General features: G+C 57.8%; 53 protein-coding genes, 1 tRNA gene and 1 pseudogene (2 of these 55 cut by a window edge). 41 read left to right on the plus strand and 14 right to left on the minus strand.

The genetic code is table 11. The features are described 5' to 3' along the window. Nucleotides 1–60, minus strand: the start of a protein-coding gene (locus VSQ83_RS22725) for a DUF1272 domain-containing protein (RefSeq protein ID WP_133079111.1). 186 nt of this gene lie to the left of the window's left edge; 60 of the gene's 246 nt are visible here — the first part of the coding sequence; it begins with the start codon at nt 58–60; its stop codon lies off the left edge, out of view. Nucleotides 61–176: 116 nt separating this feature from the next. Here VSQ83_RS22725 and VSQ83_RS22730 point away from each other — a divergent pair. From VSQ83_RS22730 to VSQ83_RS22740, 3 genes and pseudogenes are all read left to right on the plus strand, one after another. Then, nucleotides 177–353, plus strand: a pseudogene (locus tag VSQ83_RS22730) (DUF1016 N-terminal domain-containing protein); the annotation flags it as partial. Between the two features lie 93 nt (nt 354–446). Next, entirely contained in the window at nt 447–1,052 is a 606-nt protein-coding gene (locus VSQ83_RS22735; protein ID WP_219262602.1) for a biliverdin-producing heme oxygenase, read from the plus strand. Further along, complete coding sequence (locus tag VSQ83_RS22740) at nt 1,049–3,268, plus strand: ATP-binding protein (RefSeq protein ID WP_326427574.1); 2,220 nt, start codon at nt 1,049–1,051, stop codon at nt 3,266–3,268. The genes VSQ83_RS22735 and VSQ83_RS22740 overlap by 4 nt, the downstream gene beginning before the upstream one ends. Before the next feature lie 92 nt (nt 3,269–3,360). Here the strand turns inward: VSQ83_RS22740 and gabP are convergent, their stop codons facing one another. Further along, nucleotides 3,361–4,749 carry a GABA permease gene (gene gabP, locus VSQ83_RS22745; RefSeq protein WP_326427576.1) on the minus strand — a complete coding sequence of 463 codons (1,389 nt, stop codon included), beginning with the start codon at nt 4,747–4,749 and terminating at the stop codon, nt 3,361–3,363. Between the two features lie 543 nt (nt 4,750–5,292). Here gabP and VSQ83_RS22750 point away from each other — a divergent pair. Genes VSQ83_RS22750 through VSQ83_RS22770 form a run of 5 tightly spaced genes read left to right on the plus strand, consistent with a single transcriptional unit; the run spans nt 5,293 to nt 9,478 of the window. Next, the gene (locus VSQ83_RS22750; protein ID WP_326427577.1) at nt 5,293–6,066 is read left to right on the plus strand and encodes an ABC transporter ATP-binding protein; all 774 of its coding nucleotides are present in this window, start codon (nt 5,293–5,295) and stop codon (nt 6,064–6,066) included. A gap of 13 nt (nt 6,067–6,079) precedes the next feature. Beyond that, nucleotides 6,080–6,835 (plus strand): ABC transporter substrate-binding protein, encoded by a 756-nt coding sequence (locus tag VSQ83_RS22755; protein WP_019824783.1) that lies wholly within the window; start codon nt 6,080–6,082, stop codon nt 6,833–6,835. A 57-nt stretch (nt 6,836–6,892) separates the two neighbouring features. Further along, on the plus strand, nt 6,893–7,585 hold the full coding sequence (locus VSQ83_RS22760; RefSeq protein WP_133079107.1) for an ABC transporter permease: 693 nt from the start codon (nt 6,893–6,895) through the stop codon (nt 7,583–7,585). Further along, nucleotides 7,585–8,274, plus strand: coding sequence for an ABC transporter permease (locus VSQ83_RS22765; protein ID WP_046810328.1), 690 nt, complete (start codon nt 7,585–7,587; stop codon nt 8,272–8,274). Before VSQ83_RS22760 ends, VSQ83_RS22765 begins: the two co-directional genes overlap by 1 nt. Continuing rightward, nucleotides 8,255–9,478 (plus strand): methyltransferase, encoded by a 1,224-nt coding sequence (locus tag VSQ83_RS22770; protein WP_326427578.1) that lies wholly within the window; start codon nt 8,255–8,257, stop codon nt 9,476–9,478. The genes VSQ83_RS22765 and VSQ83_RS22770 overlap by 20 nt, the downstream gene beginning before the upstream one ends. A 105-nt stretch (nt 9,479–9,583) precedes the next feature. Here VSQ83_RS22770 and uraH read toward each other — a convergent pair whose 3' ends face one another. Together uraH and VSQ83_RS22780 are read right to left on the minus strand one after the other, a co-directional pair. Next, nucleotides 9,584–9,994, minus strand: coding sequence for a hydroxyisourate hydrolase (gene uraH / locus VSQ83_RS22775; protein ID WP_326427579.1), 411 nt, complete (start codon nt 9,992–9,994; stop codon nt 9,584–9,586). 36 nt (nt 9,995–10,030) lie between these two features. Next, nucleotides 10,031–10,507, minus strand: a complete 477-nt coding sequence (locus VSQ83_RS22780; RefSeq protein WP_133079104.1) for a GlcG/HbpS family heme-binding protein — start codon at nt 10,505–10,507, stop codon at nt 10,031–10,033. A gap of 138 nt (nt 10,508–10,645) precedes the next feature. Between VSQ83_RS22780 and VSQ83_RS22785 the strand changes: the two genes are divergently transcribed. Together VSQ83_RS22785 and VSQ83_RS22790 are read left to right on the plus strand one after the other, a co-directional pair. Further along, nucleotides 10,646–11,320 carry a heavy metal response regulator transcription factor gene (locus VSQ83_RS22785; protein WP_133079103.1) on the plus strand — a complete coding sequence of 225 codons (675 nt, stop codon included), beginning with the start codon at nt 10,646–10,648 and terminating at the stop codon, nt 11,318–11,320. After that, the gene (locus VSQ83_RS22790) at nt 11,313–12,677 is read left to right on the plus strand and encodes a heavy metal sensor histidine kinase (protein WP_326427580.1); all 1,365 of its coding nucleotides are present in this window, start codon (nt 11,313–11,315) and stop codon (nt 12,675–12,677) included. The genes VSQ83_RS22785 and VSQ83_RS22790 overlap by 8 nt, the downstream gene beginning before the upstream one ends. A 57-nt stretch (nt 12,678–12,734) precedes the next feature. Here the strand turns inward: VSQ83_RS22790 and VSQ83_RS22795 are convergent, their stop codons facing one another. Continuing rightward, nucleotides 12,735–13,820, minus strand: a complete 1,086-nt coding sequence (locus tag VSQ83_RS22795) for a tartrate dehydrogenase (RefSeq protein WP_219262561.1) — start codon at nt 13,818–13,820, stop codon at nt 12,735–12,737. 75 nt (nt 13,821–13,895) lie between these two features. Between VSQ83_RS22795 and VSQ83_RS22800 the strand changes: the two genes are divergently transcribed. The 7 genes from VSQ83_RS22800 to rffA all read left to right on the plus strand — a co-directional run bounded on the left by VSQ83_RS22800 (nt 13,896) and on the right by rffA (nt 19,753). Next, complete coding sequence (locus tag VSQ83_RS22800) at nt 13,896–14,822, plus strand: LysR substrate-binding domain-containing protein (protein ID WP_326427581.1); 927 nt, start codon at nt 13,896–13,898, stop codon at nt 14,820–14,822. 61 nt (nt 14,823–14,883) lie between these two features. Then, nucleotides 14,884–14,959, plus strand: a tRNA-Thr gene (locus tag VSQ83_RS22805). Between the two features lie 803 nt (nt 14,960–15,762). Then, entirely contained in the window at nt 15,763–16,449 is a 687-nt protein-coding gene (locus VSQ83_RS22810) for a WbqC family protein (RefSeq protein ID WP_133079031.1), read from the plus strand. After that, the gene (locus VSQ83_RS22815) at nt 16,446–17,369 is read left to right on the plus strand and encodes a glycosyltransferase family 2 protein (RefSeq protein ID WP_133079032.1); all 924 of its coding nucleotides are present in this window, start codon (nt 16,446–16,448) and stop codon (nt 17,367–17,369) included. The genes VSQ83_RS22810 and VSQ83_RS22815 overlap by 4 nt, the downstream gene beginning before the upstream one ends. A 51-nt stretch (nt 17,370–17,420) precedes the next feature. Then, a complete protein-coding gene (locus VSQ83_RS22820) occupies nt 17,421–17,831 on the plus strand; it encodes a GtrA family protein (protein ID WP_326427582.1) in 411 nt (136 codons plus the stop codon). Then, nucleotides 17,828–18,580: a class I SAM-dependent methyltransferase gene (locus VSQ83_RS22825; RefSeq protein ID WP_133079034.1), complete on the plus strand. Its 753-nt coding sequence runs from the start codon at nt 17,828–17,830 to the stop codon at nt 18,578–18,580. The genes VSQ83_RS22820 and VSQ83_RS22825 overlap by 4 nt, the downstream gene beginning before the upstream one ends. A 21-nt stretch (nt 18,581–18,601) precedes the next feature. After that, the gene (gene rffA, locus VSQ83_RS22830; RefSeq protein WP_133079035.1) at nt 18,602–19,753 is read left to right on the plus strand and encodes a dTDP-4-amino-4,6-dideoxygalactose transaminase; all 1,152 of its coding nucleotides are present in this window, start codon (nt 18,602–18,604) and stop codon (nt 19,751–19,753) included. 39 nt (nt 19,754–19,792) lie between these two features. Here the strand turns inward: rffA and VSQ83_RS22835 are convergent, their stop codons facing one another. Next, entirely contained in the window at nt 19,793–21,439 is a 1,647-nt protein-coding gene (locus tag VSQ83_RS22835; RefSeq protein ID WP_326427584.1) for a hypothetical protein, read from the minus strand. Between the two features lie 58 nt (nt 21,440–21,497). Next, nucleotides 21,498–22,076, minus strand: coding sequence for a PglD-related sugar-binding protein (locus tag VSQ83_RS22840; RefSeq protein ID WP_326427586.1), 579 nt, complete (start codon nt 22,074–22,076; stop codon nt 21,498–21,500). A 403-nt stretch (nt 22,077–22,479) separates the two neighbouring features. Between VSQ83_RS22840 and VSQ83_RS22845 the strand changes: the two genes are divergently transcribed. The 6 genes from VSQ83_RS22845 to dsdC all read left to right on the plus strand — a co-directional run bounded on the left by VSQ83_RS22845 (nt 22,480) and on the right by dsdC (nt 30,428). Continuing rightward, entirely contained in the window at nt 22,480–22,980 is a 501-nt protein-coding gene (locus VSQ83_RS22845) for a sigma-70 family RNA polymerase sigma factor (RefSeq protein ID WP_219262564.1), read from the plus strand. Beyond that, a complete protein-coding gene (locus tag VSQ83_RS22850; protein WP_326427587.1) occupies nt 22,980–23,927 on the plus strand; it encodes a FecR domain-containing protein in 948 nt (315 codons plus the stop codon). The genes VSQ83_RS22845 and VSQ83_RS22850 overlap by 1 nt, the downstream gene beginning before the upstream one ends. A gap of 112 nt (nt 23,928–24,039) precedes the next feature. Further along, complete coding sequence (locus VSQ83_RS22855) at nt 24,040–26,478, plus strand: TonB-dependent siderophore receptor (protein ID WP_326427588.1); 2,439 nt, start codon at nt 24,040–24,042, stop codon at nt 26,476–26,478. Nucleotides 26,479–26,666: 188 nt separating this feature from the next. Then, nucleotides 26,667–28,007 carry a GntT/GntP/DsdX family permease gene (locus VSQ83_RS22860; RefSeq protein ID WP_326427589.1) on the plus strand — a complete coding sequence of 447 codons (1,341 nt, stop codon included), beginning with the start codon at nt 26,667–26,669 and terminating at the stop codon, nt 28,005–28,007. A gap of 43 nt (nt 28,008–28,050) precedes the next feature. Next, on the plus strand, nt 28,051–29,397 hold the full coding sequence (gene dsdA, locus VSQ83_RS22865; RefSeq protein WP_326427590.1) for a D-serine ammonia-lyase: 1,347 nt from the start codon (nt 28,051–28,053) through the stop codon (nt 29,395–29,397). 83 nt (nt 29,398–29,480) lie between these two features. Beyond that, nucleotides 29,481–30,428: a DNA-binding transcriptional regulator DsdC gene (dsdC, locus tag VSQ83_RS22870; protein WP_133079043.1), complete on the plus strand. Its 948-nt coding sequence runs from the start codon at nt 29,481–29,483 to the stop codon at nt 30,426–30,428. Nucleotides 30,429–30,618: 190 nt separating this feature from the next. Here dsdC and VSQ83_RS22875 read toward each other — a convergent pair whose 3' ends face one another. Both VSQ83_RS22875 and VSQ83_RS22880 read right to left on the minus strand, forming a co-directional pair. Then, nucleotides 30,619–31,902, minus strand: coding sequence for an OprD family porin (locus VSQ83_RS22875; RefSeq protein ID WP_133079044.1), 1,284 nt, complete (start codon nt 31,900–31,902; stop codon nt 30,619–30,621). Between the two features lie 250 nt (nt 31,903–32,152). Continuing rightward, the gene (locus tag VSQ83_RS22880; protein ID WP_326427591.1) at nt 32,153–32,848 is read right to left on the minus strand and encodes a DsbA family protein; all 696 of its coding nucleotides are present in this window, start codon (nt 32,846–32,848) and stop codon (nt 32,153–32,155) included. Nucleotides 32,849–33,105: 257 nt separating this feature from the next. Here VSQ83_RS22880 and VSQ83_RS22885 point away from each other — a divergent pair, with 257 nt between their 5' ends. Continuing rightward, a complete protein-coding gene (locus VSQ83_RS22885) occupies nt 33,106–35,184 on the plus strand; it encodes a TonB-dependent receptor (RefSeq protein WP_326427592.1) in 2,079 nt (692 codons plus the stop codon). 149 nt (nt 35,185–35,333) lie between these two features. Here VSQ83_RS22885 and aguA read toward each other — a convergent pair whose 3' ends face one another. Beyond that, complete coding sequence (gene aguA, locus VSQ83_RS22890; RefSeq protein WP_326427593.1) at nt 35,334–36,440, minus strand: agmatine deiminase; 1,107 nt, start codon at nt 36,438–36,440, stop codon at nt 35,334–35,336. Between the two features lie 283 nt (nt 36,441–36,723). Between aguA and rfbB the strand changes: the two genes are divergently transcribed. The 5 genes from rfbB (at nt 36,724) to VSQ83_RS22915 (ending at nt 42,514) form a co-directional block, all read left to right on the plus strand. Continuing rightward, nucleotides 36,724–37,806: a dTDP-glucose 4,6-dehydratase gene (gene rfbB, locus VSQ83_RS22895; protein ID WP_133079048.1), complete on the plus strand. Its 1,083-nt coding sequence runs from the start codon at nt 36,724–36,726 to the stop codon at nt 37,804–37,806. Nucleotides 37,807–37,823: 17 nt separating this feature from the next. Beyond that, nucleotides 37,824–38,696: a dTDP-4-dehydrorhamnose reductase gene (rfbD, locus tag VSQ83_RS22900; protein ID WP_326427595.1), complete on the plus strand. Its 873-nt coding sequence runs from the start codon at nt 37,824–37,826 to the stop codon at nt 38,694–38,696. A 147-nt stretch (nt 38,697–38,843) separates the two neighbouring features. After that, nucleotides 38,844–40,658 carry a sensor histidine kinase gene (locus VSQ83_RS22905; protein ID WP_133079050.1) on the plus strand — a complete coding sequence of 605 codons (1,815 nt, stop codon included), beginning with the start codon at nt 38,844–38,846 and terminating at the stop codon, nt 40,656–40,658. Further along, the gene (locus VSQ83_RS22910) at nt 40,655–42,046 is read left to right on the plus strand and encodes a sigma-54-dependent transcriptional regulator (protein WP_326427596.1); all 1,392 of its coding nucleotides are present in this window, start codon (nt 40,655–40,657) and stop codon (nt 42,044–42,046) included. Before VSQ83_RS22905 ends, VSQ83_RS22910 begins: the two co-directional genes overlap by 4 nt. Nucleotides 42,047–42,058: 12 nt before the next feature. Further along, nucleotides 42,059–42,514: a thioesterase domain-containing protein gene (locus VSQ83_RS22915; RefSeq protein ID WP_133079052.1), complete on the plus strand. Its 456-nt coding sequence runs from the start codon at nt 42,059–42,061 to the stop codon at nt 42,512–42,514. A 104-nt stretch (nt 42,515–42,618) separates the two neighbouring features. On the opposite strand, the gene cysQ is transcribed toward VSQ83_RS22915, so the two are convergent. After that, nucleotides 42,619–43,446 (minus strand): 3'(2'),5'-bisphosphate nucleotidase CysQ, encoded by an 828-nt coding sequence (gene cysQ, locus VSQ83_RS22920; RefSeq protein ID WP_133079053.1) that lies wholly within the window; start codon nt 43,444–43,446, stop codon nt 42,619–42,621. Continuing rightward, nucleotides 43,443–44,009 (minus strand): ADP compounds hydrolase NudE, encoded by a 567-nt coding sequence (gene nudE / locus VSQ83_RS22925; protein WP_133079054.1) that lies wholly within the window; start codon nt 44,007–44,009, stop codon nt 43,443–43,445. Before nudE ends, cysQ begins: the two co-directional genes overlap by 4 nt. An 87-nt stretch (nt 44,010–44,096) precedes the next feature. Here nudE and yrfG point away from each other — a divergent pair, with 87 nt between their 5' ends. Next, entirely contained in the window at nt 44,097–44,759 is a 663-nt protein-coding gene (yrfG, locus tag VSQ83_RS22930) for a GMP/IMP nucleotidase (protein WP_326427597.1), read from the plus strand. Between the two features lie 111 nt (nt 44,760–44,870). On the opposite strand, the gene lysM is transcribed toward yrfG, so the two are convergent. Next, complete coding sequence (gene lysM, locus VSQ83_RS22935; RefSeq protein ID WP_133079056.1) at nt 44,871–45,311, minus strand: peptidoglycan-binding protein LysM; 441 nt, start codon at nt 45,309–45,311, stop codon at nt 44,871–44,873. Nucleotides 45,312–45,415: 104 nt separating this feature from the next. Between lysM and VSQ83_RS22940 the strand changes: the two genes are divergently transcribed. The 5 genes from VSQ83_RS22940 to VSQ83_RS22960 all read left to right on the plus strand — a co-directional run bounded on the left by VSQ83_RS22940 (nt 45,416) and on the right by VSQ83_RS22960 (nt 51,465). Beyond that, complete coding sequence (locus VSQ83_RS22940; protein ID WP_133079057.1) at nt 45,416–46,303, plus strand: LysR family transcriptional regulator; 888 nt, start codon at nt 45,416–45,418, stop codon at nt 46,301–46,303. A gap of 94 nt (nt 46,304–46,397) precedes the next feature. Beyond that, nucleotides 46,398–47,237: a formate dehydrogenase accessory sulfurtransferase FdhD gene (gene fdhD, locus VSQ83_RS22945; protein ID WP_133079058.1), complete on the plus strand. Its 840-nt coding sequence runs from the start codon at nt 46,398–46,400 to the stop codon at nt 47,235–47,237. Next, entirely contained in the window at nt 47,234–49,582 is a 2,349-nt protein-coding gene (locus VSQ83_RS22950) for an FdhF/YdeP family oxidoreductase (RefSeq protein WP_133079059.1), read from the plus strand. The genes fdhD and VSQ83_RS22950 overlap by 4 nt, the downstream gene beginning before the upstream one ends. A gap of 238 nt (nt 49,583–49,820) precedes the next feature. Next, a complete protein-coding gene (locus tag VSQ83_RS22955) occupies nt 49,821–50,297 on the plus strand; it encodes a glycine zipper domain-containing protein (protein WP_019824518.1) in 477 nt (158 codons plus the stop codon). A gap of 244 nt (nt 50,298–50,541) precedes the next feature. After that, nucleotides 50,542–51,465, plus strand: a complete 924-nt coding sequence (locus VSQ83_RS22960; RefSeq protein WP_133079060.1) for a hypothetical protein — start codon at nt 50,542–50,544, stop codon at nt 51,463–51,465. A gap of 153 nt (nt 51,466–51,618) precedes the next feature. On the opposite strand, the gene VSQ83_RS22965 is transcribed toward VSQ83_RS22960, so the two are convergent. After that, nucleotides 51,619–52,083, minus strand: coding sequence for an Lrp/AsnC family transcriptional regulator (locus tag VSQ83_RS22965; protein ID WP_019824516.1), 465 nt, complete (start codon nt 52,081–52,083; stop codon nt 51,619–51,621). A gap of 127 nt (nt 52,084–52,210) precedes the next feature. On the opposite strand from VSQ83_RS22965, the gene VSQ83_RS22970 reads away from it, so the two are divergent. The 6 genes from VSQ83_RS22970 to VSQ83_RS22995 all read left to right on the plus strand — a co-directional run. Continuing rightward, complete coding sequence (locus tag VSQ83_RS22970; RefSeq protein WP_133079061.1) at nt 52,211–52,549, plus strand: hypothetical protein; 339 nt, start codon at nt 52,211–52,213, stop codon at nt 52,547–52,549. 101 nt (nt 52,550–52,650) lie between these two features. Beyond that, nucleotides 52,651–54,417, plus strand: coding sequence for a GspE/PulE family protein (locus VSQ83_RS22975; RefSeq protein WP_326427598.1), 1,767 nt, complete (start codon nt 52,651–52,653; stop codon nt 54,415–54,417). A gap of 98 nt (nt 54,418–54,515) precedes the next feature. Beyond that, on the plus strand, nt 54,516–55,436 hold the full coding sequence (locus VSQ83_RS22980) for an SPFH domain-containing protein (RefSeq protein WP_133079063.1): 921 nt from the start codon (nt 54,516–54,518) through the stop codon (nt 55,434–55,436). A 3-nt stretch (nt 55,437–55,439) separates the two neighbouring features. Then, entirely contained in the window at nt 55,440–55,889 is a 450-nt protein-coding gene (locus VSQ83_RS22985) for an NfeD family protein (RefSeq protein WP_326427599.1), read from the plus strand. Nucleotides 55,890–55,955: 66 nt separating this feature from the next. Next, entirely contained in the window at nt 55,956–56,270 is a 315-nt protein-coding gene (locus tag VSQ83_RS22990; protein ID WP_133079065.1) for a DUF2388 domain-containing protein, read from the plus strand. Nucleotides 56,271–56,533: 263 nt separating this feature from the next. Continuing rightward, on the plus strand, nt 56,534–57,671 hold the 5' portion of the coding sequence (locus VSQ83_RS22995; RefSeq protein WP_219262578.1) for a DegT/DnrJ/EryC1/StrS family aminotransferase. 5 nt of this gene lie beyond the right edge of the window; the window shows 1,138 of its 1,143 coding nt (coding positions 1–1,138); the start codon lies at nt 56,534–56,536; its stop codon lies off the right edge, out of view.

The following is a 57,671-nucleotide window of genomic DNA, read 5'->3' on the forward strand; positions in this document are numbered from 1 at the left end:
TGCCGAATCAGGAGGCAGGTCGCAATCACAGCATTCGCAACTGGGGCGTAATTCGAGCATGAGCACCTCACATAGGACCGGTAGTTTTCATCGTTATATTTAAGACGCTTCACGCAAAAAACCAACTGCTAATACAAAATGGCAGTGACATTCTCATTGACCCCTCCGGTCAATGTGCGGCACGGGCCGAGTATGGCAAGCAACTCCTGCCAACGCTGGCCAAGGCCCTGACGGCTGAATTCGGGAAAGGCTTTGATGCTTCAAATTTGCGATATATGCGCTTGTTCTATCAGGCCTTTCCAAACTGTGACGCACTGCGTCACGAATTGAGCTGGACCCATTTCCGCGCCCTGTAGCGGCAAATTAATTGCACTTTTTTGATGCCATGAGCTCCTACAATCTTGAGCGTCGACTTCTCGCGCACACAGGGAGCCCTCTTACAAGGCATGCCACAAGACCAAACTTTATCAGCGGTATCGCCCGCTTTGAACGAGCTGCGTTCTGGCACTCAAACACTTCATGTCGCCCTTGAAAAACGCCTGCCGTTCTTCTGCGACACCCTCGACCTCGAACGCTATAAGCGCCTGTTGAGCGCCTACTACGGGTTCTATCACGAGCTGGAAGATCGGCTGCAACACAGCCCTTTGATGACACCCGGTTTTGACCTGCATGCACGGCTCAAGACGCCCGCATTGCATCGGGACCTGCAGGCTCTGGGGGTCAACACCCAGTCGCTCGCGCTGTGCGACACCCTCCCCGTACTCTCCAGCCCGGCCAGCGTTCTGGGTGTGCTGTATGTGCTCGAAGGCGCAACCCTGGGCGGTAATGTGCTGCGCAAACAGATGTCGGAACGCCTGGGACTTGATGCACACAACGGCTGCGCTTTTCTTTACGTTTACGGCGAAGCAACAGGACGGCAATGGAAGGCATTCATGGATTTTCTGGGCAGCGTACCCCTCGACGCTCAAGCGCGAGGCGAAGCCGTACAGGCCGCCTGCTCTACGTTTAGCTGCTTCGAGCAATGGCTCGAACGACAGGAGGTTTTGTTATGAATCCACAGGACCCTCAAGCCTTTGAACGCTTGCTGGCCAATTGTGCTGATGAACCCATCCGCTTTCCCGGGGCCATTCAACCCCACGGCCTGTTGGTGACACTGTCGCAGCCCGACCTGCGCATTCAACAAGTCAGTCGCAATGTGCAGACCATGTTTGGCCACAGTGCCGAATCGCTGCTGGGGCTGCCACTGGCCGCTCTTACCGGCCCTGAAGCGGCTGACGCGGTACAGCAGGCTGGCGCCCATGACACGCTGACCGATGCGCCGCCTTTGGCCTTGAGCCTGCTGGGGCGCGAATACGAAGGCCTGCTGCACCGCGACCAGGGCATTCTGGTGCTGGAGCTTGAGCTCAAGCCCGATGCATCAGAAATCCACAGCACGATGAACAAAGTGCGCAACCTGAGCCGCATGCTGCAACGCCTGCAATCCGCCAAAACTCTCCCCGCGCTGTATGAAATTTGCGTTCGCGAGATTCAGGCGCTGACGGGCTACGATCGGGTGCTGATCTATCGCTTCCAGGATGAAGGCCACGGCCAGGTCATTGCCGAAGCATCCTCTCCCGCGATGGAGTTGTTCAATGGCATGTTTTTCCCGGCCTCCGACATCCCGGAGCAAGCCCGTGAGCTTTACCGCACTCACTGGCTGCGCATCATTCCCAATGCCGACTACCAGCCAGTACCGCTGATTCCCGAACTGCGCCCCGACACCGGCGAGGCGCTGGACCTGAGTGGAGCCGTATTGCGCAGCGTTTCACCGATTCACTGCCAGTACATGAAAAACATGGGCGTGCTGTCATCCATGAGCATTTCGTTGATGGACGGCGACCGCCTGTGGGGCCTGATCAGTTGCGGGCACCGCCAGAGACTGCATGTGCCCCATGAACTGCGCATGGCCTGCCAAACCATCGGCCAGGTACTGTCCCTGCAAATCAGCGCCCTGCAGACGCTGGAGATCAGCCGCCAACGCGAAGCCAAAATGGATGCCCTGGTGCGCCTGAACAGGGCAATGGTGCAAAGCACCGAAGCCGTGTTTGATGGCCTGGCGCACATGCCTGAAGCATTGATGGCACTGACCGGTGCCAGCGGCGTGGCCATTCTGGAAGACAAGGTGCTGCACCGTTATGGCCTGTGCCCGTCTTCAGAAGATATTCGCGGGCTGTACCAATGGTTCAAGGACAGTGGCCAGCCAGTCTTGTCCAGCCACAACCTCAGCGCACTCCATGCCCCGGCAGCGCAGTACAAGGACATTGCCAGCGGCTTGCTGGCCATGACCCTGCCCAAGCCTGTGGACAACGCCGTGTTGTGGTTTCGAAGTGAAGTCAAAGAAAGCATCAAGTGGAGCGGCGACCCCAACAAGCCGCTTAACCTTGAAGCGGGCAGCAATGGCCTGCGCTTGAGCCCGCGCACCTCTTTCGAAATCTGGAAGGTCGAGATGGACGGCATCTCTGCACAATGGAGCCACGGCGATCTGTTTGCCGCCAATGACCTGCGCCGCTCGGCCCTGGAAAACGACCTGTCGCGCCAGGTGCTGCGAGAGCAACAGGCTGTACGGGCACGGGACGAACTGGTGGCAGTGGTGTCCCACGACCTGCGCAACCCCATGACCATCATTTCAATGCTCTGCGGCATGATGCAAAAGGCCTTCAGCAGCGAGGGCCCGCACACCTCGCGGCGTATCACGTCGGCCATCGACACCATGCAACAGGCCAGCAGCCGCATGAGCGTGCTGCTTGATGACCTGCTGGACACTTCGAAAATCGAGGCCGGGCGCTACACCATCAGCCCGCAACCGCTGGATGTAACCCAGATTTTTGAAGAGGCACTGGCGCTGGACAAAGCGGTGGAGCTGACCTTTCACGCCGAACCCGACCTGAAAATCAATGCCGACCCGGAGCGTCTGTTTCAGGTCTTGTCCAACCTGATCGGCAATGCGATCAAGTTCACCCCGGCGCAAGGCAAAATCGGTGTGGTGGCCATGTCCAACGGCGACGATATCGTCTTCAGCGTGCGGGACTCGGGCAAAGGTATTGCCCCCGAGCAGTTGCCGCACATCTTCGATCGATACTGGACAGCAAAAGAAGGCAACGCGCTGGGCACAGGGTTGGGGCTGTACATTTCCCAGGGCATTATCAAGGCCCATGGCGGCCAGCTAGTAGCGCAAAGCACGCCGGGAGAAGGCAGCGAATTTCGCTTTACCGTGTCAAGAATGCTCTGACAGGACTCAGCCATTTCAACGCCCATAAAAAAACCGCCATCCCGAAGGATGGCGGTTTTTTTGGTGACTCAACCGCAAGAACCGTCCTGGCCTCAGTTGAGTACCGTTGCCCCCAACTTCTCAATGCGACGACGTGCCACCAGCAGGCCCGCCGACACCACCAGAATGCTCAGCAAACCGGTAGCCATGATTTCAACGCGATGGGCTTCCTGGAACAACATGATCGTCAGAATAGCCACGATGAAGACGATCACCGCGTAGGTCAGCCCCGGGAACAGCCACATCTTGAAAGAGATGTTCTCGCCCAGAGCCGTACGCTTTTGGCGCATGCGCAGTTGCGACACGGCAATCACCAGGTACACCAACAGCGCAATGGCGCCAGAGCTGGCCAGCAGGAACTCGAACACCGCAGCCGGAGCCACGTAGTTGGCGAATACCGCTACAAAAGCTGCGCCGGTGGACATCATCACCGCCCAGTAAGGCGTGCCCGCAGCATTGGTGCGCTTGGCCGCAGCCGGTGCGTCACCGCGCTTGCTCAGGGAGTACAGCATCCGCGAGGAGGTGTAGAGCGCCGAGTTCAGACAGCTGGTTACCGCGATCAATACCACGATATCAACGATCAGCTTGGCATTCGGGATACCCATGCGATCAAGTACGGTCTGGTAGGAGCCCAACTGTGCCAGCGCCGGGTCGTTCCACGGCACCAGGGCCACAACGATGAAGATCGATACGAGGTAGAACAAGCCAATGCGCCAGATCACCGAGTTGGTGGCCTTGGTGATTTGCTTGCTTGGATCCTTGGACTCCGCCGCCGCGATGGTGACGATTTCAGTCCCCATGAACGAGAACATGGTGGTCAACATGGCAGCCAGTACGGCGCCCATGCCGTTGGGCATAAAGCCGATGGTATCGGACAGATGCGCGACACCGCTGACCTGACTGGTAGGCAGGAAGCCGAAAATCGCCAGTAGACCCAAGATAATGAAGCCAATGATCGCCAGCACTTTGACCAGGGCAAACCAGAACTCGAACTCACCGTAGTTCTTGACGCTGAACAAGTTGGTGACCGTCAGCAACAGGGTAATGACCAGGGTAAATACCCAGATCGCCGTGTCAGGGAACCATGCATGCAAGATGGTACCGGCGGCGACGGCTTCCAGCGGGATAACCAGTACCCAGAACCACCAGTACAGCCAGCCGATGGTGAAACCGGCCCAATGCCCGATGGCACGGTCGGCGTAAGTGGAGAACGAACCGGTGTCAGGGGATGCAACGGCCATTTCGGCCAGCATGCGCATGACCAGTACCACCAGGGTGCCTGCTGCGGCATAAGCGAGCAGCACAGCTGGACCTGCTTGGGCAATCGCGTGTCCAGAGCCGACAAACAAACCGGCACCGATGACTCCGGCAATCGACAGCATGGTCACATGCCGTGGCTTAAGCCCTTGTTCCAGACCATTAGAGGATTGCGTATTGCTCATTGGGACTACCTTTCATTGAAGCCATTCCGAGCACCCGCGTTGACTTTCGTAAAAAGTAACCAACGGGGCGTTTAGAATCTTTGACGCAATAACTGAGCCAGAATGTGACAAATGCACGGTTTCCGCGGGCTGCAACGATTTGCAACACACACTGCAACCCATTGAGCGTAATGGCTTTTCGCCCATTTGTTACCGTAACACTCAGTTCCAGGGCTATCGGCGCACCAAAAATACCCAAAATTGCCCATATGGCTCAAAAGCAGTGCACATCTTTAACCTTTAGTAGGTTCGCGCTTCCAACACCGGGCCAAAGCTGGCAACATCGCGACCTTTTTTAAGCGACACCTGTCTGGCCGAACGGCGAAATACGGGGTCGGTTGTTGTCGGCGCGACACTCTGCTGTAGCGATGCGACAAACTGCCACCCTCACGTCTTTTGTGTCTTCAGGGCGGCTGGTTGCCTCTGCAACCCTATGCTAGCTTGGCCTGCGCCAGGAAGGCCGCCCAACAGCAGGATCGCACCCGAACACAATGAGGAACGCACATGGCTTTGGCCACGCTCGCGCTTGAAATCCGCAACTTGCACAAACGCTACGGCGAGCTTGAGGTACTTAAAGGTATCTCGCTGACCGCACGCGACGGCGACGTGATCTCGATCCTGGGTTCTTCCGGTTCCGGCAAATCCACCCTGTTGCGCTGCATCAACCTGCTCGAAAACCCCCACGACGGCCAGATCCTGGTCGCCGGTGAAGAGCTCAAACTCAAGAAAGCCAAAAATGGCGAACTGATCGCGGCCGACGGCAAGCAGATCAACCGCATGCGCAGTGAACTGGGTTTTGTATTTCAAAACTTTAACCTGTGGCCGCACATGACCATCCTCGACAACATTATCGAGGCTCCGCGTCGGGTGCTGGGCCAGAGCAAGGCCGAGGCCATCGAAGTCGCCGAAGCATTGCTGGCCAAGGTCGGCATTGGCGAAAAGCGCCATGCCTATCCATCCGAATTGTCCGGCGGCCAGCAACAACGCGCGGCAATTGCCCGCACGCTGGCCATGCAGCCCAAAGTCATTCTGTTCGATGAACCAACATCGGCACTTGACCCGGAAATGGTTCAAGAAGTACTTAGTGTGATCCGCGCGCTCGCCGAAGAAGGTCGCACTATGCTGTTGGTCACCCACGAAATGGGCTTTGCCCGTCAGGTGTCCAGCGAAGTAGTGTTTTTGCATCAGGGCCTGATCGAAGAGCAAGGGTCGCCAGAACAGGTGTTCGACAACCCGGTTTCGGCGCGCTGTAAACAATTCATGTCCAGCAACCGCTAACGGAGCAACACGAATGCAGAACTATAAAAAGCTTCTCATGGCCGCTGCCGCCACACTGGTTTTCAGCGCCAACGCCCTGGCTGTTGATAAGTACAAAGTAGGGATTGAGGGTGCTTACCCACCGTTCAATAACAAAAACGCCAGTGGCGAAGTCGTGGGCTTCGACCCCGATATCGCGATGGCTCTGTGCGCCAAGATGAAAGCCGAGTGCGAAATCGTTACGTCCGACTGGGACGGCATCATCCCGGCCCTGAACGCCAAAAAATACGATTTCATCGTGTCTTCGCTGTCCATCACTGACGAACGCAAGCAAGCGGTCGATTTCACCGACCCGTACTACTCCAACAAGCAGCAGTTCATCGCACCGAAAAAAGTCGACTTCAAAACCGACATCGCGTCCCTCAAGGGCAAGGCCCTGGGCACCCAGCGTTCAACTCAGGCCGCAACCTGGCTGGATGACAACCTGGGCACCGACGCGACCATCTCCTTGTACGACACCCAGGAAAACGCCTACCTCGACCTGACTTCGGGCCGTGTAGATGCCTTGCTGGCAGATAAGTACGCCAACTACGACTGGCTCAAAAGCCCGGCTGGCCAGGCTTACGAGTTTAAGGGTGAGCCGGTCAACGAAGACGACAAAGTCGGCATTGCCCTGCGTAAAGGCGACAACGAACTGCGCGCCAAGCTGAACCTGGCCCTCAAGCAAATCGTTGAAGACGGCACGTACAAGAAGATCAACGACAAGTACTTCCCGTTCAGCATCTACTGACCTGCCTGACCGTCGCGCCTGCGGGCGCGACAGTCCCTAGCAAAGCCTGCCTACCCCATGACTATCGATCTATACGGATTCGGCCCGGCGCTTGCCGCTGGCGCGCTGATGACCGTCAAACTGGCACTTACTGCGCTGTGTCTGGGCCTGGTGCTCGGATTGCTCGGTGCCTTGGCCAAAACATCCCCCTACAAACCGCTTAGATGGTTGGGCGGCGCCTATTCGACCCTGGTTCGTGGTGTTCCCGAACTGCTCTGGGTGTTGCTGATTTACTTCGGCAGCGTGAATCTGGTGCGCGCCATCGGCGAATACATCGGCATGCCCGAACTCACCCTCAGCGCCTTCGCGGCGGGTGTACTCGCCTTGGGCCTGTGCTTTGGTGCCTATGCCACTGAAGTGTTTCGCGGCGCCATTCTGGCCATCCCCAAAGGCCACCGCGAAGCGGGCATGGCACTGGGTTTGTCCAAACCGCGGATCTTCACCAAGCTGGTTCTGCCACAAATGTGGCGTATCGCCCTGCCCGGCCTGGGCAACCTGTTCATGATCCTGATGAAAGACACCGCGCTGGTGTCGGTCATCGGTCTGGAAGAAATCATGCGCCAGGCGCAAAACGCCGTGACCTTCGCCAAACACCCGTTCACCTTCTACATGGTGGCAGCCGTGATGTACCTGGGCCTGACCGTACTGGCCATGGGCACCATGCACGTGCTTGAAAAACGCGCAGCGCGCGGCTTCGTGAGGAGGACGTAATGGAGTGGGAAGTAATCCTCAAATGGCTGCCCAAGCTGATGCAGGGCGCGACCCTGACCCTGGAGCTGACCGCAATTTCGGTGATCGCCGGTCTGATCGTGGCCATCCCCCTGGGCATCGCCCGCTCATCCAAACTCTGGTATGTGCGTTCGCTGCCTTACGCGTACATCTTTTTCTTCCGTGGCACGCCACTGCTGATCCAGCTGTTTCTGGTCTATTACGGCCTGGCACAGTTCGATCTGGTGCGTGAAAGCGCGTTGTGGCCGTATCTGCGCAGCCCGTTCTGGTGCGCGATCATCACCATGACCCTGCACACCGCCGCCTACATCGCCGAGATCCTGCGCGGCGCGATCCAGGCCATCCCGCCGGGTGAAATCGAGGCTGCACGGGCCCTGGGCATGTCGCGCTTCAAGACCCTGGTGCATATCGTCCTGCCCCGCGCCACGCGCATCGGCCTGCCGGCGTACAGCAACGAAGTGATCCTGATGCTCAAGGCCAGCTCGCTGGCGAGTACCGTGACCCTGCTGGAACTGACCGGCATGACGCGCACCATCATCGCCCGCAACTACCTGACCGTGGACATGTTCCTGACCGCAGGGGCGATCTACCTGCTGATGTCGTTTGTACTGATCCAGGGGTTCAAGCTGCTGGAGCGCTGGTTGCGCGTCGATGCCTGCCAGGGCCGCTGACCACGAGGGCGAGCCGCTGCTCGCCCGCTTTGAGGCGCTGGACAGGTTTTTGCACGACCACCAGCACCTGTGGCGCCCACGGCCATTCACTCATCTGAACATGCCGTGGGAAGCGCAACACCCCGAACTGGCGCACTGGTTGCGCCAGCGTTCGTTGCAAGACGCCGAAGCCAGTCACAACAACCCCCAACACTTGCCTGCCCCTGCGCCGTTCCCTGAACTGGCGGCGACTTCCCTCGCCCTGAGTTCGGTTGACCGCCTGCCCACCCAGCCGCTTGCGCCCGCAAGCCAGCGTTTGCAGGTGGACGTGCCGGGACGCAAGTGGCAACAGATTGAAGCCTTCGCCCGGAGCCTGACCTTCAATCAAATCCCCGCCCACTGGCTGGACTGGTGCTCGGGCAAAGGTCATCTGGGTCGTCGACTGCTAAGCCCCGGGCAACAACTGACGTGCCTGGAATATGACCCGGCTTTGATCGAGTCCGGCCAGCAACTCAGCCAGCGCCATCACTTGGCCGTGCGCCATGTTCAACAGGATGTGCTCGCGCCCGAAGCGGCCTTGCAGCTCACCCCCGGGATGACCCCGGTGGCGCTGCATGCCTGCGGCGATTTGCATGTGCGCCTGCTGCAACTGGCGTGCGCGGCGGGCTGTGGGCAACTTGCCGTGTCGCCTTGCTGCTACAACCGCATCAGCGCGCCGCACTGTCAGCCGTTATCCACAGCCGCCAGGGCTTCGCACTTGCAACTGTCACTGGAGGACCTGAGCCTGCCCATGAGCGAGACCGTGACCGCTGGCGCCCGTGTTAGGCGCCAGCGCGACGAGTCGATGGCGCGGCGTTTGGGTTTTGATCTGTGGCAGCGCCAGCACCGTCAGTGCGATGAATATTTATCCACACCTTCGCTGCCGAGTACCTGGCTGAACAAGCCGTTTGCCGAGTACTGCGAAGATTTGGCAGCGCTGAAAAACTTATCCACAAGCGGCAGGGAAGATTGGTCGGCACTGGAAGCAGCAGGTTGGAAACGACTGGCACAGGTGCGCAATCTGGAGTTGGTGCGCGGGCTTTTCCGTCGCCCGCTGGAGGTGTGGCTGGTGCTCGATCGAGCGCTGTACCTGAAGGAAAACGGCTATGAAGTACAGGTCGGCGAGTTCTGCGACAGCCAGCTGACGCCGCGTAATTTGATGATGCTTGCGCAACGCTGTGCATAACCCTGTGGGAGCGGGCTTGCTCACGATTCAGGCGCTGCGGTCTGACAGGTAAACCACAGCGATCCCATCGCGAGCAAGCCCGCTCCCACACAGGTTGTTGCAGGCCTACGAACCGCGGTACGTCGAGAAGCCGTACGGGCTGAGCAGCAGCGGAATGTGGTAATGCTGATCGGCGTTTTTCACTTCAAAAATCACCGGGATTTCCGGGAAGAACGTCTCATGGCCAGCTTTCTTGAAATACTCACCGGTTTTGAACACCACTCGATATTCACCCGCCTCGAACGCTTGCCTGGCCGGGAACAGTTCGCCAATACGACCCTGTTCATTGGTCACGCCCTGAGCCAGCGGCTGCCAGTCTTTACCCACGTGTTTTTCCAGGGTCACGTTGACCCCCGGTGACGGCAGGCCGTTTTCAAGGTTGAGCACGTGTACGCTCAACGGGTTGCCAGCGGCCAGTGTCAGGCTCGACACAGCGCTCAGGCTCAAAGCCGCCAAAGTGATTCGCAAAGATTTCATCGGTCATCCTCTAATAATGGTTAAAAAACAATCAACTCAGCGTTGAGTCGTCAGGCCAATCTGTTGCGCCGCTTTTATTGCGCAGGCTTCGTCCTGCTCCGCACCGCCAGCACCGGCCACGCCAATGGCTCCCACCAGTTCGCCTTCGGCAAACAGCGGCACACCACCTCCCAACAACAACAGTTCGGCGATGGAATTAAGGTTGCTCGCCTCAGGATTGCTGCGTGCACGCTCGGCAAACAAACGGGTCGGGGTTTTGGTCGACAGTGCCGTGTAGGCTTTGCGCTGGCTGGCCAGCAGGTTGTGCGGGCCAACACTCTCTGGACGCATCGACATCAACACGTTGCCACCACGGTCCAGCACGCTCAGCGCACCGGTGCAGTGCTTGAGGGCCGCATCCGCCAACTGGCGGGCGGTGACCAGATCCAGATCGGCATGGCGCACCAGATTCGGGGCTGCCTGGGCCACGCCGGCAACGCCAACGGCAGTCCACAACAACAAGGTTTTCAGCATCTTTGGCTAGCTCCTGTACGAATGCGCCCACCTTAACCAGCGACCCTCGTCAGAACTCCGTCAGTTGCATTACAAGTTTGTAATAGGCAACACACCCGAAGGCGCCTAGCCTGTGCAGACGATTGATCGAGGTGTGCGATGCGTTTGTTAGTGGTTGAAGACGAAGCCAAGACGGCAGATTTCCTGGCCAAGGGCCTCAAGGAGTCAGGCTTTGCGGTGGATGTGGCACTGAACGGGCTGGACGGCCGTTACTTTGTCGAACAGCAGGAATACGACCTGATCATCCTCGACGTGATGCTGCCGGGACTCAATGGCTGGCAATTGCTGCAACTGATTCGCCAGCGCGGCGCCACGCCGGTGCTGTTTTTAACTGCCCGGGATGCCATCGAAGACCGCGTGCGCGGCCTCGAACTGGGCGCAGACGATTATCTGCTCAAGCCATTTGCCTTTGCCGAGCTGCTCGCCCGGGTTCGTACCTTGCTGCGCCGTGGTCCCATGCGCGAAGCCGAGTCGTATGCCATCGCCGATCTTGAAATCGACGTGCTGCGCCGCCGCGTCAGCCGGGGCGGCCAGCGCATCAGCCTGACCAACAAGGAGTTCTCGCTTCTGCAACTGCTGGCCAGCCGCCAGGGCGAAGTCTTGTCACGCACCTTGATCGCTTCCCAGGTCTGGAACCTCAACTTCGACAGCGACACCAATATGGTCGAAGTCGCCGTGCGCCGGTTGCGCGCCAAGGTCGACGACCCCTATATGCCCAAACTTATCCACACCGTGCGTGGGGTCGGGTATCAGCTGGAAGCGCCCGATGAGTAAATCCATCGCCTGGCGTCTGGCGCTGGCGATTGCCCTGACCTGCGCACTGGTGCTGAGTGTGATCGGAGTGTTTCTGTATCGCTCACTGGCCTCGGAACTGGCGTTTCGTGACGATCAGGCGTTGCTGGGGCGCCTTGAACAGGTCCGTGCCCTGTTGCATGACAGCGACAGCCTGGAAGCCCTGCAGGAACGCCCGCGCCTGTATCAAAACATGCTGGGCAACCTGGACAGCGTGTTGCTGGTCAACCGCGAGGACGGCACCCCGCTCATTGCCATCAACCCCCATCAACAAGCCTTGCCCCCTGTGCAGCCGATTGCTCAAGCACAAGCTCCCCGGCGCTCGGATATCAAAATCGCAGGCACGACCGTGTTGCTGGCCGGGATGGCGCAAGGTCCCGCAGGGGAAACCTTGAGAGTAACCGTAGGCAAGCGTCTTGATGAGCGTGAGCAAATGCTCGCCAGCTATCGCATGCGTTTATACGGCGCGGTGGGATTGGGTGCCTTGCTGGCTTTCGGTCTTGGCCTGCTCCTGCTGCGTCGCGGCCTCACACCTTTACGCGAACTGACCCACGCCATGGCTGGCATCGACCCACGCAGCCTTGATCAACGCATGACCGCTGACAACGTACCTGCCGAACTCAAAGAGCCCGTACAGGCACTCAACGCCATGCTCGCTCGCCTGGAAGACAGCTTTGCACGGTTGTCGCAGTTCTCCGCCGACCTGGCCCATGAAATTCGTACGCCTTTGCACAACTTGCTGGGTAGCAACAGCCTGGCACTGAACCAGTCACGCAGCCCGGCCGAGTACCAGGAGGTGCTGGCGTCGAATATCGAAGAATATGAACGGCTCAATCGCATGGCAGAAAACCTGATGTTTCTCGCCCGCTCCGAACACGGCCAGCGCCCGTTGCAGTTGCAAGTGCTGGACCTTGCTGAGGTGGGTGACGGGCTGTGTGATTACTTCGAGGCGCTGGCCGAGGATCGTCAATTGCACCTGGACAATCAGCTCGGCGGGTCGCTGATGGCCGATCAGCAACTGCTGCAACGGGCATTGGGCAACCTGCTGGCCAATGCCGTGCGCCATGCCCAGCCCGGTTCGACGGTACGCTTGCTGCGGCGCGACGAGACCGGGGTTTGCTGGATTGGCGTGCATAACCTTGGCCCGGCGATCGATCCGCAACATATCGACAAACTGTTCGACCGCTTTTACCGGGCAGACCCGTCACGGGCACAACCGGGTGACTCTGGCGGCCTGGGCCTGGCGATAGTGCATTCGATCATGCAGTTGCATGGCGGCCAGGTGCGGGTGGTGAGCGATGCCAGCGGCACGTTGTTTGAGCTGGGATTCAGCCTGTAACCGATTTTTTGGGGCACATCACGGCCCCACAAGTCTTGAGCCATGCAATCAGGCTGATCAGTTGCCCAGGGCTGCGGCAATGGCTTTTCCGACGTCCTGAGTCGAGGCCGTGCCGCCCAGATCCGGCGTCTTCGGACCACTGGCAATCACATCCTCAATGGCGCGCAAAATAGCGTCATGGGCAGCCTGATAACGGTCATCACCCTTCCCCAAAAACTCCAGCATCAGTGCGCCCGACCAGACCATGGCGATCGGGTTAGCGATGTTTTGACCGGAAATATCCGGCGCAGAACCGTGAACCGGCTCGAACAGTGAAGGAAAGTTACGCTCCGGGTTGAGGTTGGCCGAAGGCGCAATACCGATAGTGCCCGCGCAGGCCGGCCCCAGGTCCGACAGGATGTCGCCGAACAGGTTAGACGCCACCACCACATCAAACCGGTCGGGTTGCAGTACGAAACGGGCGCACAGAATGTCGATGTGCTGCTTGTCCCAGCTGACTTGTGGATAGTGTGCAGCCATCGCTTCAGTGCGCTCGTCCCAGTACGGCATGCTGATGGAAATACCGTTGGATTTGGTGGCCGAGGTCACGTGCTTGCGTGGACGCTCCTTGGCCACTTCGAAAGCGTATTTAAGAATCCGGTCTACGCCGCGTCGGGTAAACACGGACTCTTGCAGGACCAATTCGTTTTCAGTGCCTTCAAACATCCGCCCGCCCACCGAGGAATATTCGCCTTCGGTGTTTTCGCGAATCACTACAAAATCGATATCACCCGGCTCACGCCCTGCCAGCGGGCATGCCACGCCGGGGAACAACCGCACCGGGCGAATGTTCACGTATTGATCAAACTCACGGCGAAATTTGAGCAGCGAGCCCCACAGCGAGATGTGATCAGGCACTTTGTCCGGCCAGCCCACGGCGCCAAAGAAGATGGCGTCGAAGCCCTTGAGCTGCTCAAACCAGTTGTCCGGCATCATCTGCCCGTGACGCTCGTAGTAATCGCAACTGGCCCACTCAAAGGTTTCAATCGACAGGTTCAGGTCCCACTTTTTGGCGGCGGCCTCCACAACGCGCAGGCCTTCGGGCAGTACTTCGTTACCAATGCCGTCACCGGCGATGGCCGCAATTCTGAATGTCTTGCTCATGGGGCTGACTCTTGATGAGGAGAAGTGGGCCCATGATATAAAGCGAGCCTGCAAAGATAATCAGGTGAAACGTTGATGGATAAGACACGATTCGTGAACAATCTGCCGAATCTCGACGACCTGCGGGTATTCGTGGTCGTGGCGCGGCGCTCCAGCTTTGCCGCCGCCGCCAGCGAGTTAGGGGTTTCACCGGCCTATGTGAGCAAACGCATACAACTGCTGGAGCACAGTATTGGCGTGCGCCTGTTGCATCGCACCACCCGTCGCGTGGCCGTCACCGATGATGGGGAACGTGTCTATCACTGGGCTTTGCATATTTTTGATGCCGTTGAGCAAATGAGCGACGAAGTCTCGGCACTGCATCAGGAACCTCGGGGACAGTTACATATCGTCAGCAGTTTCGGGCTGGGTCGACGCCATGTTGGTCCCGCGCTTTCAGCACTGTCGCAACGCTACCCGGCGCTGGATATCCGCTTCGATATGTTTGACCGTCTGGTGGATTTGATTGAAGAAGGCTACGACCTGGACATCCGAATCGGCGACCACATTGCGCCCAACCTGATTGCCAAACTGCTGGCCAACAACGCCCGCGTGCTCTGCGCCAGCCCTGAATACCTGCAACGCCACGGCGAACCCCGCACGTTGGCAGAACTGTCAGGCCATGAATGCCTGGTCATCAAAGAGCGCGACCATCCGTTCGGGCTCTGGCGCTTGCAGGGACCGGAGGGCGAAGAAAGCGTGAAAGTGACCGGCGCCCTATCGGCCAACCACGGCGAAGTGGTGCATCAATGGGGGATAGACGGCCGTGGGATCTTGCTGCGCTCGCAGTGGGACGTGCGCAAAAGCCTCGAAAACGGCAAATTGGTGCACATTCTTCAGGACTACAGCCAACAGGCAAATATCTGGGCCGTTTACGCTGCACCGCTGGCCAATTCAGCGAAAGTTCGGGTCACGGTCGAGCACTTGCGCCAGTACTTCAGCGAGCCTCGGCGCGAATCGTGAAAATAGTCTGTTATCAGGGGTTTACAAGCTCAAACATCCGGGTATACTCGTCGCCCATAACGCCGGTATAGCTCAGTTGGTAGAGCAACTGACTTGTAATCAGTAGGTCCCGAGTTCGACTCTTGGTGCCGGCACCATACAAAGCTTCAGAGACAGCTTCTACAGTCTTTGAAGCTCCCGAAAAACCCGCCTTAAGGCGGGTTTTTTCGTTTTGGCGCTCCACCGAGCTCCGCCAGAATTTTATGGGTACCAGCCGTTTAAGGCTAAAGATCATTCGATACCCATATATGGCGCGCACCACCGCCCCTCTCTCCGATTCGGCTTGCCATTCAGCCAAGCCCACCGACCACGCCTACAAGCTTTCCGACGGCGACGGTCTCTACTGACCAAAATCGCGCATGAGTTCACCAACCAGATTTGGGAGAACGTTACTCGGATGACACGGGCGTTTGACACTGGAGCAATGAGAAAGAACTGATGTGGACGCCTCAACAGCACAAAGCATCAAGCTCGCTATCTTTTCCACAACCGTGCTATCAAGTGACGCTGATCACCATCACCCGAGGATTTAAGCCCTATATTGGCTGCTTGGGTGCTTTCATCATTGCTTGTGCTGGCGAGTGGGTGGACCGGTGGGACGATCTTGAAAGTCTCGGTTACTGGCGCTGGCAAGCAAGCGCTCAAGATTCAACACCTTGTTTTGGCTGACTGCACTCACACTGTTTTTGGTATTAAAGTACCGCAAGTAAGCATAGGCTGGAGATGCCTATGGTGTCGGAAGCATTCCATCGAGTGTTCTTCATACTCAACCTAAATAGCCGTTTCCGGTCATCAATAATGAACCGTTTTACTTACTGCTGTTAACATGTGGAAAGCCTAAAAATAGACAGTCAACGGAACTGTTTCCAAAAAACCGGCTTACTCACATATGGATTACGACGTGAAGAAAATTGCCATTCTGCAGTCCAATTATGTCCCTTGGAAGGGCTATTTCGACCTCATCGCGGCAGTGGATGAATTCATACTTTACGATGATATGCAGTTCACTAAAAATGACTGGCGCAACCGTAACCAAATCAAGACGCCACAGGGTGTACAGTGGCTAACCGTGCCAGTAGGCAAGGATATTCATCGCCGTATCCGCGATGTGCAACTTGTCGATGGCTGGCAAATCAAGCACTGGAAAACGCTGGAAAGCAACTACAGGCGGGCAGCTCATTTTGATGCTATCGCTAGCTGGCTGCGCCCTCTGTACTTAGATGCGTCATACAGTCATCTGACCCAGCTGAACAAAAATCTTATCAAAGCTATCTGCGACTATCTGGGGATTCATACGCGAATATCCTGCTCCTGGGATTACGAACTTGGAGAGGGTAAAACCGAGCGTCTTGTGGACTTGTGTCTACAGGCGGGCGCCAATGCATATATCTCCGGGCCATCGGCCAAAGATTATTTGCAGCCCGAATTGCTGCAAGCGCAAGGCATTGACCTGCACTGGTTCGACTACAGTGACTATCGTGAATATCCACAACTGTGGGGCTCGTTCGTCCATGGCGTCAGCATTCTTGATCTGCTCTTCAATTGCGGCCCGAAATCTCAAATTTATATGAAGTTTGCCAATTTATGAGACTGTCCATTGTTGCCACCCTGTATCAATCTGCTGAACACCTCCTGGAGTTCCACGCACGCTGCTGTCGCGCCGCAGAAGCACTTGTAGGCGATGACTATGAAATCGTCCTGGTCAATGACGGCTCACCTGATGACAGCCTGGGGCGTGCCATTCGCCTGACGGAAACTGACCCACATGTGGTGCTGGTAGACCTGTCAAGAAACTTCGGCCATCACAAAGCAATGATGACTGGTCTTGCGCACGCCAGGGGCGACGAGGTGTTCTTGATCGACAGCGATCTGGAGGAGCCACCGGAATGCCTGCTGACTTTTTCAGAGCACATGCGCGGCGAGGGCTGTGACGTAGTCTATGGTGTTCAAGAGCAACGCAAAGGAAGTGTGTTCGAGCGCTTGAGCGGCAGCCTCTTTTGGACGTTGATCAACCAACTCTCTGGCTTGTCACTCCCCGCCAATGTGGTCACCGCACGCTTGATGAGTCGACGTTACATCGATGCACTGCTGGGCCATGAAGAGCGAGAGGTTTTCATGGCCGGGTTATTTCATATTACCGGCTTTACACAAAAGGCCGTCCCAATCCAAAAGCTCAGCACAAGCAAATCGACCTACACCTTCAGGCGCAAGTTGTCGCTGGTGGTGAACTCCGTTACCTCTTTCAGCGTCCTGCCGCTGGTCGCCATTTTTTATATCGGTCTGATCATTTTCTCGTTTGCCTGCTGCTATTCCGCATATCTACTGATCATTTGGCTATTTTTCTCATACACCATGCCGGGCTGGACTTCGGTAATGGTCTCGATCTGGTTGCTTGGCGGCCTGATACTTTCCTGCATGGGAATCATTGGAATTTACCTTTCCAAGGTATTCTCTGAAAGCAAACGTCGCCCCTATACCATCATCAGGAACATCTATGGCCGCTCATAAAGGCATGCACTTCTGGCAAAAGGTACGCCAGGTACTGGATCGAGCAACAGAATGATCGGCCTGACAGCTCGACTGAAAAAACGGATTCCTGCAGCACAACTACTCAAATATGCCTTGGTTGGCTTGCTCAGCAATGGCTTGGGCTATGTTCTTTATCTGTTTTTGATAGCACTGGGGAGCACGCCGAAGCTGACCATGACCGCGCTCTATATAACTGGCGCGCTCATTAGTTTCGTTGGCAACCAACGTTTGACTTTTTCATACCAGGGAGGGACCTTGGGGTCAGGTATACGATTCGTCCTGGCTCATGCGGTCGGATATGCCATCAACTTCTGTCTGCTCGCCGTGTTAGTGGATCACTTTGGTTATGCTCACCAGTGGGTTCAGGCCCTAGCAATCTTTGTAGTTGCTGGCTATCTTTTCCTGGCCCTAAAATTCTTCGTATTCAAGGCAACGCCATGACATCACCCAACCGCTCGCCATTCCCGTCATCATCCTATGGGCAACTTGCGCAGGCGGAATCTGGCCATTGGTGGTTCAGAGTGCGCAACATGGTAGTCCTATGGGCTTTGGCCAAGAAGGTAAAACCCTTCAACAACTTGTTAGAGGTCGGTTGCGGCACTGGATATGTGCTCGAAGGTATCCGCCGTACCTGGCCGCAAATCGAACTGCACGGTTCGGAATACTTTGAAGAAGGTCTGGAGTACGCCCGCAAGCGAGTCCCTACTGCACAGCTTAGGCAGCTCGACGCGACCACGATGGATGAAATCGATAGATATGATGTAGTTGCTGCATTCGACGTCATAGAGCATATAGAACAGGACGAAACAGTATTGCGCAATCTTGCCCGAGCAATTCGCCCTGGGGGATCGCTCGTCCTGACCGTGCCGCAACACCGTTGGCTTTGGTCGCAAGTGGACGAGTATGCGTGCCATGTGCGCCGCTATAGCCGAGAAGAACTGGTGAACAAGGTTCAGCAATCCGGCCTGCAAGTCAGCTATGTCAGTTCATTCGTAAGCCTTCTGGTGCCCTTGATGTGGCTTTCCCGTAAGCGTGCGAGCAGTCAGCATGACCCCATGAGCGAATTCAACATTCCTCGCTGGCTCAATAAGTCCCTAGAAATATTCATGAAAACCGAACTCCTGTTGCTCAAGGCAGGTGTGCGCTTTCCCGTCGGTGGCTCGCTGTTGCTTATCGCCACCAAACCCTGATCGTCTTCTTGGAACACTGCGATGGATAGCGGAAAAATCCAATTTAATCGACCTCACATGACCGGCAAGGAGCTGTATTACATCGCCGAAGCCAAGTTTGGGAATATGCTGGCAGGAGATGGCCCGTTCACCAAACGCTGTCACCAGTGGCTGGAAAACACCACCAGTTGCAACAAGGCACTGCTGACTCACTCTTGCACTGCGGCATTGGAAATGGCTGCCCTGCTCCTGGATATTCAACCCGGCGATGAGATCATCATGCCGTCCTATACCTTCGTATCCACTGCCAACGCGTTTGTGCTGCGTGGCGGCGTACCGGTGTTTGTTGATATTCGTGAAGACACGCTGAATCTCGACGAGCGGTTGATCGAGGCAGCAATCACCCCGCGCACCCGAGTGATTGTTCCCGTGCACTATGCAGGTGTGGCCTGCGAGATGGACAGCATTCTGGCGATTGCTCAACGATATGGTTTGCACATTGTCGAGGATGCCGCACAAGGCATCATGGCCTGCTACAAAGGCCGGCCTTTGGGCAGCCTTGGCAGCCTTGGTGCATTGAGCTTCCACGAAACCAAAAATGTTATATCGGGCGAAGGCGGCGCTCTGCTGGTCAACAACCCGGATTTGGCCCGGCGTGCTGAGATCATTCGCGAAAAAGGCACAGATCGCAGCAGCTTTTTTCGAGGTGAAGTGGACAAGTACACCTGGCAAGAGGTCGGCTCGTCATTCCTGCCTGGCGAATTGATCGCGGCATTCCTCTGGGCCCAACTGGAGGAAGCCAAAAACATCACTGAACAGCGCCTGGCCTGTTGGCACCATTATCATGATGCCCTGGCTCCTTTGGAACATAAGGGTTTGCTCAGGCGTCCAGTCATACCCGCTGAATGCACCCACAATGCGCACATGTACTATGTACTGCTGGACTCGCAGATTGATCGCCAGGCGGTACTCGACGCACTAAAAAATGCGGGCGTTCACTCCGTGTTTCACTATGTACCACTGCATTCGTCGCCAGCTGGCAAACGCTATGGCAGGGTTCATGGCTCAATGGCCGTGACCGACCGGCAATCGGAACGGCTTATCCGATTACCATTGTGGATCGGGTTAACGACCGAACAGCAAAATCGCGTTATTACTGTGCTAGTGGCAGCGCTTTGCAATTCATCTAAGTAAAGCGCCCACTAAGTGCCCCTGCGCTGCAGGGGCCTAGCCCTACCTGGCACCAAAATCGACGCAGCAATAACCACGGTCATTCTGACGCTGGGTATCTCGAAACTCATCAGGTACCCACTCACAGCGGGTGATCAGACCCGGACTATTTCTTTCTTTGAGAAACGGCAATAACTTGCCATTGAGCAGGTCACCGCCGTAACCAAACTTCGAAATGTACAGAACATGCACAGGACTGCGATCTTTCAGGTAGGCAAAGTAAGTCATGTGATCCACCACTACATGCTCAGCTAGATCCGTCGGAATATGGCAAGACTGACCCAGCTCCCTGATCGAATCCAGGTGTGCTTGCACGCCAAGTACCGGTATGGACAACGGCTGACCAGGAATACTGGCGCTTGCATAATCGGCATTGCGTAGAAGATTCGGCGTTATCAAATAGAACAGTGTGAACAATGAAACCAGCGAAAGGCCAACTGCAGACAACAGAGTCAGGCGTCCCGTTACGGTGCCTGACAGTCGTGACCTGACAGCAGGAAAACAATGGAAGAGCAAGGCAACAATAACAATAGACAGCGGAATATATTGGATGCCGGAATAGAAATTCTGAAGCTTATACAGGGTGATATTTATTAGATCGCCCGCAGCCAGCAAGGCCGCCAGAAAGAGGGGCACCGAAATCCGTCGACGCACCAGGAATACCACAGCCAGTCCTATCGCCAGCAAGTGGCTGCACACCACCAGACTCAACAGTGTGAAACGAATGAGCGGGTTCAACCAGAACAACAGCCCTGAACTTTCTGTCAAGGGTGGTAGCCACCCCGATTGAAATGTCGGATTGAAGGTCAAGTGAAGAAGCATGCGACGGGGAAACTTGCGTATATTTTCCCAAGCAGTTCCAAAGAACTCTAGAGGATCGCTCAACAGCGTTCCAGGCATCAGGCTGTTGGCAGAAAGTATCGACTGAACGGCTGGGGCATCCTGGCACTGCCCTAAGAGGCTGGCATCAAGCAACACCTGCGCACTCAACGCAATTACATAGAGAAGTAGGCCAGCACGAATTATCAGTTTGAAGTTTCGAGTTGCGATCCAAGTGGCCGCAAGAAAGAACGGAGTAAAGAATAAGCTCTTGGGGTGCGCATAGAAAAATACTGACATCAATAGGGCCAGCACGGCCATGATGACCAATTGTTGCCCTTTACTGCTCGGCCTGAGGGGATACAGCGCCAATATGCAAAAAAGTAAAATCGGCAATAACATAAATTGCTCGGGACGAGACATCACCCAGAGATACGGCATGACTCCAAGGGCTGCGAAGGAAGCCAGCAAGGTGAAGCTCCCAACCCATCGCTCTGGTGACTGCCGACGACACCAGTAACCCAAAAGTGCAAACCACATCAGTGCAAGCACAACACCACTCACTCGTACGCCTAATGGCTCTAAGTAGGCATACACTGAAGAAATAAGTATCGCTGCCGGATAAAAGACCCAAGCTACACCGTGTCCGACAGTTGTGGCGCATTGTGGGAAAAACGAGAGCATCTGCCCGTTTTCCAAGAAAAAACGGGCCATGCTGAACTTGTTCATGATCTCATCCGAGTAAACCGGAAGAAACACTCCGCTTAGCAGCGCACCGATCAGCACCATGGGCATCAGAAGTAAAATTTTTGTATTTGCAACGTCACTCATAGAAAAATGCCTGGCTGCCCGGAGATAATGTATGTGATTAATTTGGTGCGTCTGATATTTAGCTACGGGTCGTCTTCAGGACGAATACCGATCCCGCCTTGATGAAAGAACCACTTGGCACAGTTGTATGGTCGACCACCACAGCGCCAGCTCCGATGAAAGTATCTGATCCAATACGGGAATGACCACATAGGGTGGCGTTTGGAGAAATAAATGTGTTCCCGTCTACAGTGCAGTCATGATTGATCACGGCCCCAGGCCATACGACAGCCAAGTCCCCTATATGCGTCCTTATGTCGAGAACTGCACGTGCCATGATCATGGCACCACTTCCAATAGTTGTACTGTCGCTTACATAAGCCTGAGGGTGAATGAGCGGCGGTAGGCTGTAGCCGTGAGCCAACAACTCATGGTATTTACGCTGCCTCGCTTCAAGATGCTTGTAACCGATGGCAAGGGCAAAGTCATACCCTTCAGGTCGGCATTTTTGAATAACGTCTGCCAGCGTGCCGAGAATACCCGCTCCGACATGCCAGTCATCGACAAACCCGCCGAAATCCGCGCCGCAGTGCCGCACCAGCTCACGCACAACGGACCCAAACTCTGTAGACCCATAAATCAGAAGTTTCTTTTTCATTGATTGCGGCTACGCCCTCAGGCTCGTTTACAAACCAGGAAGCCCTGGTTACTCATATCCATGAATAAATCAGTGACCCGGTAGAAGGACTTCCTACACTGACTTCCAGAACTCATAAGCTACGCCATAGTTTTACACTGTTTTGGGGGAGACCATAACCAACATCAGGTATTGCAACAGCTTATGCTTGCCGGAAACGGCGGATGAACTTTGGGCACTCGGGCAGGATTGCAACGGGCCAGCACACTGCGAATCAATGATCACTCGCTTGGCCTCGGTGATTACCGGGTAATCGGCGTTACCGCTGTGCTCGATTGCCTTCAGGTCCGAAAACCCCCTTGCATAAACACTCTGCCATCACAATAATGCGATCGATTACCAATTACATTTTGGTTGCCTCATTATGTCGGCGCTCGACCCTTCAGTGCTTCATCGGTTGTACAGCGATCACAACAGTTGGCTAAAGGGCTGGTTGCGCGTGCGTCTGGGCAATACGGCGGATGCCTGCGACCTGGCCCAGGACACGTTCCTGCGGGTCATGACGGCACGTCATGACATTCCCATTCGTGAGCCGCGTGGTTATCTGAGTGCGATTGCCCGCTCGCTGTTGATCGACAAGGTTCGTCGCCGCACCATTGAGCAAGCCTATCTGCAGGCGCTGGCACTCAAGCCCGAACCTGTGGATATTTCGCCCGAGGTACGCCTGTCGATTATCGAAACGCTGGTTTCTATCGATAGCCTGCTCGATGAACTGGGCCCCAGAACACGGGAAATTTTCCTCGCCGTGCAGCTCGAAGGCTTGAGTTATGTTGCCGCCGCCGAGCGCTTCATGGTGTCGGTTACAACGGTGAAAAACCATTTGATTCGCGCCATGACCCGCTGCCTGTTGCTGGTCGACAGTTGATGCCCCCTTCCCCGGACCTCAAGGCGCTCGAGGCTGCTGCCACCTGGTACGTGCAGCTCAATGACGGTACTGCCGACGAGACCCGCACCCGTGCCTGGCAAGCCTGGCTGACCTCCAGCCCGCAACATGAAGCGGCCTGGGCGCGGCTCGAAAGGTTCCAGCGCCAATGGGCAATGATGCCCCAGGAAGCCGCCCTCTCCAGCCTCGATGCCGCGAAAGCTCAACGCCGCGATGTGCTGAAAATAGTGGGCCTGTTGTTGGCCGCAGGCAGCAGTTCATGGCTGGCGGCGGAGCACGTGCCCTATCGCTCGATGCTTGCCGAGCACCGCACCCACATCCGCGAACGACGCTCACTGCGCCTGGACGATGGTTCGCAAGTGGAACTGAACGTCGACACCGCCCTGGATATCCACTTCGATTCAACACAACGGCTGATCCGCCTGCATCGCGGCGAAATCTTGGTGCAGACCGCCAAGGACCCTGACCAGCGTCCATTTATCGTCCACACCCAGGACGGTAGCGTGCGCGCCCTCGGCACCCGGTTCAGTGTTCGCCAGTTGCCCGAACAGACGCGGGTCGGCGTAGAGCAATCGGCAGTGGAGATTCGTCCGCACGGGCACAGCGATCAGCCCGTGCGCCTCGAGGCCGGGCAACAAGTCACTTTCGATCGTGATGAAGTCGATGCAATCGAGGATTTGCCTTCTGCCTCAACGGCCTGGGTCAAGGGCATGTTGAGCGTGGACGACTGGCGCCTGGGCGACTTTATCGAGGCGCTGGGACGTTATCGCCCGGGCGTACTGCGCTGCGCTTCGTCCGTTCAGGGCCTGCGTATCTCGGGGGCGTTTCGTATCGATGACACCGAAACGATACTGGAGAACCTGGGTAAAACCCTGCCGGTGAAAGTGCGTTTCCTGACTCGCTACTGGGCCAGTGTCGAACCGGCATAAGCTCAGGCCCTATTGTTTTGAACTTTAACCTTGCTGATTTCGATTCTCATCCGTCAATGACATAAGTCGCGACTACAGCGAAATTCTGCCATGACAACGCAAGGATCACCGAATGCCCCCGCTCCCCCTCCATGCCACCCCTAATATAAGGCGCGCTGTTCGCCTGGCAGTGCTGGGTGCGTCCCTTGCCAGCCTGTCCGGTCTGGCACTGATGCCCACTCAGGCCTGCGCGCAAAGCCAGACGGTTTATCAGATTGCCCCCGGCCCCCTGGGCAATGCACTGACCCAATTTGGCGTACAGGCAGGGGTCACTATTTCGTTCGACACTGAACAGGCCCGACACCTCAACACCGACGGGCTCGAGGGTTCATACAGCGTCGAGGAAGGTCTGGACCGCCTGCTCGCCAACAGCGGGCTGCAAGCGCAGCGCCAGAGCAACGGGGGCTATGTTCTGGTCGCTCACGCCACTGACTCGGCGCTGGAGTTGGGAGCCACTCAAGTCATCACCAACCAGTTGGGCACAGTGACCGAAGGTACCGGTTCCTACACGCCTGGGGCTATTGCAACGGCCACCCGCCTGGTACTGACACCCCGGGAAACGCCGCAATCGATCAGCGTGATCACCCGTCAGCACATGGATGACTTCGCACTCGACAATGTCGACGACGTGATGCGCCATACACCCGGCATCACCGTATCCGCCTATGACACTGACCGGACCAACTACTACTCCCGCGGTTTTTCGATCAACAACTTCCAGTACGACGGCATTCCCTCCGCCGTGCGCAACGTTGCCTACTCGGCGGGCAACACCCTGAGTGACATGGCGATCTATGACCGCATCGAGGTGCTGAAGGGCGCCTCCGGCCTGCTCAGCGGTGCGGGGTCGCTGGGGGGCACCATCAACCTGGTGCGCAAAAAACCCACCAGCGATTTTCACGGCCATATCACCGCAGGCGCAGGTTCCTGGGACAACTACCGCACGGAAGTGGACCTCAGCGGCCCATTGACCGAAACCGGAAATGTGCGAGGTCGCGCAGTCGCGGCCTATCAGGACCGGCAGTCGTATATCGACCGCTACTCGAACCAGAGTTCGGTGTTCTACGGCATCCTCGAAGTCGACGTGACACCCGACACATTGCTGACCGTGGGTGCCGACTATCAGGACAACAAACCCCAGGGCTCTACCTGGTCGGGGAGTTTTCCGCTCTACAACTACGCGGGCGAGATCAACAGCGCCAAACGCTCGTTCAGCAACGCCACCGACTGGAGCAGTTGGCAGCAATACACCCGCACCGTCTTCGCGACCCTGGAACAGGATCTGGGCAGTGGCTGGGTGGGCAAGCTGCAACTGGACCACAAGATCAATGGCTACGATGCCCAGCTAGGGGCCATCCAGTTCAACCAGCCTGCCGCTGATGGCACCGCCAAAATCAACGCACAGCGCTACAAGGGCGAAACCGTCAGCGACGCGGCTGACATCTATGTCAGTGGTCCCTACGATTTTCTGGGCCGAGAGCATGAACTGGTGCTGGGTGGCTCGATCAGTACCGCGAACTGGAAAGGCAAAGGCTACTGGGACGTCACGTTCTCCACACCCAACCTCGTCGATTACTTTAACTGGGACGGGCACCTGGCCAAACCTGACTGGGGCAGCGCGTCCCAAATCAGCGACGACACCGTGCGCCAGACAGGCATGTACGCCACCACACGCCTGAATGTCACCGATGACTTGAAAGTCTTTCTGGGCGGTCGAGTGGTCAACTACACCCTCACCGGCACCACCAACACTTACCGCGAGTCGGGGCGCCTGATCCCCTACGCGGGTGTCACCTATGACCTGACAGACTACTTGACGGCGTACGCCAGCTACACCGATGTATTCATGCCCCAGGAGTTCTACAATCTGGATCGCAACAGCAAGATGCTTGATCCGGACGAGGGTGAAAACTATGAAATCGGCCTCAAGAGCGAGTTTTTCGATGGCCGCCTGAACGCCAGCCTGGCGTACTTTGAAGTCAAGGAAAGCAATCGCCCCATCCCCGATGATGCCTGGAATAATTTGTCGCCCACCCCGCCCAACTACGCTTTCAAGGGCACCTCGGCAAAAACCAAGGGCTACGAGCTGGAAATATCCGGTGAGCTGAGCCCTGGCTGGAGCCTGCAGGGCGGATACACCCACAAGGTGGTGCGCGATGACACGGGCAAAAAGATTTCGACCTTTGAACCCGAAGACCAGCTCAGTTTCTACACCATCTACAAACTCAAGGGCGACCTGAACAAGGTCTCCGTGGGCGGTGGCGCACGCTGGCAGAGCACCGCCTGGCAAGAGATGTACAACAGCCCCAAGGACAGGTACGAAGACTTCTCGCAAAAGCCCTACTGGATTGTGGATCTGATGACCCGTTATCAATTCACTGAAAACCTGTCGACCACGCTCAACGTCAATAACGTTTTCGACAAGTACTACTACACCAACATCGGGTTCTATAACTCGGCGATTTATGGCGAGCCACGCAACTTCATGCTGACCACTCGCTGGGATTTCTGACGCCCAGATCCGGCTGTGGGAGCGAGCAGGCTCGCTCCCACCATTGCTCTCGAACAGATGACCCCACATCACCTGTCCCGTGAAAAACCATCCTTTGTCAGCCCTTCGAGCGGTGCCTTCTAATTGCCGGAAGCAAAGTGACTCCGATCACTTATTTCAACAATAAAAGCGCTTCCCGGAGATCTCCCATGCACAGCGGTCCCACTCTATTGCTGGTGTTGTTTTGCGCCATCGCCCTGATCGTTTCTCTCATCGTCAAAGTCCGCGTCCATGCTTTTCTAGCCCTGACCGCTGCGAGCTTTGTGGTGGGGATCGGTTCAGGCATGCCACTGGCAAAAATTGCTTCGTCGTATGAAGCGGGTGTTGGTGGAACCCTCGGGTTTCTGGCAACGATCATTGGCCTGGGCGGGATTCTGGGCAAGATGCTGGAAGAGTCCGGCGGCGCGGAGCGCATCGCACAGGCACTGTTGAGGGCCCTGGGTAAAGAGCGCGCCTCGTGGGCCATGATGCTGGTCGGATTCATAGCCGGCATCCCGGTGTTTTTCGAGGTGGGTTTCGTCCTGCTGATTCCGCTTATCTATGTGGTCGCCAAAGAAACCAGAATCAATCTTCTGTACCTGGGCGTACCGCTGGCCGTGTCGCTGATGGCCGTTCATTGCATGTTGCCGCCCCACCCCGCCGCAATGGCGATTACCGGGATGCTGGGCGCCGATGTGGGCAAAGTGATCATGTACGGTCTGATCGTCGCGCTGCCGACTGCGATCATTGCCGGGCCGCTGTGGGTCAAGCTGGTGTGCAAACCCGAAGCGCCAGCCACTCAAGAAGCCTTTTTGAACGAACATTGTGATGACAGCAAAACCCGTGACTTACCGGGCCTTGGCGTCACTCTGCTGACCATTGCCCTGCCGTTGCTGCTGATGGTCGGCAAAAGTTTCGCTGCCGGTCTGCCACATGATTCCACGGCATTCAGCGTGATTTCGTTTCTGGGTACACCCCTGATCGCACTGTCCATTGCCGTGGTGTTTGCCTATTGGGCGCTGGGCCTGCGTCGCGGCTTGTCCATGTCCGACCTGCTCAACTACACGCAAAAAAGTTTTCCGCCGCTGGCCAGTATCCTGCTGATCATCGGCGCCGGAGGCGCATTCAATGGCATCCTGATCGACAGCGGCGTGGGTAACGCGTTGTCCGCCTCGTTGACCCAATTGAATATGAACCCCATTGTTCTGGCGTGGCTGGTGGCCGGCTTGATGCACTTCGCCGTCGGTTCGGCAACAGTGGCCATGATCAGTGCCGCAGGCATGGTGCTGCCCATGCTCGGCGCGCATCCGACCGTGAGCAAGGAGATTATTTGTATCGCCATCGGTGCCGGGGCAATGGGTTGGACCCATGTCACCGACTCGGCCTTCTGGGTGGTCAAGGAGTACCTGGGCGTCTCGCTGACCGACGCCCTGAAAACCTTCACCACCGCCACGGTACTGGCGTCGTCGGTCGCATTGGGCCTGACCCTGCTGCTGGCGCGCTTTGTTTGATTCAATCCGTATTTTCAGACTGATCGTTTAAAGGGACCCCGACATGATTTTGGGCAGAACACTTGAAAGCTGGTACGCCAGCTATCCGCTGATACGCGATCTGGTCGCGCTGCAAGAGACCACCTGGTTCAACCCCGGCGTGGCTCCTGTCGCCCAGGCCATTGCCGATCCAGGGCTGACCAGCGCCGATGTCGCCGATGCCAGCGCCCGGTTGTCGCGATTTGCTTCGTACCTGCGCCGCGCCTTCCCTGAAACCGAATGCAGCGCCGGCATTATCGAATCGGACATCGTGCCCCTGGCACAACTTCAGCCGTTGATCGCCCAGCGTTATGGGCCCCCCCTGAACGGCGCGCTGTGGCTCAAGCGCGACAGCCATCTGCCGATTTCGGGCTCGATCAAGGCCCGTGGCGGGATCTATGAAGTGCTCAAGCATGCCGAAGACCTGGCCCTGGCCGGTGGGTTACTGACCCTCGACGACGACTACGCGCTGCTGCACAGCGACAAGGCACGGGCCTTTTTCGGCCAGTACAAAATCGCCGTGGGCAGCACCGGCAACCTCGGCATGTCGATCGGCATCATGGGCGCCGCACTGGGCTTCCAGGTGACCGTGCACATGTCGGCCGATGCCCGGCAATGGAAGAAAGACAAGCTGCGTTCACATGGCGTAACGGTGGTCGAGTACGAAAGCGATTACAGCGTGGCCGTGGCCCAGGGGCGCCAGCAAGCGGAGTCCGATCCTGCCTGCCATTTCGTCGACGATGAAAACTCGGTCAATCTGTTCCTCGGCTACGCGGTGGCCGGTGAGCGCTTGAAGCAGCAATTGGCGGCGGCGCACATCACCGTGGATGCGCAACATCCCCTGTTTGTGTACCTGCCCTGCGGCGTGGGTGGCGCGCCCGGCGGCGTGGCTTTCGGCCTGAAGCTGGCCTTCGGTGACGCCGTGCACTGCATCTTCGCCGAACCGACTCACTCACCCTGCATGCTGCTTGGCGTCCACACCGGGCTCCACGACGAAGTCAGCGTGCAGGATTTCGGCATAGATAACGTGACGGCCGCTGACGGCCTGGCAGTAGGCCGGGCCTCCGGTTTTGTGGGCAAGGCCATGCAGCGTTTGCTGGACGGTTTCTACACCGTCAGCGACGAAGAAATGTACAGCTTGCTGGCACTGATGGAACGCAGCGAAGGCCTGCGCCTTGAGCCTTCCGCGCTGGCGGGCGTACCCGGCATTGCCAGGGTCCAGGCCGACCAGCAAGGCTATCTGGCCCGCATCGGGCTGGACACGCAGGCCATGAGCAACGCCACCCATCTGGTCTGGGCAACGGGCGGCAATATGGTGCCTGCTGACGAAATGGAGGCGTATCTGGCCAAGGGTCGTGAGCTGCTGGGCTGATTCACACGCAAAGCGGATGTGGCAAGATGCACGTATTGCCACATCCCGTAAGAAGTCAGCCTTTGGCTTGAGGGAAACCCGCCGTGCTTAACCTGCCTCCCCGTATCAGCTCCAGGCTCAACAGCACCCAGTTCGCCAACCTCCACACCTTTCTGGTGGCTGCCCGTCATCTGAGTTTTGCCCGTGCGGCGCAGGAACTGTGTTTGACCGCGAGCGCCGTAAGCCACCGCATCAGTCGGCTGGAAACCGCGTTGAACATGAAGTTGTTCCAGCGCCTTACGCGTCAGGTCAGCCTGACTGACGAAGGCGAGCGAATTTTCGAAATTCTCCAAAGTGCGATGGGGGAATTGTCCGAGGCGCTTGAACAGTCATCACAGGCAGAAATTGCCGGTTCAATTGCGCTCTATGCCAGGCCTTCGGTCGCCCAGTGCTGGCTGGTGCCCAGACTGGCCGACTTTATTGAGCGCTACCCACTGGTCTCATTGGACCTGCGGGTAGGCAATGACAATGTCGACTTTCGCACGCGCAAGATTGACTTGGCCTTGTATTACGCCAACGGCGAATTTCCCGGTCTCACAAGCCAGCGATTGATGCGCGAACGCATGGCGCCTGTGTGCAGCCCTGAATATGCGCAACGCCATCGCCTGAATGAAAACCCGCACAATCTGAGCAACTGCACCACATTGCACGACTCCCTGGCCTGGGATCATGCGGCCTATGATGCCGAGTGGACGCTGTGGGCCGAACAACACAACCTGCTGTCGGAACTGCCAAAACGGACCCTGACCTTCGACCGTTCCGACCTGAGCGTGACAGCGGCCATGAGCCACGCAGGCATCGCCATCGGACGCCAGCAACTGGTGCAAAAACGGGTTGATCGTGGCGAGCTGGTCCTGCCCTTCGGCGGTTTCAGCCAGTGCGGCCACTATGACTATTACCTGGTTCACCCACCGCTCAGGACAGTGCCCAAACGATTGCAGGTGCTTATGAACTGGTTGCACGAGTGCGCTCAGGAATCGTCATCACCCTGACAATACGGTCTACCTGACAGACCGCGCCGCCTGCATCGCGAGCAAGCCCGCTCCCACAATGGTCCCTGCCAGGCTCGGATGAACTGGGCCCGTCGGTGGGAGGGCCTTCGCTGGCTCGGCAAAAAAAAGCCCCGAACCAGTCGGGGCTTTTTTTGTTCAGATGTCCGGCCTGCTTGACAGGCCGGTCCCATCAGAAAATGCTGATCGGGTAATCAACAAATACACGTACTTCGTTGCCGCCGACGTTGTAGTCGCTGGCGTTGCTCGACACGCGCAACCACGAGCCGCGCAGACGCACGCTCAGGTCCTTGACCGGGCCGCTTTGTACAACGTACTTGGCCTGGTTGAAGATTTCGCGCTCGGTACCACGGCCACGGTCGGAACCGTCGTCGATGTTGGTGCCGCGCACGTAGGCGATGTTGTAGGTCAGGCCCGGAATGCCAACGGCGCCGAAGTCGAAACCATAACCCAACTGCCACGAACGTTCGTCCTTGGCGTTGAAGTCGGACCAGTAGGAGTTGGCCAGCAGGATGGTGTTGCCGCCATCACCCACGCCGCCTGCGTTGCGGTAGCCGCCGTACGGGTAGCCGATTTCGCCGGTGCTGCTCTGGTAAGCCAGGGTCACGGTATGTGCGCCAAAGCCGTAGGTGGTCGCCAGGCTCCAGATCTTGTTGTCCTGGCCGTCAACTTTCAGCACGTCACGTGCGTAGTCATCGTTGACGTGAGTGCGGTAGCCGTTGAAGTCAAACGTCAGGGACTGTTTGTCTTGCAGCGGCAGCGCGTAGGTCACGCCCACGTATTGCTTGCGCAGCTCGTCTTCCATCTCGGAGCCGTACAGGGACGCCGACAGGTTGTCGGTGAACTTGTAGCTACCGCCAAACACGTTGATGCTTTTCAGGTCGCCGCTGTCACGCGCTTCAGCACTCTTGCGCGACTCTGCGGTGAAACGACCGACGTTCAGTTCCAGGCCGTTGATCTCCTTGGAGGTCAACAGGGTACCGGTGAAGCTTTCTGGCATCAGACGGGAGTTGTCGTACATCAGCACCGGCAGCGCAGGCATTTGGTCGCCGTACTTGAGCACCGTGTTGGACACACGCACTTTCACTGCAGCGCCAGCCTTGGCGATGTCGTCAGCTGCTTTGCCGCTGGCGCCTTGCTTGAAGAAGTCGATACCGCCCGCGCCGCTTTTGCCACGGCCGCCGTCCAGACGCAGTGCGTAGATGCCGAAAGCATCCACACCCACGCCTACGGTGCCCTGGGTGAAGCCCGAGCTGAAGGTGCCGAGGAAGCCTTGGCCCCACTCAGCTTTATCTTGTTTGCCATTCTTGTAGTCACGGCTGATGTAGGCGTTGCGCGCCAATACATTGAGGTGACTGTCTTCTACAAAACCTTTTGCATCAGCTTGATCGTTAGCCATGGCCTGGGTAGCACTGAGTACGCCCAAAGCGAGCAGACCTATCCGTTTGTTCAACATATTATTTTCCTTATTCCTGAATAGAGGCGCGCTGTGGATATCAAGCTGAAACATTGAGTGGTGGTTGCTTCACATAACAAAAAAGACCTGCATGACAACTCAATACAGGCCTTTCACAAAGTTGGTGTATGGCTTATCGCCACAGGCGTTGGCGAGAATCCTAGCCGTCGTGAAGGCAAGGTGTCAATTTCGTGAAAAATTTGTTAATTGCCTTCACATCCAGAAGTTTTGATCGAAGTGTCAAAAATTGTTACTGACAACCATCCACGCCACAGGCTGGCACTAGACCGTTTGGGTGTTCAACGCTCACGCCATCATGCTGAAGCAGCCAGGCAACAAAGGCTTCTGGCTTGCCCAGATACGGCCCCAGGTCGATCACCTGGTATTGACCGGACTTTTCCAGAACCACAGTCGGAAAACCTTGGCCACCAACACGGGACAACAACCCGCGACTGGCCTTGAAATGCGCTTGGGTCAATTCGCCACTCGCCGCGTCATAAGCTGCGCGAAACCCCTCGACCTCCAGGCCCATTTCGGCAGCCACCGCCATGAGCACGTCTTGATCGGCAATCCGCCGCCCGTCTGCGTAATGCGCCGTTTGCAAGCGTCCCAACATCTCAAGACCGCGACCGGCCAACTGCTCAGCGGCCAGCACGGCCGTGGTTGGCGGCGCCGAATCGAACACGGCAGTGGTGTCACGCAACAACCCTTCAAAGTAGGCCTCGCCAAACGGTTGCCCGGTGTACTGCGCAATACGCAAATCGTGGGGCATCACGTAATCGCGCAATTGCGCGGACACCGGCTGGCGCTGGGCACCGGTCATCATCCCGCCGCCATGGGCAACGACTGGCAAAATGCCTCGTGCTGCGTCAATCAGCGGCTTGGCGCCATAGCACCAACCGCACAAGGGGTCGTAGATGTAATGCAGCACGGGTGTGGCAGTCATGGTTCGCTCCGAAAAATCAATCACTCAGTGCACCAGCCTAGCCTTGCGGGGCGAGAGGAAAAACGCCGGCATGGCTTTTAGTGTGTTTCGCGAACCGGGCAAATCAGGTGCGGAGCGGGTCACAGGCGCAAGAAACAAACAGATACATATTTACAGGCGGCGTAATTGCTAATTCTTAACATCAAGTAACAAGAACCATTACCATTCGCACCCTAAAAATATAACTCTCCTCTCAACCGCCCGGACACTCCTCAACCATGCTCTCCCCCCGCCGTTTAACGCCCTTGAATCTTGGGCTGTGCGCTTTGCTGTACGCCGGATTTGGCAACGCTGCCACCGTACTTCCCGAACTGTCGATCAGCGCAACCGAAGCGCAAGACGATGACCCACGGGTCAAGGACGTCACCACTGCCACCCGAACATCGACTCCGGCGCGCTATGTCCCGCAAGCCATTGATTCAGTCAAAACCAGCAACGTCCTCGATTACGGAATCAATAGCCTGGGCGAAGCACTGAGCGGGATTCCCAACGTCAGCAGCACGGCCGATACCCGTTTCGACAGCCTTCGCATCCGTGGTTTTGACGCCAGCAACGACTTTTATCTGGACGGTATTCGCGACGACAGCCAATACGTGCGCGACCTGCACAACATCGAGCGCATTGAAGTGCTTAAAGGCCCGGCGGCCGTGCTGTATGGCCGTGGCAGCCAGGGCGGGATCATCAACCGCGTCAGCAAGATGCCGCAGTTCGGCCGCCAGTCGAGCATCCAGGCCCAAGGCGGCAGCGAGGATTTGCGCAGCCTGTACGCCGACCTCAGCACCGACCCGAGCGACACCATCAGCCTGCGCCTGAACATGGGCAATGAAGACAAAAACAGCTTTCGCGATAACGTCAGCGGCAATCGTCAGCTGTTCGCACCTTCGATGAGCTGGCAAATCACCCCGGATCTGAACTGGCTGGTGCAGTACGAATACAGCCGCTACAACCGCACTCCGGATCGCGGTATCCCGAGCATCAACGGGCGCCCTGCCGACGTCAGCCGCGACACGTCGTACGGCGGGAAAAACGATTACATCGATGACAAAACCCAGAACCTGCGCTCACGCCTGAGTTATGAGTTGAGCGAAAACTGGCAACTGCGTCATACCCTTGGCGTGTTCAAACTCGACAGTGAGTTCGAAAACACCTACCTGACCGGCTACAACCCAATCACCAACAGGGTCGATCGTCAGAGCTGGCAGCAGGACATGAGCACTCGAAACATATTCAACAACGTCGAGATCGAAGGCAGCTTTGACACCTTTGGTCTTGAGCACCGCCTGCTGACCGGTCTGGAAATCGGCAGTCAGCGTCGCGACCCGAAGCTCTACAAAGCCCTGAGTGCACCCTCGGTTGATCTGTACAACCCGGACCGCAACCTGCGCACGACTGGAGCGATGCCCACATTCAGCGACAGCCATACCGAAGTCGAAAGCCAGGGCCTGTATGTTCAGGATCAGATTCGCTTCAACGATCAATGGCAGGTACTGGCTGGATTGCGCTATGACCGCTTTGATATCGAGTCCACCAACTACCTGAAAAAAACCGACCGTACTGAAGACCGCCAAAGCCACAGCACCAGCCCGCGCCTGGGCGTGGTCTGGACCCCGCTGGAGAACCACTCGTTTTACGCGTCCTGGACCAAAACGTTCTCGCCGGTGGGCGGCGGCCTGATCGGCATCACCCCGGGGGCGGCCGGCAACACCAATGACCTGAGCCCGGAGCTGACCAAGCAGAAAGAAATCGGCGTGAAAAGCGACTGGATGGGGGATCGCCTGAGTACGACGCTGGCGGTGTACGAGCTTGAGCTCTATAACCGTCGCACCAGGGACCCGTTAGATCCGACCATTACTCTGCTTTCCGGCCTGCAACGTTCACGGGGCATTGAGCTGACGACCAGCGGCAAACTCGGCGGCAATTGGTACATGCGCGGCGGCATTGGCCTGCAGGACGCAACAGTGGTCAAGGACAATAACGGTTTCGAGGGCAAGCGCATCAACGGCGTAGCCAAGCGCAATGGCAGCCTGTTCATTACCTGGAAACCGGAAATGGGCTGGTATGCCGAAACGGGCCTGACCCTGGTAGGCCAGCGTTATGCAGACAACATGAACACCACGGTATTGCCGGGTTACGGGCGCTGGGATGCGTTGGCGGGCTATCGCGAAAAAGACTGGGATGTGAGCGGTGCGCTGACCAACCTGACTGACCGTTATTACTATGAGTCAGCCACCAGCGCAGCGCAGATCATGCCGGGCGAACCACGCAGCCTGGTGATGACGGGGACGTACAAGTTTTAAAATGTACCTCTGTAGCCGCTGACGAGGAACGAAGGCTGCGTCCGGTCGCGAAGCGATCGTGAAAATGCATCTCACCTGCCCAGACGCATGATTTCACGACTGCTTCGCAGCCTCGCTACGCTCCTCAGCGGCTACAGGGGCCGCGCCGTTTATGCTTTGGACGGCGCGGGCTGTTGCTGGGTCAGGCAGTGAATATTGCCGCCGCCCAGCAGCAATTCACGGCCAGGTACCATCACCACTTCGTGCTGCGGGAAGATGTTTTGCAGGATCGCTTTGGCCTGCGCATCCATCGGGTCGTCAAAGCTCGGCGCAATGATGCCGCCGTTGACGATCAGGAAGTTCACGTAAGAACCGGCCAGACGCTCCGACGGGTTGCGCTCCTGGCTACCCGCCACCTTGTCCACGCCATCACACTCTTGCTGGGTGGCATACATCGGTCCCGGAATCGGCATTTTGTGCACCACGAACGGACGCCCCTTGGCGTCGGTGCTGGCTGCCAATACGTCCATCGCCGCGTGGCAACGCACGTAGTTAGGGTCGCGCTCGTCGTCGGTCCAGGCCAGCAGCACTTCACCCGGTGCGACGTAGCAGCAGAAGTTATCCACATGACCGTCGGTTTCATCGTTGAACAGACCGTCCGCCAGCCAGATGATCTTGTCCACAGCCAGATGCGCACGCAGTACGTCTTCGATCTCTTCGCGCGACAGATGGGGGTTGCGGTTGCGGTTCATCAGGCACTCGGCCGTGGTGATCAGCGTGCCTTCGCCGTCGACGTGAATCGAGCCGCCTTCAAGCACAAAACCTTCGGTGTAGTAACGCGGGCAACGTTCAATTTCCAGCACCTTGCTGGCCACTTGCTGATCGCGGTTCCACGGGAAGTACAAGCCGCCGTCGAACCCGCCCCAGGCGTTGAAGTCCCAGTTCACGCCGCGCACTTCACCGCGATCGTTGATGACAAAAGTCGGGCCGCTGTCACGCACCCAGGCATCGTCGCTGGACATCTCGACCACGCGAATATTCGGCACATCGAGTTGCGCACGGGCATTTTCATACTGGGCAGCCGATACACCGACGGTCACCGGCTCAAAGCGCGCAATGGCCTTGGCCACCGCAGCGTGCGCAGCCTGCGCGGGTTTGCCGCCCAGGCGCCAGTTATCCGGACGCTCAGGCCAGATCATCCAGGTTTGGGTCTGCGGAGCCCATTCGGCTGGCATGTGAAAGCCGTCAGCGCGCGGCGAACTGTGCAAAGTGGTCATCTGGACTCCTGGAAAGCGTCGGGGTTTTGATTGCGTCATGTATGAAGACAATGGATGCAGGTCTGCATCGCGTCAACGATAAGCGCCTTTATAGCCGATAAATATCTGCAATTATATTAATTTTTATCAAATCAGATCGCATACATGCCTTAAATACGGATATTAATCCGGATATATGCCTGTGTATTGATATTCCTGATCACGCCCACTTGCACCACCCGGCTCATCCCCACAAGCTATACGCCATACGTTTAAAGGTCTTCAGGGAATAGGGAACAACTCCATGCGCATTTTAGTCACCGGCGGCGCCGGTTTTATTGGTTCAGCGCTGATCCGTCACCTGATCAAAAACACCGGTCACGAAGTCCTCAATCTCGACAAGTTGACCTACGCCGGTAATCTTGAATCGCTGCAAAGCATTGCCACCGATACCCGCTACGAGTTCGTACAGGCCGATATCGTCGACCAGGCCGCTGTCAGTGCAATCATTGCGCGCTTCGAGCCACAGGCGATCATGCACCTGGCGGCCGAGTCCCACGTTGACCGCTCCATCGACGGCCCGTCCGACTTTATCCAGACCAATATCGTCGGCACCTACAGCCTGCTCGAAGCCGCCCGTGCTTACTGGCTGACCCTGCCTGAACCGGAAAAAAGCGCGTTTCGCTTCCACCATATTTCGACCGACGAAGTGTATGGCGACCTGCATGGCGTCGATGACCTGTTCACCGAGACCACGCCTTACGCGCCAAGCTCGCCGTACTCGGCCAGTAAAGCGGCATCCGACCACCTGGTCCGCGCCTGGAACCGCACTTACGGCTTGCCGGTGTTGTTGACCAACTGCTCGAACAACTACGGCCCGTTCCATTTCCCGGAAAAGCTGATCCCGCTGGTGATCCTCAACGCCCTGGCCGGTAAGCCGCTGCCGGTGTACGGCAATGGCCTGCAAGTACGTGACTGGCTGTTCGTGGAAGACCACGCCCGTGCCTTGTTGAAGGTCGTGACCGAAGGCGTGGTTGGCGAGACTTACAACATCGGCGGGCACAACGAGCAAACCAATATCGACGTGGTACGCAGCATCTGTGCCTTGCTCGAAGAACTGGCGCCAGTGCACCCGGCGGGTGTTGCACAATTTGCCGACCTGATCACCTTCGTCAAGGATCGTCCGGGCCACGACCAGCGCTACGCGATCGATGCCAGCAAAATCGAACGCGAGCTGGGCTGGGTACCCGAAGAAACCTTCGAAACCGGCCTGCGCAAAACCGTGCAGTGGTATCTGGATAACCTGGACTGGTGTCGCCGGGTTCAAGACGGCAGCTATCAAGGCGAGCGCCTGGGCTGCACTGATCCCAAGGACTTGATCGCATAACGGATGGAGCAGCTTCTTTGAAAATCCTGATCAGTGGCAAAACCGGTCAAGTGGCGGTTGAGTTGCAAAAGCACCTTGCCGGTCTGGGCGAGCTGGTTGTGCTGGGACGCGATGTGCTTGATCTGGCCGTACCCGGGCAAATCCGCAGCCAGGTACGGGCCCACAGGCCTGACTTGATCATCAATGCCGCCGCACACACTGCCGTGGACCAGGCCGAAAGCGAGCCTGAGCTGGCGTTCGCCATCAATGGCATTGCCCCCGGTGTGTTTGCTGAAGAAGCGGCAGCCCTGGGCATCCCGCTGATCCACTATTCCACCGATTACGTGTTCGATGGCCGCAAGCCTGCGCCTTACACCGAAGACGATGCCACCAACCCCTTGGGCGTCTACGGCAAAAGCAAGCTGGCGGGTGAACTGGCCATCGCTGCGAGCGGAGCTCAGCATGTGATCCTGCGCACCAGCTGGGTGTACTCGACCCACGGCAAGAACTTCCTGCTGACCATGCAGCGCCTGTTGCAAGAGCGTCCGGAACTGCGCGTGGTGGCTGACCAGATCGGCGCGCCGACCTGGGCTGGCACCATTGCCCAGAGCACGCGGGCATTGATAGAACGCTGGCAAACCGGCGAGGCCGGGGCCTGGAGCACGTACCACCTGACGGCCCAGGGCGAAACATCATGGTTTGGCTTCACCCAGGCCATTGCCGAACACCTGAGCGCCCAAGGCAAGTCGTGCGCGAGCCTGGAACCCATCCCTGCCAGCGCCTACCCGACGCCTGCCGCACGGCCACAAAACTCGCGGCTGGATTGCAGTCGCCTGGCCCGCGAGTGGAACGTCACCCAGCCCGACTGGCAGAGCGCATTGCGAGAGTGCCTGGCCGGGCAGCCACACTAACGCCAACCCCCCTTGTGGGAGCGGGCTTGCTCGCGAGGGCATCACCGCGGCCTGCTTCAAAGACCGCGGCGTTTGCATCGCTAGCAAGCCCGCTCCCACGGGGTTCGTTGGGTATACTGCGTCGTACTCTTGCGGCGCGGCCTCCCGATGATCACCACCTCCTCAGTTCCTCGCAGACCCCGCTGGCGCAGCCTGGCCTTATTGGCGTTGTGCCTCGCACCGTTGTTGTGGCCGCTGCAGCACCTGGCCGAACGCTATTACCGCAGCGAACTGGCCGGACAAAATCGCCAGACCCTGGACCTGTACGTCGCCAACCTGCTGGGCACGCTGCATCGCTATGAGGTGCTGCCACAGATTCTCGGCGAACTGCCAGACCTTCGCGCCGTACTGGCCAACCCTGAAGATGTGGAGGCTCAGGCCAAGGCCAACCACTTGCTGGATGACATCAGTAACCAGACCGGTGCCGTGGTCATGTACTTGCTGGACACCCACGGCGATACCCTGGCCACCTCTAACTGGGATCAGGCCGACAGTTTTATCGGGCGCAATTTCGCGTTCCGCCCGTATTTCAGCGAGGCGATGGAAGGCAAGCTAGGGCGCTTTTTCGGGCTGGGCACCACCTCCGGCAAACGGGGTTACTACTTTGCGGCCCCCATACGCGATGGCGATAAAAAACTCGGCGTACTGGTGGTCAAAGTCGACCTGGACCACACCGAACAGCTGTGGGGCAGTACACCCGAGCAACTGCTGGCAACCGACAGTAACGGCGTGGTCATCCTCACCTCACGCCCGGAATGGCGCTTCAGGGCCACCCGCGATTTGTCGCCAGAAGAGCGCCAGGCCATTTTTGCCATCCTGCCCTACCCGACCAGCGACCCTAAACCGCTGAACCTGGACCTCAACGCCTGGCTGGTGCAAACCCAAAAAATCGACGAGACAGGCTGGAGTGTCAATATCCTTGCCCCGCGCACGCTGATCGACCGCTCGGTGCGCACAGTCCTGGCCATCGGTGGCGCCACCTTGCTGGTGGTCATGCTGCTGATTGGCTTGATGATGCAGCGGCGGCGCCATTACCTGGACCGCATTGCGTTTGAAGCCAAGGCCCGTCGTGAACTTGAAATGCGTGTGGCAGAGCGTACCAGCGACCTTGAGGGGCTCAACCGCCTTCTGCGTGAAGAAGTGCTGGAGCGCGAGCATGCGCAACAGGAACTGGTGCGCGCCCAGGACGATCTGGTGCAAGCCGGCAAGCTTTCTGCGCTGGGCACCATGTCGGCCAGCATCAGCCACGAACTCAACCAGCCGTTGGCGGCCATCCGCAGCTATGCCGAGAACGCGGAAGTGCTGCTCGACCACCAGCGCATCGAGGACGCGCGGGGCAACCTGAAACTGATCAATGAGCTGACCGGGCGCATGTCTTCGATCATTGCCCACCTGCGGGCCTTCGCCCGGCGTGATCGCCATGCGCCTGAAAGCGTCGCCCTGCAACCGGCTCTGGACGATGCACTGGCCTTGCTGGCCAAACGGCGGCGCGCAATGGAAGTCGAACTGATCCGCGATTTGCCCGCCGCCACGCTGTGGGTCGAAGCCGGTGAAACCCGCCTGCGCCAGGTGCTGGGCAACCTGCTGGCCAACGCCCTCGATGCCCTGACCGAAAAAGGCCCGCCCAGACGCTTGTGGCTAAGTGCCCAATCGACGCCGGAAGGCGTCACTGTGTACATTCGCGACAACGGCCCGGGCTTTTGCCTGGAGGCGTTGGGCCGCGCCGGCGAGCCCTTCTACACCACCAAGACCCGCACTCAGGGTCTGGGCCTGGGGCTGGCCATTTGTGACACGCTGATCCGGGCGTTTGGCGGCGAATTGTTGTTTGCCAACCACAAGGAAGGCGGTGCCTTAATTACCTTACGACTGCGCGCAGGGGCGCCGGGCGTGAGTTTGCAAGCCTCGGAGGACTCCAGGTCATGAGCCAGCCCATCGATCCACGCGTTCAGGTCATCCTGATCGATGATGACCCGCACCTGCGTCAGGCCTTGTTTCAAACCCTGGACCTGGCGGGTCTCAATGTAGTGCCGCTGGCCGAAGCAAACGGCCTTGCCGAACGCATAGGCCGCGACTGGCCGGGGGTCGTGGTCAGTGATATCCGCATGCCGGGCATGGACGGCCTTGAGTTGCTCACTCAACTGCATGGCCAGGACCCGGAACTGCCCGTGTTGCTGATCACTGGCCACGGCGATGTACCGCTGGCGGTTCAGGCCATGCGTGCGGGGGCTTATGACTTTCTCGAAAAACCCTTCGCCAGCGACGCCTTGCTCGACAGCGTGCGCCGTGCCCTGGCCTTGCGGGCCCTGGTCCTGGATAACCGCAGCCTGCGCCTGGCCCTGAGTGATCGCCAGCTACTGAGCACGCGACTGGTAGGTGTGTCGCCCGCCATGCTGCGTTTGCGCGAGCAAATCGGGGCACTGGCGGCGACCAAGGCCGATGTGTTGATTCTGGGCGAGACCGGCTCGGGCAAAGAAGTGGTCGCACGGGCGCTGCATGACTTGTCGAGCAGGCGCAACGGCCCGTTTGTGGCAATCAACGCCGGGGCCCTGGCCGAATCAGTGGTTGAAAGCGAGCTGTTCGGCCACGAGCCGGGTGCCTTTACCGGTGCGCAAAAGCGCCGCATCGGCAAGTTTGAGTTTGCCAATGGCGGCACGCTGTTCCTCGATGAAATCGAAAGCATGAGCCTGGATGTGCAGGTCAAATTACTGCGCATGCTGCAAGAACGGGTGGTCGAGCGTCTGGGCGGCAATCAACTGATCCCGCTGGATATCAGGGTAATCGCCGCCACCAAGGAAGACCTGCGCCAGTCCGCGGATCAGGGTCGTTTTCGCGCCGACTTGTATTACCGACTGAACGTTGCGCCCCTGCGTATTGCGCCGTTGCGTGAGCGGGGTGAAGACGTCCTGATGCTCTTTGATTACTTTGCCGGCGAGGCCAGCGTGCGCCACGACCTGTCGCCCAACGTCCTGCAGCCGGCGCAACGGGCGTTGTTACTGCGACATAACTGGCCGGGCAACGTGCGAGAACTGCAAAACGTCGCCGAGCGCTTCGCCCTTGGTCTTGAGCTGGCGCTGGACGACTCGGCTGAAGGCAAAGAGTCAACCGGTCATGAGGTTTCGGGGGGGCTGAGCGAGCAAGTCGAACACTTTGAAAAAAGCCTGATTGCCGCCGAACTGGAGCGCTCCCACAGCTCCATGCGCAGCCTGGCCGAAGCCCTGGGTGTGCCCCGTAAAACCTTGCACGACAAACTGCGCAAGCACGGGCTCAACTTCGACAGCGCCAGTCATCCGCACACTGATGAACTTGATTAAAGAGGCCACTGCATGAACCGCGACAGTCGTTATCTGGAATCAGTTCTCCATCACGACATTCCGCTCACCCGTGAAATGGGCCTTAAAGTGCTGGGCTGGCAAGGCAGGCAACTGCGCCTGCAATTGCCGCTCGAGGCCAATATCAACCACAAGAGCACCATGTTTGGCGGCAGCCTGTACTGCGCCGCAGTGCTGGCGGGCTGGGGCTGGCTGCATTTGAGCCTGCGCGAAGCGGGGATTGAGGACGGGCATATCGTGATTCAGGAAGGTCATATCAGCTACCCGCTGCCCGTGACCGAGGACGCCATCGCGCTGTGTGATGCGCCGGGTGAGGCAGCCTGGACCAAATTCCTGGCCATGTACAAACGCCACGGCCGCGCACGGTTGACCCTCGACACGCGGGTGATCAATGCACAGGGCGGGGAAGATGCGGTGAGGTTTAGCGGGCAGTACGTGTTGCATCGCTGATTCAATTCATGTGGGAGCGGGCTTGCTCGCGATGCAGACGCTGCGGTCTTTCAGTTGAACCGCGTCGATGCCATCGCGAGCAAGCCCGCTCCCACAGATGAAGTTCAGCCTTGTGCCAGATCCAGCAGTTTTTCACGCCACGGTGCCTTGGCAGGCAATGCCAGAAACGAGTCATTGAGCAATGACTCACGGGGCGGGTAGCTGAACGGCTCGCCATCCAGTTGCAACACCACACCACCGGCCCCTTCCAGCACGCCTTGAGCCGCCGCCGTATCCCATTGCGAAGTCGGCGCCAGGCGCGGATAGCAATCGGCAGCGCCTTCTGCCAGCAAACAGAATTTCAACGAACTGCCCACACTGGTCAGCTGCAACTCGCCCAGATGCTCACTCAGCCCGGCCAGTAAACGTTCCTGCTCAGGGCTGGAATGCCGGCGGCTGGCAACCACGGTCAACGCCTCGCCTTCAGGCGGCGTGTTGCGCACGCTGATGGGCACACTCACATCGCCATCCGCCCGCCATGCGCCCAAGCCCGCGCCACCGTAGTAGCAACGACCGCTGGTGGGCATGGATACCACGCCAAACACCACTCTGCCCTCTTCGATCAGCGCAACATTGACCGTGAATTCTTCAGTGCCAGAAATAAATTCCTTGGTGCCATCCAGCGGATCAACCAACCACCAGCGCGTCCACCCGGCACGTATGCTCCGGGGAATATTGGCGTCTTCTTCCGACAGCACAGGAATGCTCGGATCAAGAGCTGTCAGGCCATCGAGCAGCACATGGTGTGCTGCCAGATCGGCGGCGGTTACCGGGGAGTCATCGGCCTTGGCGGTGACTTCAACACCGGCCCGCCAGAACGGCAAGATCGCGTCGCCAGCGGCATGGGCCAGGGTGATGACGCCCTCAAGCAACGGATGGGGCAAACCACTCACGGCTGGAACACTCCGCGCTGGGTCAGAAGGTCACGCGCCAGATACAGCGCAGCCAGGGCACGCCCCTCACTGAATTGCGGGTTGAGCACCAGGCTCGACAGCTCCCGCAGATTGACCCGATCAACACGCATCGGCTCGGGCTCGTCGCCTTCCAGATGCGCTTCATAAAGGTCAGTCGCCAGCACCACCTGGATTTTTTGGCTCATGTAGCCAGGGGACAGTGACAGCTCGGTCAAATGCTCAAGCTGGCGAGCACCGAAACCGGCCTCCTCCTTCAACTCTCGCTCAGCCGCCGCCAGCACGTCTTCACCCGGCTCGATCAGGCCCTTGGGCAGCGAAATTTCGTACTCATCAGTGCCGCCGCAATATTCTTCGACCAGAATTGCGTGTTCAGCGTCGATCATGGCCACAATCATCACTGCGCCATAACCGTTGCCGCGCCCCACCAACCGTTCGTAAGTGCGCTCAACGCCATTGGAGAAGCGCAACTGCACCTCTTCGACCCGAAATAATCGGCTACTGGCAACAATTTCACGGGCAAGTACGGTGGGTTTTTGGCGCATAGCGGCTCCTCAATATGAACGGGGTACTATACCCCGGCTTTTCCGATTGTCTGTGTCGGAAATTTTTACCTGTGGGAGAAGTTTTGCATGACCGTTTTACCTTGGCGCGACATCGATACCGTGCTGCTCGACATGGACGGCACGCTGCTCGACCTGCACTACGACAATCATTTCTGGCTCGAACACCTGCCTCAGCGCTACGCCGAGCTGCATGGCATCAGCCGGGCAATGGCGGATCTTGAGCTGACGCCGCTGTTTGAAGGCAATGCTGGCCAGTTGAAATGGTATTGCCTGGACTTCTGGAGCCGCGAGCTGAAGATCCCGGTACGCGAGCTCAAGCTTGAAACCGCTCATCTGATTGCCTTGCGACCCGACGCCGATACTTTTCTGGCGGCCATCAAAAAAGCGGGCAAACGGGTGATCATGATCACCAACGCGCACCGTGATTCGTTGTCATTGAAATTGGAGCGCATTGAACTGGCGCCTTATTTCGAGCGCCTGATCAGCTCCCACGATTACGGTTTTCCAAAGGAAAGCCCGGCGTTCTGGGATGCACTGCACGCCGATATCGACTTTGACCCGGGCCGTAGCCTGTTTATCGATGACACCTTGCCGATTCTGCGCAGTGCCCGTGATTTTGGCGTGGCCCACTTGCTGGCAGTCAAACAGCCCGACAGCAAAAAAGGCCCGAAGGACACACAAGAATTTGCCGCGCTGGGCGGCTATCGCGAACTGCTGGAAGGGCTGTAACGAATCAACCCTGTGGGAGCGGGCTTGCTCGCGATGCAAACAACTCGGTGGATCTGAAACATCGAGGTGATGCAATCACGAGCAAGCCCGCTCCCACAAGATGTAACGGGCTTACTCGGGAATACGCAGCGTCTGACCCGGGTAGATCTTGTTCGGGTCCTTGAGCAGCGGTTTGTTGGCTTCGAAGATTTTGTTGTACTGGTTGGCGTTGCCGTACACCTGCAATGAAATCGCGCTCAGGGTGTCGCCCTTTTTCACCACCACAAAACGCGAAGCGACAACAGTCGGGCCAGTGACCGTAATTTGATCCTCAACGCTGGCCACGCCCGCGATGTTCCCGGCAGCCAGAATGATTTTTTCTTTCTCTTCCTGCGTGGCCACTTCGCCACTGACCGTCACTTTGTCACCGTCAACGGTGGCGGTGATATTTGGATTGCCCAGGCCCACTTCCTCTACGTGTTTCTTCAGCTCCTCACCGGCATTGGCATTACCGGGGGTCAGCAGATTGATCAGTTTTTCACCGGCTTCTTTCACAAAGCTGAAAATGCTCATAAATCACGCTCCTAGGGTTGGAAGATTCAGACCCATGAGCGTAGACCATCATTGACGGCAGCAAGCGCGCTAGAATCGCCCACTCAATTGCGCCGGGAGTGACGATGGACATCAAACAGCTGAAATTCCTCATTGCCCTCGATGAAACCCGGCATTTCGGCCAGGCGGCTGCCCGCTGCCATATCACACAGCCCACCTTGTCCATGCGCTTGCGCAGCCTTGAACAGGAACTCGACCTGCAACTGGTCAATCGCGGTCAGCGTTTCGAAAGTTTTACCGCCCCCGGTGAGCGTGTCCTGGCCTGGGCCCGGACCGTGCTGGCGGCCTACGACGGTTTGCAGGCAGAAGCAGCCGCCTGTCGCGGCAACCTGATCGGCACCTTGCGCCTGGGGGTTGTTCCGCTCTCGAGTTTTGATCCGCTGCCTTTATTGCAGCGCCTGCACCAGGAGCATCCCGAGTTGCGATTCGAGTTGTCGGCGTTGAGCTCTGAGCAAATCCTCGAACAACTGGCCAGTAATCGGCTGGACGTAGGCGTGTCGTACCTCGAGCGCCTTGATCAGGAGCGCTTTGATTCCCTTGCCCTGGACGAGACCCGTATGGGCCTGCTGTACGACCAGCGGTATTTCAACTTTGGCGATCAGCCCCTGAGCTGGGAGGCGCTCATTGAATTGCCGCTGGGCCTGCTCAGTAGCGGCATGCACTTTCGCCAGTCCATCGACTACAACTTCCACAGCCGTGGCCTCACGCCACACCCCCTGCTGCAAACCGATGCCGTTCATCAACTGTTACAAGCCGTCCACGGCGGCCTGTGCTGCGCCGTCATGCCCCTAGATGGCGGGCTGCAAGCATTGACCGATGATTTGCGCCTGCATCCCATTGCAGACGCTCGCACACTGGCCCGACTGGGCTTGATCATGCGTCGTGCTGCCCCGCGCTCAGCCCTGGCTGAAGCCTGTTTTGCGCTTTATCAGAAATCACAAAACCCTTCTTGATCGACGCTATCTATCAATAGATCAGCACTAGCGATTAGACGCGACACTGTGTCGCGCCTAGGCTAAGAGCTGAATTGAACGTTGGTACAGCCTTATGAACGCCAAGCGCCCCCTGTGCGCGGCGCCCGCTTCTGTTACGCCCGCGCCTGCTGCCAGCCAGAACTATGACTACGTCACCCTGGATCACAGCAGCGGTGAGCAAACGGCCCTGGCCGAAGAAGTCGCCCTGGCGATTGCCTACAACGGCATCAGCCAGGCCGTAATGCTGGTCACGCCCACCGATCTCGAAGACTTCATCGTCGGCTTCAGCCTGGGCAGCGGCATCATTCACGACGCCAGCGAAATCTATGACCTCAAGCTTACGGGTGCCGGTTCAGCCCACTACGCACAGGTCGAGATCGCCAGCCGCGCGTTCTGGAACCTCAAACAGCAACGCCGACAACTGGCCGGTACCAGCGGCTGCGGCTTGTGCGGTGTAGAAGCGGTCGAACAGGCCCTGCCTGACCTCAAGGTACTGCCCGGCGCACCGTTGCCACCGGCACAGTGGCTAGAAGGCCTGCGCCAGCGCATCAGTGATTTTCAGCCGCTGGGCCAGCACTGCGGCGCCGTACACGCAGCCGTCTATATGGACGGCCAGGGCCAGTTGCTGATGGGCCGTGAAGACATTGGCCGCCACAACGCCCTGGATAAATTGATCGGTGCGCTGGTGCGCCAGCACATCGACCTGACGGGCGGCGCGGCGATCGTCACCAGCCGTTGCAGCCTTGAGCTGATTCAAAAAGTGTTGCGCGCCGGTATCCAGACCCTGATCAGCCTGTCCTCGCCCACGGGCCTGGCGCTGCAATGGGCACGACGCCACAACCTCAACCTTATTCATCTGCCACAAAAAAGCGCACCACGGGTGTACAGCCCGGCGCAGGAGAATCAACCGTGAGCACACACCATCAAGCCGACAAAACCCCGACTCCCCGCTACAAGCCCTACAAAGGCCCGGCCGGTGGCTGGGGCGCGCTGATCAGTGTGGCGCAAGCCTGGTTGACCAGCGACAACGCGCTGAAAAACCTGCGCATGATGCTCAAGACCAACCAGAACGGCGGCTTCGACTGCCCGGGCTGCGCCTGGGGTGACTCGCCGGAGAGTGGTCTGGTCAAGTTCTGCGAAAACGGCGCCAAGGCGGTGAACTGGGAAGCGACCAAACGTCGTGTCGATGCTGCTTTTTTTGCCAGGCACAGCGTCAGCGCACTGCTGGAGCAAAGCGATTACTGGCTGGAATATCAGGGCCGCCTGACCGAGCCCATGAGCTACAACCCTGAAACCGACCGCTACACCCCCATCAGCTGGGACGCCGCGTTCGCCTTGATCGCCCGGCACCTGCTCAACCTGGCCAGCCCCAATGAGGCGGAGTTCTACACCTCGGGCCGGGCCAGTAATGAAGCCGCGTATTTGTACCAACTGTTTGTGCGCTCGTTTGGCACCAACAACTTCCCGGATTGCTCAAACATGTGCCACGAGGCCAGCGGCGTGGCGTTGGCGCAAAGCATCGGGGTGGGCAAAGGCACCGTGACGTTCGACGATTTCGAACACTCCGATGCGATTTTCGTGCTGGGGCAAAACCCCGGCACCAATCACCCGCGCATGCTTGAACCGTTGCGCGAAGCGGTTAAACGCGGTGCCCAGGTGGTGTGCGTCAACCCGCTCAAAGAGCGTGGACTGGAACGCTTCCAGCACCCGCAACACCCGCTGGAAATGCTCACTAACGGCGACCGCCCGACCAACACGGCCTATTTGCGTCCGGCGTTAGGCGGCGACATGGCACTGTTGCGCGGCATGGCCAAGTTTCTGTTGCAGTGGGAGCGCGATGCCCAGGCCGCAGGCGAGCCGGCCGTCTTCGATCACGCTTTTTTGAATGAACACACCGCAGGCATCCTCGACTACATCTCCAGCCTCGATGACACCTCGTGGGATCACCTCGTGGAACAATCGGGCCTGCCCCTGGTGGATATCGAGCGCGCTGCTCGCATGTACCTCAAGGGCAAAAACGTGATCATGTGCTGGGCGATGGGCATCACCCAGCATCGGCACTCGGTGCAGACCATTCAGGAAATCGCCAACCTGATGCTGCTGCGCGGCAACATTGGCCGCCCTGGCGCAGGGCTGTGCCCGGTGCGTGGCCACAGTAACGTGCAGGGTGATCGCACGATGGGCATCAACGAACGCCCGCCGGTGGCTTTCCTGGACGCCCTGGAGCGTCGCTTCCAGTTCAAGGTGCCCCGTGAAAACGGCCACAACGTGGTTGAAGCCATCCACGCCATGCTTGAAGGACGTGCCAAGGTGTTTATCGGCCTGGGCGGCAACTTCGCCCAAGCCACCCCGGACAGCCCGCGCACTGCCCAGGCGCTGCGCAATTGCGACCTGACCGTACAGATCAGCACCAAGCTCAACCGCAGCCATCTGATGCACGGTAAAGAAGCGCTGATCTTGCCGTGCCTGGGCCGCACCGATATCGACATCCAGGCTCAAGGCCCGCAAGCCGTCACGGTGGAAGACTCCTTCAGCATGGTTCACGACTCCAACGGCCAGTTGCAGCCACTGTCCAACCAGATGCGTTCGGAGCCCGCGATCATCGCCGGTATCGCCGCCGCCACCCTGGGCACTCATCCGATTGACTGGAGCTGGGTGGTGGGCGACTACCGGCGTATCCGCGAGCTGATCGCCGACACCATCCCGGGCTTCAAGGACTTCAACACACGAATTCAGCACCCTGGCGGTTTTTACCTGGGCAACTCGGCCGGTGCGCGGCAGTGGAACACGCCGTCGCAGCGCGCCAACTTCCGGCCCAACGTGCTGCCACAAGACCTGGTGGATGCACGCACCCGCGCTACCGGCCAGTTGCCCGACCTGATTTTGCAGTCGATGCGTTCCCACGATCAGTACAACACCACCATTTATGGCCTCGATGACCGCTATCGTGGGGTCAAGGGCCAGCGTGACGTGTTGTTCGTCAACGAAGCCGACATCATCCGCCTGGGCTTCAAGCCGGGGCAAAAGGTCGACATCGTTTCGATCTGGAATGACCAGCACGAGCGCAGGGTCAAAAACTTCACCCTGTTGGCATTTGATATTCCTGCCGGGCAAGCCGCTGCGTATTACCCGGAGGTCAATCCGTTGGTGCCGCTGGAAAGCACAGGCGATGGCAGCCACACGCCTACGTCCAAATTCGTGGCCATTTGCCTGGAAGCCGCCAGCCCGTCGAAACTGATCATGGCCAAGGCCAGCTGACGCAGTCCGCTCCCACATTTAAAACCCATCACATCCAAACTTCAGGCACAAAAAAGGCCGATTTCCTACGAAATCGGCCTCTCCGAACTAGTAAACAGACCACCAAAAATTCATTAAGTTCCCTAGAAAAAACAACAACTTATAGAATTGTGTACAACTCGTGCTACTCGTCGGATTTCGATTGTCACCCATCATCGACAGCCTCAGGATCGCGCCGTCATCTCTTTGAGGCTCATCTATGAAGCTCACCTCGATTCTCTTGTTGTCCCTTGGCCTGGTCAGTGGCGTAGCCTCGGCCGGTGGCACCACCGAAGCCGGTGTAGGCGGCGCATTAGGCGGGGTTCTTGGCGCCGTGGTTGGCCAACAGCTCGGCGGCTCGACCGGTTCTGCCATTGGTGCAGGCGTGGGTGGCGCGGCAGGCAGTGCCGTAGGTGCCGACAAACGCAGCCGGGGCGAAGCGGCCATTGGCGGCGCACTGGGCGCTGCTGGCGGCAACGTGCTGGGCCGCAGTGTCGGCGGCAGCACCGGTGCTCTGGTCGGCTCAGCCGCTGGCGGTGGTGCTGGTGGCGCGCTGGGTAACTACATGGGCAATAAAAGCGACGCCGAAGATCGTCGCTATCGCGATCGTGACAACCGTCGCTACTACCGCGACGACAACCGCGGCCGTGGCCACGCGTATGGCCATCGCAAAAAGAACAAACATCGTCATCATTGATTACCCAAAAACGGGAGCCGAAAGGCTCCCGTTTTTATTGGGGCCTGGCTCGCCTCGCCAAATTGTTTCAATGCATTACGCCCGCCTGTCACAGTGTCAATCATGCAAACTGCATGCACCTGAATCTCAAATAATTATTAACCCATTGAAAGATATGAAATTACCAACAAACACCCTGTTGGCATGTCACCTGCAATCTCTTGAATGAACGCTGCACTTCCTACCATTCAGGAGCACAACAACAATGATCGGGACAACTGAGCACTATCCCGCAGCCCTGCAAGACTCCTCTGGCCACTCAGGTGTTTCCTGGGCCGCCATCTTTGCGGGGGCAGCCACCGCTGCCGCGCTGTCTCTGCTGCTGATCATGCTGGGCGCAGGCCTGGGCTTTTCGGCAGTTTCACCGTGGGCAAATGAAGGCGTGGGCGCCAAAGGCCTGGGTATCACCGCCATTGTCTGGCTGGCCATCACACAAATCATTGCGTCAGGGATGGGGGGCTATCTGGCCGGCCGCTTGCGGGTCAAGTGGGCCAACATGCATGGCGATGAAGTGTACTTTCGGGATACAGCACATGGCTTTCTGGCTTGGGCAGTTGCGACGCTGGTTACCGTAACCTTGATCGCAGGCTCGGTCAGCAGCGTGATTGGCAGCGGTGTTCAAGCTGGGGCCAGCGTGGCTTCAGGTGCCGCTTCGGCCATGAGCAGCGCAGCCGCCAGCCACGCCGATAAAAGTTCGGGCAATAGCTCTGATTACTTTATCGACACCCTGTTTCGCGATGATCGCGGCACTGCTGTCAGCGAAGACGCCGCCCACGGCATCGTCACGCGCATCTTTGTTCGCAGCCTGGGCAACGACGGCCAGTTAAGTGGCGAGGACCGTACCTATCTGGCGCAAATCGTCGCTCAACGGACCAACCTCAGCCAGGCCGAGGCCGAGCAACGGGTCGATCAGGTGTATGCCAAAGCCCACCAGGCGGTTGAAGACGCCAAGGTCAAAGCCAAGGAAGCCGCAGACACCGCAGCAAAAGTCGCCGCCTGGACCACCCTGTGGATGTTCATCAGTCTGCTGCTGGGTGCATTTTTCGCCAGCCTCTGCGCCACGTTTGGCGGCCGCCAACGCGATGCCGTGAGCTACGTGGAGCACACCACCAAGCCGCCTGTTTATTAATCAATCTGGAGAATGAAAATGCGCTCATTACTGCTGTTTTTTCTCGGTATCCCGATCCCGATCATCATTCTGATTGCCCTGTTTGTGCATTGATGCAACAGGTATAAACCCTGAACGGCCTTCTTCATGAAGGCCGTTTTTTTGTGGCCCGGATCAAACCGGCAGACACGTGGTGGATTTGATTTCTGACAACGCCACGATCGAATTCACCTCTTGAATACCCGGGACCATCGACAGTTTTTCGAAGAAAAATCGCTCGTAGGCTTCGATGTCGGCAGTGACGATGCGCAGCAGAAAATCCACCGACCCCATCAGCACATAGCACTCCAGCACCTCGGGAAAACCGCGGATCGCGTCGGTGAATTCAGTGAAGTTGGAACGCCCGTGGGCATTGAGTTTGATCTCGGCAAAAATTTGCGTGTTGAGCCCGATTTTCTTGCGATCGAGCAAGGTCACCTGGCCGCGAATGATCCCCTCGTCCTTCATCCGCTGAATACGCCGCCAGCAGGGTGATTGCGAAAGCCCCACCTTTTCGGCGATCTGTGCGCTCGACAGAGAAGCATCCTCTTGCAGCAGCGCCAAAATGCGTCGGTCGTAAGCATCCAGTTCACCCTGCATAAAAATACCTTTAAGTTGTCTAATAGAGACTCGATCAAGTCTATTTATCGTTGATTTAAAACATCTTAGATAAAAAATTTCTCCCACGACGTGTAAAAATTTCTCCAGCCTAAACAGGAGCGTTTGCATGTCCCATCTGGAAGTCGTCAACCACTCATCACGCCCCGACGTCTGGGCCAGCAACGCAGCGCCTTGCCCGGTGCGCTATCGCATCCAGGCGGACGCCGATGCTGATGTCTTGTGCCGTGTGCTCAATCTGTTTGCCTTGCAGCAATTGATCCCGCATCAGGTGGAAGTGGTGCGCGATCAGGACACATTGAGCATTGAAATCGAAAGCCATGAGCAGAGCTGGCACCGGGCTCAGGTCATGGGTGAGAAATTGCGCAATCTGATCAGTGTCTTCGACATGGAGCTGCACCCCGTGCAGGCGGCCAAAGCGTCTTTTCTGCAGGTCTCGGGGCAATAGTTCGCAACCATTGGGCACGTGAAGGTGAAAGCAGCGCGACTAGGCTTTGAAGCTCACAGCCAGACAAGGATCCGTCTGAGCCGGTGCCCAAAGGAGCTTTTATGCGCATCCCCCCGCCCCAAGACCAATGGCTGGACCTCAACGACCTGTTGACCGCGTTGCTGGCCAAAAACCGTATCCCCCAGAGTTGTGCCGAACAGGTATTGATCACCGGGCGAGAAGCGTGCAATGCAGCCTTGCATCCGCTGGTGTTTCTGGCAGGACAACAGCTCTGTGACCCCAGCCGAGGGGGCAAGATCCTGGATCTTGAAACCCTCACCGCCTGGCTCGCCAGCCACGCCGGACACCCCTACCTGCGCATTGACCCGCTCAAGATCGATGTCACCACAGTGACCGGGCTGATGTCCTTCGCCTTCGCCCAGCGTCATGGAATCCTCGCGGTGGCTGCCGATGATTCGAGCATCACCATCGCCAGCTGCCAGCCCTGGGTCAGCAGTTGGGAGGCTGATTTGCACCCGTTGCTCAAGCGTCCTATCAAACGGGTCATTGCAAACCCCCTCGAAATCCAGCGCCTGAGCACGGAGTTTTTCCAACTGGCCAAATCGGTCAACGGTGCCGCACTCAACGATCAGAAAACCAGCCCCCAGACCAACCTCGAACAATTGCTGACCTTGGGTACAGGCGCCCGCGAGCCGGATGCCAACGACGCGCACATTGTGAATATCGTCGACTGGTTGTTTCAGTACGCCTTTGAGCAACGTGCCAGCGATATCCACATTGAACCCCGGCGGGAACAAGGCTGTGTGCGCTTTCGCATCGATGGGGTGCTGCATAACGTCTACCAGTTCCCGCCGCAGGTGACCGTGGCTGTCGTCAGTCGCCTCAAGAGCCTGGGCCGGATGAATGTCGCCGAAAAACGCAAACCTCAGGACGGTCGAATAAAAACCAGGCCCCCGGGTGCCGCTGAAGTTGAGCTGAGACTCGCCACCCTGCCCACCGCGTTTGGCGAAAAAATGGTGATGCGTATTTTTGATCCGCAGGTACTGCTCAAAGATTTCGACCAGTTGGGCCTGTGCCCCGAAGACCTGCAACGTTGGCAACCAATGACCCGCCAGCCCAACGGCATTATTTTGATCACCGGCCCTACCGGTTCGGGTAAAACCAGCACCCTGTATGCAACGCTCAAACAACTGGCCACTCCAGAAATCAACCTGTGCACTCTCGAAGACCCCATCGAGATGATTGAACCGGCCTTTAATCAAATGCAGGTTCAACCCAACATCGACCTGAACTTCGCCAACGGCGTACGTGCATTGATGCGCCAGGATCCGGACATCATCATGCTCGGGGAAATACGTGACCTGGAGACCGCGCAGATGGCCATTCAGGCTGCGCTGACCGGACATCTGGTGCTTTCTACCCTGCATACCAATGACGCGCCCAGCGCGATCAGCCGCCTGCAGGAACTGGGAGTAGCGGCCTATTTGATAAAAGCCACGTTGCTGGGGGTCATGGCCCAGCGTCTGGTCAGAACGCTGTGCCCTGACTGCAGGGCCGAGCAGCCACTGGATCCGGGGGACTGGCAGGACTTTGCCCCGGCCTGGTCCGACTCACCGCCCACCTGCACCTGGCGGGCCACTGGCTGCACACAGTGTCGGGACACCGGATACAGCGGGCGAGTCGGCATTTACGAAATCATGGTGATGAGCGAAAAGCTCAAGTCCCTGATTGGCCCCGACACCGACCTCAACGCCATGCGTCGCCAGGCCTGCGCACAAGGCATGATCAGCCTGAGGCTGGCCGCCGCTCAAAAAGTCGCCGCTGGAACAACCTCAATGCCAGAAGCAATTCGAGTTACCCCCGCGTAGTTGAATTGTTTTGACTAAAATCTAATCAGTTACGCGAATTTTTTGATCGTTACACGCCTCGTTCGTTTGATTCTTACACCTCAAAACAAGGAATGGTTATGCAAGCGGGTACTGTGATCCTGTTATTTGTCGCCTTGGCTATCGCCATGCTCTTCATGGGCTTCAAGGTGGTACCGCAAGGATATCAATGGACGGTGGAGCGCTTTGGCCGCTACACCAACACCCTGAAGCCGGGCCTGAACATCATCATTCCGGTGATGGACCGCATCGGGCGCAAGATCAACGTGATGGAAAGCGTGCTGGACATCCCGCCACAAGAAGTGATCACCGCCGATAACGCCACCGTACAAATCGATGCCGTGTGTTTTTTCCAGGTCGTCAACACGGCTCAGGCCGCGTATGAGGTCAACAACCTCGAACACGCCATTCGCAACCTGCTGCAAACCAACATCCGTACCGTATTGGGTTCGATGGAGCTGGATGCCATGCTCAGCCAGCGTGACGGCATCAATGAAAAGCTGCTGCGCACCGTTGATGAAGCAACAGCGCCCTGGGGCATCAAGATCACCCGCATCGAGATCAAGGACATCAGCCCGCCGGCCGACCTGATGGCCGCCATGTCCGGGCAGATGAAAGCCGAACGTATCAAGCGAGCACAAATCCTTGAGGCTGAAGGGCTCAGAGCCGCAGCAATCCTGACTGCCGAAGGCAAAAAACAGGCACAGATCCTCGAAGCAGAAGGTGGTCGTCAGGCTGCGTTTCTCGAGTCAGAAGCCCGAGAGCGCCAGGCTGAAGCCGAAGCACGGGCCACCCAGGTGGTGTCCGAGGCCATTGCCTCGGGCAACGTGCAGGCGATCAACTACTTTGTTGCGCAAAAATATATCGATGCCCTGGGCAAGCTGGCCTCTGCCAACAACAGCAAAGTCATCCTCATGCCGCTGGAGGCCAGCCAGGTCATCGGCGCAGTGGGCGGTATCGGCGAAATCGTCAAAGCCACCTTTGATACCAAGAAGGTCTGATTCATGTGGGAGTTTCTGCAACACCTGAACTACTGGGACTGGCTGGCGCTGGGCACCGCGCTGTTGATCCTGGAGGTTTTTGGCGCCGGTGGTTATCTGCTGTGGACAGGTATTGCCGGCATCATCGTCGGGGCTTTGACCTTTCTGGTCCCCGAACTGCCCTGGACCCTGCAACTTCCATTGTTTGGAGTGCTGGCAATCCTCACGGCGGTGTACTGGTGGCGGCGACAGCGCGGCAAAGTCGAAACTGGCGACCAGCCAAACCTGAATCGTCGCGGCCATGAGCTGATCGGCCGTACCTTCATCGTTCAACAGGCGATTGTGGAGGGACGGGGTAAAATCAAGGTCGGCGACAGCGTATGGATGGCTGTAGGGCCTGACGCTGCGGTGGGTACGCCCGTGCGTGTTACCGCCCAGAATGGAACAGTATTAAGCGTAGAAATTGTACCGTGACGTTACGGAACTCCTGAGCGCAATTTGCAATCAAACCTCGTAGCTAATCTATTCGGAGTCACCGTCATGCGCCTCAAATATGCTGTAGCCGCTATCGCCTTGCTGTCTCTTCCTGTTGGGTCTGCAATGGCCGACAGCTTCTGGCGTAATGTGCTGTCTTCCGGTGCAACCACCGGCTCCACCTACCTGACCTTCAAAAAAGACCGCAAAGTCATCGCCGCTCAGGATGACGCGGGCAGCTTTGTTGCCAGCAACGGTTCGATTCGTGGCCCGTACCTGGAATCAGCCATGCAACAAGTGCGTGCTGATAATCCGAACATGAAAGTCAGCGACATGGACCTGGCCAACGCAATTCTGGTTAAAAACGCTACAGCGGAATAACTGCCTTCCCACTTTGGAGGCAACTTCCATGTGGGACCGGGCTTGCTCGCGATGCTGGCGACTTGGTTTGCCTGCATCAACCCGATGTGATGCTATCGCGAGCAAGCCCGCTCCCACCGTTCAACTCAACACACATCTCTCCCTGTGATTCAGCCGCCATACAGAATTTTCACCGGATGTGAGCGATCCTCCGGGTATGATCTTGAGCGCTATGCTATTGCTTTTGGTCACCCAAACTCACTCACATCGGACGTCACGCTTCTATGAGCACGCTGCCTTTCCTGCCGTTTTCCAAACCCACCATTGATGAAGCCACCATTGCTGCCGTGGGCGACGTATTGCGCTCGGGCTGGATCACCAGCGGGCCCAAGGTCCAGGCGTTCGAAGCACAACTGTCCGAGTACTTTGGCGGGCGCCCGGTGCGTACGTTCAACTCCGGCACCTGCACCATGGAAATCGCGTTGCGCATCGCGGGCATCGGGGCGGGCGATGAAGTCATCACCACGCCTATTTCATGGGTAGCCACCGCGAACGTGATTATCGAAGTCGGCGCGACGCCGGTATTTGCCGATATCGACCCGGTGACACGCAACATCGACCTGGCCAAGCTCGAAGCGGCCATCACCCCGCGTACCAAGGCAATCATTCCGGTTTACCTGTCAGGCTTGCCAGTGGACATGGATGCGCTCTACGCGATCGCCAAAAAGCACAACCTGCGCGTAGTGGAAGATGCGGCACAAGCCCTGGGCTCCAGCTGGCAAGGCGAGCGCATTGGCGCACGGGGCGATTTTGTATCGTTCAGTTTTCAGGCCAACAAGAACATCACCTCATCCGAGGGCGGGTGTCTGGTGCTGAACAATGAAGAAGAAGCGCGACTGGCCGAGAAATACCGTCTACAGGGCGTGACTCGCACGGGTTTCGACGGGCTGGATGTGGATGTGCTGGGTGGCAAGTTCAATATGACCGACATCGCGGCTGCGATTGGTCTGGGCCAGTTTGCCCATATCGAAACCATCACCGCCCATCGTCGGGAGTTGGCCAAGCATTATTTCGACTGTTTCGGGCCTGAGTTCGAAGCTCAGTACGGCGCACAACTGCCGGTAGCAGACTTCAACAACACCAACTGGCATCTGTTCCAGCTTGTGCTGCCTGAGCGCAAGGACGGACAGCCTGCACGTGCGACCTTCATGAAAGAGATGCAAGCCTTGGGTGTGGGCATCGGTTACCACTACCCGCCCATTCACTTGCTGAGCCTGTACCGTGCACAGGGCTTCAAAGAGGGGATGTTCCCGATTGCCGAACGTGTCGGGCGCCTGATTGTGTCGTTACCGATGTTTACGGCAATGACCAAGGCCGATGTGGAGCGTTCGGTGGCGGCGGTGAAAGCAGTTTTAAGCGTCG

It is taken from the genome of Pseudomonas sp. DSV-1 (assembly GCF_035830915.1).
Lineage (GTDB): Bacteria > Pseudomonadota > Gammaproteobacteria > Pseudomonadales > Pseudomonadaceae > Aquipseudomonas.

Coding starts and splice junctions, on each gene's coding strand:
- VSQ83_RS22735 (WP_219262602.1), top strand. CDS start 447: ATGCCACAAGACCAAACTTTATCAGCGGTATCGCCCGCTTTGAACGAG.
- VSQ83_RS22740 (WP_326427574.1), top strand. CDS start 1,049: ATGAATCCACAGGACCCTCAAGCCTTTGAACGCTTGCTGGCCAATTGT.
- gabP (WP_326427576.1), bottom strand. CDS start 4,749: ATGAGCAATACGCAATCCTCTAATGGTCTGGAACAAGGGCTTAAGCCA.
- VSQ83_RS22750 (WP_326427577.1), top strand. CDS start 5,293: ATGGCTTTGGCCACGCTCGCGCTTGAAATCCGCAACTTGCACAAACGC.
- VSQ83_RS22755 (WP_019824783.1), top strand. CDS start 6,080: ATGCAGAACTATAAAAAGCTTCTCATGGCCGCTGCCGCCACACTGGTT.
- VSQ83_RS22760 (WP_133079107.1), top strand. CDS start 6,893: ATGACTATCGATCTATACGGATTCGGCCCGGCGCTTGCCGCTGGCGCG.
- VSQ83_RS22765 (WP_046810328.1), top strand. CDS start 7,585: ATGGAGTGGGAAGTAATCCTCAAATGGCTGCCCAAGCTGATGCAGGGC.
- VSQ83_RS22770 (WP_326427578.1), top strand. CDS start 8,255: ATGCCTGCCAGGGCCGCTGACCACGAGGGCGAGCCGCTGCTCGCCCGC.
- uraH (WP_326427579.1), bottom strand. CDS start 9,994: ATGAAATCTTTGCGAATCACTTTGGCGGCTTTGAGCCTGAGCGCTGTG.
- VSQ83_RS22780 (WP_133079104.1), bottom strand. CDS start 10,507: ATGCTGAAAACCTTGTTGTTGTGGACTGCCGTTGGCGTTGCCGGCGTG.
- VSQ83_RS22785 (WP_133079103.1), top strand. CDS start 10,646: ATGCGTTTGTTAGTGGTTGAAGACGAAGCCAAGACGGCAGATTTCCTG.
- VSQ83_RS22790 (WP_326427580.1), top strand. CDS start 11,313: ATGAGTAAATCCATCGCCTGGCGTCTGGCGCTGGCGATTGCCCTGACC.
- VSQ83_RS22795 (WP_219262561.1), bottom strand. CDS start 13,820: ATGAGCAAGACATTCAGAATTGCGGCCATCGCCGGTGACGGCATTGGT.
- VSQ83_RS22800 (WP_326427581.1), top strand. CDS start 13,896: ATGGATAAGACACGATTCGTGAACAATCTGCCGAATCTCGACGACCTG.
- VSQ83_RS22815 (WP_133079032.1), top strand. CDS start 16,446: ATGAGACTGTCCATTGTTGCCACCCTGTATCAATCTGCTGAACACCTC.
- VSQ83_RS22820 (WP_326427582.1), top strand. CDS start 17,421: ATGATCGGCCTGACAGCTCGACTGAAAAAACGGATTCCTGCAGCACAA.
- VSQ83_RS22825 (WP_133079034.1), top strand. CDS start 17,828: ATGACATCACCCAACCGCTCGCCATTCCCGTCATCATCCTATGGGCAA.
- rffA (WP_133079035.1), top strand. CDS start 18,602: ATGGATAGCGGAAAAATCCAATTTAATCGACCTCACATGACCGGCAAG.
- VSQ83_RS22835 (WP_326427584.1), bottom strand. CDS start 21,439: ATGAGTGACGTTGCAAATACAAAAATTTTACTTCTGATGCCCATGGTG.
- VSQ83_RS22840 (WP_326427586.1), bottom strand. CDS start 22,076: ATGAAAAAGAAACTTCTGATTTATGGGTCTACAGAGTTTGGGTCCGTT.
- VSQ83_RS22845 (WP_219262564.1), top strand. CDS start 22,480: ATGTCGGCGCTCGACCCTTCAGTGCTTCATCGGTTGTACAGCGATCAC.
- VSQ83_RS22850 (WP_326427587.1), top strand. CDS start 22,980: ATGCCCCCTTCCCCGGACCTCAAGGCGCTCGAGGCTGCTGCCACCTGG.
- VSQ83_RS22855 (WP_326427588.1), top strand. CDS start 24,040: ATGCCCCCGCTCCCCCTCCATGCCACCCCTAATATAAGGCGCGCTGTT.
- VSQ83_RS22860 (WP_326427589.1), top strand. CDS start 26,667: ATGCACAGCGGTCCCACTCTATTGCTGGTGTTGTTTTGCGCCATCGCC.
- dsdA (WP_326427590.1), top strand. CDS start 28,051: ATGATTTTGGGCAGAACACTTGAAAGCTGGTACGCCAGCTATCCGCTG.
- VSQ83_RS22875 (WP_133079044.1), bottom strand. CDS start 31,902: ATGTTGAACAAACGGATAGGTCTGCTCGCTTTGGGCGTACTCAGTGCT.
- VSQ83_RS22880 (WP_326427591.1), bottom strand. CDS start 32,848: ATGACTGCCACACCCGTGCTGCATTACATCTACGACCCCTTGTGCGGT.
- VSQ83_RS22885 (WP_326427592.1), top strand. CDS start 33,106: ATGCTCTCCCCCCGCCGTTTAACGCCCTTGAATCTTGGGCTGTGCGCT.
- aguA (WP_326427593.1), bottom strand. CDS start 36,440: ATGACCACTTTGCACAGTTCGCCGCGCGCTGACGGCTTTCACATGCCA.
- rfbB (WP_133079048.1), top strand. CDS start 36,724: ATGCGCATTTTAGTCACCGGCGGCGCCGGTTTTATTGGTTCAGCGCTG.
- VSQ83_RS22905 (WP_133079050.1), top strand. CDS start 38,844: ATGATCACCACCTCCTCAGTTCCTCGCAGACCCCGCTGGCGCAGCCTG.
- VSQ83_RS22910 (WP_326427596.1), top strand. CDS start 40,655: ATGAGCCAGCCCATCGATCCACGCGTTCAGGTCATCCTGATCGATGAT.
- VSQ83_RS22915 (WP_133079052.1), top strand. CDS start 42,059: ATGAACCGCGACAGTCGTTATCTGGAATCAGTTCTCCATCACGACATT.
- nudE (WP_133079054.1), bottom strand. CDS start 44,009: ATGCGCCAAAAACCCACCGTACTTGCCCGTGAAATTGTTGCCAGTAGC.
- yrfG (WP_326427597.1), top strand. CDS start 44,097: ATGACCGTTTTACCTTGGCGCGACATCGATACCGTGCTGCTCGACATG.
- lysM (WP_133079056.1), bottom strand. CDS start 45,311: ATGAGCATTTTCAGCTTTGTGAAAGAAGCCGGTGAAAAACTGATCAAT.
- VSQ83_RS22940 (WP_133079057.1), top strand. CDS start 45,416: ATGGACATCAAACAGCTGAAATTCCTCATTGCCCTCGATGAAACCCGG.
- fdhD (WP_133079058.1), top strand. CDS start 46,398: ATGAACGCCAAGCGCCCCCTGTGCGCGGCGCCCGCTTCTGTTACGCCC.
- VSQ83_RS22955 (WP_019824518.1), top strand. CDS start 49,821: ATGAAGCTCACCTCGATTCTCTTGTTGTCCCTTGGCCTGGTCAGTGGC.
- VSQ83_RS22960 (WP_133079060.1), top strand. CDS start 50,542: ATGATCGGGACAACTGAGCACTATCCCGCAGCCCTGCAAGACTCCTCT.
- VSQ83_RS22965 (WP_019824516.1), bottom strand. CDS start 52,083: ATGCAGGGTGAACTGGATGCTTACGACCGACGCATTTTGGCGCTGCTG.
- VSQ83_RS22970 (WP_133079061.1), top strand. CDS start 52,211: ATGTCCCATCTGGAAGTCGTCAACCACTCATCACGCCCCGACGTCTGG.
- VSQ83_RS22975 (WP_326427598.1), top strand. CDS start 52,651: ATGCGCATCCCCCCGCCCCAAGACCAATGGCTGGACCTCAACGACCTG.
- VSQ83_RS22980 (WP_133079063.1), top strand. CDS start 54,516: ATGCAAGCGGGTACTGTGATCCTGTTATTTGTCGCCTTGGCTATCGCC.
- VSQ83_RS22985 (WP_326427599.1), top strand. CDS start 55,440: ATGTGGGAGTTTCTGCAACACCTGAACTACTGGGACTGGCTGGCGCTG.
- VSQ83_RS22990 (WP_133079065.1), top strand. CDS start 55,956: ATGCGCCTCAAATATGCTGTAGCCGCTATCGCCTTGCTGTCTCTTCCT.